At 68.4% G+C, this 56834-nt stretch carries 54 protein-coding genes and 1 tRNA gene (1 of these 55 running past the window's edge); 20 read left to right on the plus strand and 35 right to left on the minus strand.

Annotated elements, in window-relative coordinates:
* Nucleotides 1-2162 precede the first annotated feature (2162 nt).
* Nucleotides 2163-2245 (minus strand) — tRNA-Leu (locus ACSZL9_RS15850).
* 312 nt (nucleotides 2246-2557) lie between these two features.
* On the opposite strand from ACSZL9_RS15850, the gene ACSZL9_RS15855 reads away from it, so the two are divergent.
* The 9 genes from ACSZL9_RS15855 (at nucleotide 2558) to ACSZL9_RS15895 (ending at nucleotide 12233) form a co-directional block, all read left to right on the plus strand.
* A complete protein-coding gene (locus tag ACSZL9_RS15855; protein WP_446666482.1) occupies nucleotides 2558-3520 on the plus strand; it encodes an FhaA domain-containing protein in 963 nt (320 codons plus the stop codon).
* Complete coding sequence (locus tag ACSZL9_RS15860; RefSeq protein ID WP_446666483.1) at nucleotides 3517-3987, plus strand: FHA domain-containing protein FhaB/FipA; 471 nt, start codon at nucleotides 3517-3519, stop codon at nucleotides 3985-3987. The genes ACSZL9_RS15855 and ACSZL9_RS15860 overlap by 4 nt, the downstream gene beginning before the upstream one ends.
* A 7-nt stretch (nucleotides 3988-3994) precedes the next feature.
* Entirely contained in the window at nucleotides 3995-5284 is a 1290-nt protein-coding gene (locus ACSZL9_RS15865; protein WP_446666484.1) for a PP2C family protein-serine/threonine phosphatase, read from the plus strand.
* Entirely contained in the window at nucleotides 5285-6643 is a 1359-nt protein-coding gene (locus ACSZL9_RS15870) for an FtsW/RodA/SpoVE family cell cycle protein (protein WP_446666485.1), read from the plus strand. It begins immediately after the preceding gene.
* A complete protein-coding gene (locus ACSZL9_RS15875; RefSeq protein ID WP_446666486.1) occupies nucleotides 6640-8094 on the plus strand; it encodes a peptidoglycan D,D-transpeptidase FtsI family protein in 1455 nt (484 codons plus the stop codon). The genes ACSZL9_RS15870 and ACSZL9_RS15875 overlap by 4 nt, the downstream gene beginning before the upstream one ends.
* Before the next feature lie 61 nt (nucleotides 8095-8155).
* Nucleotides 8156-9493, plus strand: coding sequence for a protein kinase domain-containing protein (locus ACSZL9_RS15880; RefSeq protein WP_446666487.1), 1338 nt, complete (start codon nucleotides 8156-8158; stop codon nucleotides 9491-9493).
* Complete coding sequence (gene pknB, locus ACSZL9_RS15885; protein ID WP_446666488.1) at nucleotides 9490-11409, plus strand: Stk1 family PASTA domain-containing Ser/Thr kinase; 1920 nt, start codon at nucleotides 9490-9492, stop codon at nucleotides 11407-11409. Before ACSZL9_RS15880 ends, pknB begins: the two co-directional genes overlap by 4 nt.
* Before the next feature lie 207 nt (nucleotides 11410-11616).
* Complete coding sequence (locus ACSZL9_RS15890) at nucleotides 11617-11925, plus strand: AbrB/MazE/SpoVT family DNA-binding domain-containing protein (protein ID WP_446666489.1); 309 nt, start codon at nucleotides 11617-11619, stop codon at nucleotides 11923-11925.
* A complete protein-coding gene (locus ACSZL9_RS15895; protein ID WP_446666490.1) occupies nucleotides 11922-12233 on the plus strand; it encodes a hypothetical protein in 312 nt (103 codons plus the stop codon). The genes ACSZL9_RS15890 and ACSZL9_RS15895 overlap by 4 nt, the downstream gene beginning before the upstream one ends.
* 8 nt (nucleotides 12234-12241) lie before the next feature.
* On the opposite strand, the gene ACSZL9_RS15900 is transcribed toward ACSZL9_RS15895, so the two are convergent.
* Nucleotides 12242-12865 (minus strand): aminodeoxychorismate/anthranilate synthase component II, encoded by a 624-nt coding sequence (locus ACSZL9_RS15900; protein ID WP_446666491.1) that lies wholly within the window; start codon nucleotides 12863-12865, stop codon nucleotides 12242-12244.
* 14 nt (nucleotides 12866-12879) lie between these two features.
* Entirely contained in the window at nucleotides 12880-13620 is a 741-nt protein-coding gene (locus ACSZL9_RS15905; protein WP_446666492.1) for a DUF881 domain-containing protein, read from the minus strand.
* A gap of 124 nt (nucleotides 13621-13744) precedes the next feature.
* Between ACSZL9_RS15905 and ACSZL9_RS15910 the strand changes: the two genes are divergently transcribed.
* Nucleotides 13745-14092, plus strand: coding sequence for a cell division protein CrgA (locus tag ACSZL9_RS15910; protein ID WP_446666493.1), 348 nt, complete (start codon nucleotides 13745-13747; stop codon nucleotides 14090-14092).
* A 13-nt stretch (nucleotides 14093-14105) separates the two neighbouring features.
* Here ACSZL9_RS15910 and ACSZL9_RS15915 read toward each other — a convergent pair whose 3' ends face one another.
* Nucleotides 14106-15500 (minus strand): FAD-binding oxidoreductase, encoded by a 1395-nt coding sequence (locus ACSZL9_RS15915; RefSeq protein WP_446666494.1) that lies wholly within the window; start codon nucleotides 15498-15500, stop codon nucleotides 14106-14108.
* A 42-nt stretch (nucleotides 15501-15542) separates the two neighbouring features.
* Here ACSZL9_RS15915 and ACSZL9_RS15920 point away from each other — a divergent pair, with 42 nt between their 5' ends.
* Entirely contained in the window at nucleotides 15543-16538 is a 996-nt protein-coding gene (locus ACSZL9_RS15920; protein WP_446666495.1) for a helix-turn-helix transcriptional regulator, read from the plus strand.
* Nucleotides 16539-16838: 300 nt separating this feature from the next.
* Here the strand turns inward: ACSZL9_RS15920 and ACSZL9_RS15925 are convergent, their stop codons facing one another.
* The 4 genes from ACSZL9_RS15925 to ACSZL9_RS15940 are packed head-to-tail and all read right to left on the minus strand — an operon-like array spanning nucleotide 16839 to nucleotide 19670.
* Entirely contained in the window at nucleotides 16839-17762 is a 924-nt protein-coding gene (locus tag ACSZL9_RS15925) for a dihydropteroate synthase (protein ID WP_446666496.1), read from the minus strand.
* Nucleotides 17759-18514, minus strand: coding sequence for a dihydrofolate reductase family protein (locus ACSZL9_RS15930; protein ID WP_446666497.1), 756 nt, complete (start codon nucleotides 18512-18514; stop codon nucleotides 17759-17761). The genes ACSZL9_RS15925 and ACSZL9_RS15930 overlap by 4 nt, the downstream gene beginning before the upstream one ends.
* Before the next feature lie 29 nt (nucleotides 18515-18543).
* Nucleotides 18544-19170: a GTP cyclohydrolase I FolE gene (gene folE, locus ACSZL9_RS15935; protein WP_446666498.1), complete on the minus strand. Its 627-nt coding sequence runs from the start codon at nucleotides 19168-19170 to the stop codon at nucleotides 18544-18546.
* Nucleotides 19167-19670, minus strand: coding sequence for a DoxX family membrane protein (locus tag ACSZL9_RS15940; RefSeq protein ID WP_446666499.1), 504 nt, complete (start codon nucleotides 19668-19670; stop codon nucleotides 19167-19169). The genes folE and ACSZL9_RS15940 overlap by 4 nt, the downstream gene beginning before the upstream one ends.
* A 92-nt stretch (nucleotides 19671-19762) precedes the next feature.
* Here ACSZL9_RS15940 and ACSZL9_RS15945 point away from each other — a divergent pair, with 92 nt between their 5' ends.
* Nucleotides 19763-20437 carry a helix-turn-helix transcriptional regulator gene (locus tag ACSZL9_RS15945; RefSeq protein ID WP_446666500.1) on the plus strand — a complete coding sequence of 225 codons (675 nt, stop codon included), beginning with the start codon at nucleotides 19763-19765 and terminating at the stop codon, nucleotides 20435-20437.
* The gene (locus ACSZL9_RS15950) at nucleotides 20430-21023 is read left to right on the plus strand and encodes a DUF488 domain-containing protein (protein WP_446666501.1); all 594 of its coding nucleotides are present in this window, start codon (nucleotides 20430-20432) and stop codon (nucleotides 21021-21023) included. The genes ACSZL9_RS15945 and ACSZL9_RS15950 overlap by 8 nt, the downstream gene beginning before the upstream one ends.
* On the opposite strand, the gene ACSZL9_RS15955 is transcribed toward ACSZL9_RS15950, so the two are convergent.
* A complete protein-coding gene (locus tag ACSZL9_RS15955; RefSeq protein ID WP_446666654.1) occupies nucleotides 20984-21793 on the minus strand; it encodes a rhomboid family intramembrane serine protease in 810 nt (269 codons plus the stop codon). The genes ACSZL9_RS15950 and ACSZL9_RS15955 overlap by 40 nt on opposite strands.
* A gap of 107 nt (nucleotides 21794-21900) precedes the next feature.
* The gene (locus ACSZL9_RS15960) at nucleotides 21901-22419 is read right to left on the minus strand and encodes a peptidylprolyl isomerase (protein WP_446666502.1); all 519 of its coding nucleotides are present in this window, start codon (nucleotides 22417-22419) and stop codon (nucleotides 21901-21903) included.
* 106 nt (nucleotides 22420-22525) lie between these two features.
* On the opposite strand from ACSZL9_RS15960, the gene ACSZL9_RS15965 reads away from it, so the two are divergent.
* From ACSZL9_RS15965 to ACSZL9_RS15975, 3 genes are all read left to right on the plus strand, one after another.
* On the plus strand, nucleotides 22526-23428 hold the full coding sequence (locus ACSZL9_RS15965; protein ID WP_446666503.1) for a hypothetical protein: 903 nt from the start codon (nucleotides 22526-22528) through the stop codon (nucleotides 23426-23428).
* A 115-nt stretch (nucleotides 23429-23543) separates the two neighbouring features.
* A complete protein-coding gene (locus tag ACSZL9_RS15970) occupies nucleotides 23544-24101 on the plus strand; it encodes a TetR/AcrR family transcriptional regulator (protein WP_446666504.1) in 558 nt (185 codons plus the stop codon).
* Between the two features lie 71 nt (nucleotides 24102-24172).
* On the plus strand, nucleotides 24173-25117 hold the full coding sequence (locus ACSZL9_RS15975) for an NAD-dependent epimerase/dehydratase family protein (RefSeq protein WP_446666505.1): 945 nt from the start codon (nucleotides 24173-24175) through the stop codon (nucleotides 25115-25117).
* Nucleotides 25118-25203: 86 nt separating this feature from the next.
* Here the strand turns inward: ACSZL9_RS15975 and dinB are convergent, their stop codons facing one another.
* Nucleotides 25204-26418 carry a DNA polymerase IV gene (gene dinB / locus ACSZL9_RS15980; RefSeq protein ID WP_446666506.1) on the minus strand — a complete coding sequence of 405 codons (1215 nt, stop codon included), beginning with the start codon at nucleotides 26416-26418 and terminating at the stop codon, nucleotides 25204-25206.
* A gap of 88 nt (nucleotides 26419-26506) precedes the next feature.
* Nucleotides 26507-27226: a hypothetical protein gene (locus ACSZL9_RS15985; protein ID WP_446666507.1), complete on the minus strand. Its 720-nt coding sequence runs from the start codon at nucleotides 27224-27226 to the stop codon at nucleotides 26507-26509.
* Between the two features lie 174 nt (nucleotides 27227-27400).
* Here ACSZL9_RS15985 and ACSZL9_RS15990 point away from each other — a divergent pair, with 174 nt between their 5' ends.
* From ACSZL9_RS15990 to ACSZL9_RS16000, 3 genes are all read left to right on the plus strand, one after another.
* Nucleotides 27401-28609 (plus strand): ATP-grasp domain-containing protein, encoded by a 1209-nt coding sequence (locus tag ACSZL9_RS15990; RefSeq protein ID WP_446666508.1) that lies wholly within the window; start codon nucleotides 27401-27403, stop codon nucleotides 28607-28609.
* Nucleotides 28610-28704: 95 nt separating this feature from the next.
* Nucleotides 28705-29610 (plus strand): Type 1 glutamine amidotransferase-like domain-containing protein, encoded by a 906-nt coding sequence (locus ACSZL9_RS15995; RefSeq protein ID WP_446666509.1) that lies wholly within the window; start codon nucleotides 28705-28707, stop codon nucleotides 29608-29610.
* Nucleotides 29603-30748, plus strand: a complete 1146-nt coding sequence (locus tag ACSZL9_RS16000) for an alpha/beta hydrolase-fold protein (RefSeq protein WP_446666510.1) — start codon at nucleotides 29603-29605, stop codon at nucleotides 30746-30748. Before ACSZL9_RS15995 ends, ACSZL9_RS16000 begins: the two co-directional genes overlap by 8 nt.
* Before the next feature lie 247 nt (nucleotides 30749-30995).
* Here ACSZL9_RS16000 and pqqE read toward each other — a convergent pair whose 3' ends face one another.
* The 18 genes from pqqE to hxlA form a co-directional block, all read right to left on the minus strand.
* Nucleotides 30996-32153, minus strand: a complete 1158-nt coding sequence (pqqE, locus tag ACSZL9_RS16005; RefSeq protein WP_446666511.1) for a pyrroloquinoline quinone biosynthesis protein PqqE — start codon at nucleotides 32151-32153, stop codon at nucleotides 30996-30998.
* A complete protein-coding gene (pqqD, locus tag ACSZL9_RS16010; protein ID WP_446666512.1) occupies nucleotides 32146-32424 on the minus strand; it encodes a pyrroloquinoline quinone biosynthesis peptide chaperone PqqD in 279 nt (92 codons plus the stop codon). Before pqqD ends, pqqE begins: the two co-directional genes overlap by 8 nt.
* On the minus strand, nucleotides 32411-33103 hold the full coding sequence (pqqC, locus tag ACSZL9_RS16015; RefSeq protein ID WP_446666513.1) for a pyrroloquinoline-quinone synthase PqqC: 693 nt from the start codon (nucleotides 33101-33103) through the stop codon (nucleotides 32411-32413). The genes pqqD and pqqC overlap by 14 nt, the downstream gene beginning before the upstream one ends.
* A 95-nt stretch (nucleotides 33104-33198) precedes the next feature.
* The gene (pqqA, locus tag ACSZL9_RS16020; RefSeq protein ID WP_446666514.1) at nucleotides 33199-33288 is read right to left on the minus strand and encodes a pyrroloquinoline quinone precursor peptide PqqA; all 90 of its coding nucleotides are present in this window, start codon (nucleotides 33286-33288) and stop codon (nucleotides 33199-33201) included.
* A gap of 50 nt (nucleotides 33289-33338) precedes the next feature.
* Entirely contained in the window at nucleotides 33339-33845 is a 507-nt protein-coding gene (locus tag ACSZL9_RS16025; RefSeq protein WP_446666515.1) for a hypothetical protein, read from the minus strand.
* Between the two features lie 42 nt (nucleotides 33846-33887).
* On the minus strand, nucleotides 33888-35594 hold the full coding sequence (locus tag ACSZL9_RS16030) for a PQQ-dependent dehydrogenase, methanol/ethanol family (RefSeq protein WP_446666516.1): 1707 nt from the start codon (nucleotides 35592-35594) through the stop codon (nucleotides 33888-33890).
* A 13-nt stretch (nucleotides 35595-35607) separates the two neighbouring features.
* Nucleotides 35608-36072 carry an MSMEG_3727 family PQQ-associated protein gene (locus ACSZL9_RS16035; protein ID WP_446666517.1) on the minus strand — a complete coding sequence of 155 codons (465 nt, stop codon included), beginning with the start codon at nucleotides 36070-36072 and terminating at the stop codon, nucleotides 35608-35610.
* A 293-nt stretch (nucleotides 36073-36365) separates the two neighbouring features.
* Nucleotides 36366-36980: an acetate uptake transporter gene (locus tag ACSZL9_RS16040; protein ID WP_446666518.1), complete on the minus strand. Its 615-nt coding sequence runs from the start codon at nucleotides 36978-36980 to the stop codon at nucleotides 36366-36368.
* Nucleotides 36981-37240: 260 nt separating this feature from the next.
* The gene (katG, locus tag ACSZL9_RS16045) at nucleotides 37241-39532 is read right to left on the minus strand and encodes a catalase/peroxidase HPI (protein ID WP_446666519.1); all 2292 of its coding nucleotides are present in this window, start codon (nucleotides 39530-39532) and stop codon (nucleotides 37241-37243) included.
* Between the two features lie 40 nt (nucleotides 39533-39572).
* The gene (locus ACSZL9_RS16050) at nucleotides 39573-40988 is read right to left on the minus strand and encodes a LytTR family transcriptional regulator DNA-binding domain-containing protein (protein ID WP_446666520.1); all 1416 of its coding nucleotides are present in this window, start codon (nucleotides 40986-40988) and stop codon (nucleotides 39573-39575) included.
* 258 nt (nucleotides 40989-41246) lie between these two features.
* Nucleotides 41247-42653, minus strand: coding sequence for a LytTR family transcriptional regulator DNA-binding domain-containing protein (locus tag ACSZL9_RS16055; protein WP_446666521.1), 1407 nt, complete (start codon nucleotides 42651-42653; stop codon nucleotides 41247-41249).
* Between the two features lie 130 nt (nucleotides 42654-42783).
* Nucleotides 42784-44727, minus strand: a complete 1944-nt coding sequence (gene tkt / locus ACSZL9_RS16060) for a transketolase (RefSeq protein ID WP_446666522.1) — start codon at nucleotides 44725-44727, stop codon at nucleotides 42784-42786.
* 86 nt (nucleotides 44728-44813) lie between these two features.
* On the minus strand, nucleotides 44814-45398 hold the full coding sequence (gene hxlB / locus ACSZL9_RS16065) for a 6-phospho-3-hexuloisomerase (RefSeq protein WP_446666523.1): 585 nt from the start codon (nucleotides 45396-45398) through the stop codon (nucleotides 44814-44816).
* A 155-nt stretch (nucleotides 45399-45553) separates the two neighbouring features.
* On the minus strand, nucleotides 45554-46495 hold the full coding sequence (pqqB, locus tag ACSZL9_RS16070) for a pyrroloquinoline quinone biosynthesis protein PqqB (RefSeq protein ID WP_446666524.1): 942 nt from the start codon (nucleotides 46493-46495) through the stop codon (nucleotides 45554-45556).
* A 21-nt stretch (nucleotides 46496-46516) separates the two neighbouring features.
* A complete protein-coding gene (locus ACSZL9_RS16075) occupies nucleotides 46517-47212 on the minus strand; it encodes an iron dependent repressor, metal binding and dimerization domain protein (protein WP_446666525.1) in 696 nt (231 codons plus the stop codon).
* Between the two features lie 58 nt (nucleotides 47213-47270).
* On the minus strand, nucleotides 47271-48812 hold the full coding sequence (zwf, locus tag ACSZL9_RS16080) for a glucose-6-phosphate dehydrogenase (RefSeq protein WP_446666526.1): 1542 nt from the start codon (nucleotides 48810-48812) through the stop codon (nucleotides 47271-47273).
* A gap of 147 nt (nucleotides 48813-48959) precedes the next feature.
* Nucleotides 48960-50297, minus strand: coding sequence for a LuxR C-terminal-related transcriptional regulator (locus tag ACSZL9_RS16085; RefSeq protein ID WP_446666527.1), 1338 nt, complete (start codon nucleotides 50295-50297; stop codon nucleotides 48960-48962).
* A gap of 125 nt (nucleotides 50298-50422) precedes the next feature.
* Complete coding sequence (gene hxlA, locus ACSZL9_RS16090) at nucleotides 50423-51046, minus strand: 3-hexulose-6-phosphate synthase (RefSeq protein WP_446666528.1); 624 nt, start codon at nucleotides 51044-51046, stop codon at nucleotides 50423-50425.
* 239 nt (nucleotides 51047-51285) lie between these two features.
* Here hxlA and ACSZL9_RS16095 point away from each other — a divergent pair, with 239 nt between their 5' ends.
* Nucleotides 51286-52554 (plus strand): response regulator transcription factor, encoded by a 1269-nt coding sequence (locus ACSZL9_RS16095; RefSeq protein WP_446666529.1) that lies wholly within the window; start codon nucleotides 51286-51288, stop codon nucleotides 52552-52554.
* A gap of 18 nt (nucleotides 52555-52572) precedes the next feature.
* Here the strand turns inward: ACSZL9_RS16095 and ACSZL9_RS16100 are convergent, their stop codons facing one another.
* The 5 genes from ACSZL9_RS16100 to tal form a co-directional block, all read right to left on the minus strand.
* Nucleotides 52573-53598, minus strand: a complete 1026-nt coding sequence (locus ACSZL9_RS16100; protein WP_446666530.1) for a 6-phosphofructokinase — start codon at nucleotides 53596-53598, stop codon at nucleotides 52573-52575.
* A 49-nt stretch (nucleotides 53599-53647) separates the two neighbouring features.
* Entirely contained in the window at nucleotides 53648-54667 is a 1020-nt protein-coding gene (fbaA, locus tag ACSZL9_RS16105; RefSeq protein ID WP_446666531.1) for a class II fructose-bisphosphate aldolase, read from the minus strand.
* Between the two features lie 107 nt (nucleotides 54668-54774).
* On the minus strand, nucleotides 54775-55248 hold the full coding sequence (locus ACSZL9_RS16110) for a ribose-5-phosphate isomerase (RefSeq protein ID WP_446666532.1): 474 nt from the start codon (nucleotides 55246-55248) through the stop codon (nucleotides 54775-54777).
* A 63-nt stretch (nucleotides 55249-55311) separates the two neighbouring features.
* A complete protein-coding gene (gene rpe / locus ACSZL9_RS16115) occupies nucleotides 55312-56010 on the minus strand; it encodes a ribulose-phosphate 3-epimerase (protein WP_446666533.1) in 699 nt (232 codons plus the stop codon).
* Between the two features lie 154 nt (nucleotides 56011-56164).
* A protein-coding gene (gene tal / locus ACSZL9_RS16120; RefSeq protein ID WP_446666534.1) for a transaldolase crosses the window boundary here: on the minus strand, nucleotides 56165-56834 show its 3' portion. The gene runs 455 nt beyond the window's last position; only the last 670 of its 1125 coding nucleotides appear in the window; its start codon lies off the right edge, out of view; it ends in the stop codon at nucleotides 56165-56167.

Below are 56834 nucleotides of genomic sequence, written 5' to 3' on the forward strand. Positions count from 1 at the left end.
TCGTCCCCTTCCCCAGATTGGACCAGGGCACGCGATCCCGGAGACCGGTGCGGCTTCCGATCCGCTGCATGTCGGATGGAATCACCCCGAGCACGGCGTCACTCGTCGATGTCACCGCGCTGATCATCACCGCTGGTGTGAACTCCTGGTGCTGTGGGTCAACGGAGGTCACCGCGTCGATCAGGTCGTAGCCGTCCGGGGACCCGGAGCCGGTGTGCACGTGCACAAGTGTCGTCGCGCCAAGGTCAGCCGCGGTCCGGGCAGCCCGGTTATCGGCGCCTCGGGCAAACACGCTGACGCTCAACGTCAGCAGCGCCGAGGTGATGATCAGCGTCGCCACGGCGATGACCACACCCGCCCGTCTGCCCAGCTGTGCGACCGCGAGAGCACCAGCAGGCCGGCGACTCCTCAGCAACCAGCGCACCAATCGTGCGGCAGCAGGTGCGAGGAACGCGCCGATGACGATCGCGACGAGCCCCGCCAGCAGCATCGGCGTCACCTGCACAGGTGCACCGGTCAGGCTCTTTGTGGTGGTCAGCACCAGCCCGGCCAGACACAACGCGCCCAGCACCGCAGCCGGCATCGACAGGCGGGCACGGTGCCGGGGCGGCCGCGCCCGCAGCAACGAGCTGATCGGCTCGCGAGCCATCAACCACCAACACGCAAACCACACGACTCCGGCCACCGCCGTCGTACCGGCGGTCAAGACCAACGGGCTCCAGATCCATTGAGCCGCAACACTTCCCGGTAACCACACGCGACGGACCAACTCGTCCACGCCATACGCCATGACCAAACCGGCCGCTGCACCCAGCGCCACACCCGGGGCGAACTCGGCGGCCCCGAGCCGTAGGACACCAACTGTCCCGTTACCGCGCATCTTCAGCACGGCCGCCTCACCCCGCCGCACCGTGGCCAGGAACGTCGAGACCTGCACCAGCAAGATCAGCAATACGACGCCGAGTTGCACCAGCAGGAACGGAAGGATCACTCGGACCTGGGACAGATCGTTGCGCGTTTGATCGTCGATCTGCGAGAGCGGCTCGTATAGCTGGATCTCGTGCTCAGCGGTCTGATGAACACCGTCGACAGCCGCCGGAAGGGTCCGCGGCGTGAGTTTCTGCGCATGGATGGGGTAAGACACTGAAGTAGAGACCTGGCTCCACCGGTTCCCAGACACACCGTCCGCCGTCTTGTTAGGGACCTGACCGGCGAACGTGGCAGCCGACGTCAACAAGGTTGCGTGCGGGTCGCCGGCAGCCGGCTTCTTCGCGAATCGCGCGGGCTTGGAGCCACCCCAAAAGGTGTTCTTGCCTGACGCAGTGAAGACCCCGACCACCCGCACCGTGTGTTTGATGTCGTAGATCGTCCAGCCGTTCTTCGTGCTTGCCATCCGTAGCCGGATCGGCTCCCGCAAACTGATCTTTTGCACCTCAGCCTGCGTCCGAGTCGAAGCGGACACCATGACCTCGTCACGAGCACGCGGGCAGCGGCCACTGACTACGCGCACGTGCGCGCATGCGTCCTTGGTGTATTGGACCGAGATGAGCCAGTCCGGGCCGGCCCAAGAAGCGAGGGCCGCGATCGACTCCGTCGGTTTGCCGGTAACAGACTTGACCCGCGGGTCCACCCAACGTTCCAACGTTGAAGGCGGCACCAGACCATTGCCCACCGCCCTCAGCTGCACTCGACCGCCAACGACGCCTTCGGCGTCTGCGTGATATTGCACGAGGGCATGCGAGAACGAGCGACTCAGTAACGGCTCAACGGCCACCACCGCAACCAGCAGGCCGACTGTGACCGCAAAGAGGACGGCTTGGCCCCGCCGCGACCCGCGGGCGAACTTCGCCAGCCACCTCACGCCGGACAACCCGTGCCGGACCGAGCCGTATGCCGATGGACCACCCTCACGACGAGATCTCCCCTTCACCGAACGTCCATCGGGCCGCCTTACCCCCGCCCCCGACAGCGCGACGAGCGCGTCTCGTCGCGCGCTTCACGGTAGATCGACATCCGAACGAAAGTGCCGAAACCAATCAACTCACCGGAATGTCACAGCGTGCGACCGCGTGCGAGGAGCCGCCACCACGGTCGGGGCGACATACAAACCCGACCGCGGAAACGACGAAACCCCGAACCAGAGGTTCGGGGTTTCGGGTGGGTGCGCGAGGGGGGATTTGAACCCCCACGCCCTTTCGGACACTGGCACCTGAAGCCAGCGCGTCTGCCGTTCCGCCACTCGCGCGAGTGCGGGGTCAAGTGTGCCCTGTCCGGTGGCTGAACACCAAATCGGCCCCTGCTCGGGGCTCGGCCGCGTCGGAACGCACACCGTGCTCACCGACTGACGGTCCGCTCGTCGAGTGACGGCGCCATACAGCCGTCACTCGGCGAGGAAGCCGTCACTGGCCGATGGAAGGCTCTGGGTGGAGGGCGTCACGAATCGGAAGGATCCGAGCGCGTATGCCGAGACGTCATACGCCACACAGTTACCATGGCGTGCGCGGCTCGAGCCGTCACGAGAAGCGATCCCGCACAACCGGAGCAAGGAGGCGAGGCCGTGGGCATTTTCGACAGACTGGAACGCAGTATCGAACGTGGCGTCAACGGCGTCTTCGCCAAGGCGTTCCGCTCCGAGGTGCAGCCCGTCGAGATCGCCAGTGCCATGCGCCGAGCCATGGACGACCGCGCGGTCAGTGCCGGCAAGGGCAAGCGGCACTCGGTCCCCAACCTCTTCGTCGTCGAGCTGTCCACCACCGACTACGAAGGTCTGGTCACCGAGCACGAGGAAGAGCTCGCTGACGACCTGATCGCCACCGCGTCCGAGCACGCCGAGAGCCAGCGCTACCAGCCGGGCGGTCCGGTGAGCGTGCAGTTCACCGAGGACGAGAGCCTCGAGACCGGCGTCTTCCGGCTGCGTCCGTCGACCGCCCGACAGATCCAGCCCGGCATGCGCCGCATGCCGGAGCGCGCACCCGAGCGCTCCCCGGAACGTATGCCGCCGGCCCGCGACGTCGACGACCCGCGCGCGCCGAGGGGACACGAGCCGGGCGGGCCGCGAGGCTTCGAGACGCCTCCCCCGCTTCGCTCCTCCGGCTCCTCAGCCATCTCGGGGGGCTCCTCCGGCTCCTCGGCCACCTCACAGCGACAGGGCACCGCGCCGCCACAGCCCGCGCCCGCCCGCAACGACTACCGGCCGTCACCAGCGGCACCGCGCAAGCTGCGCACGCGGCCCTGGCTGGACGTCGACGGCGACCGCTACGAACTCTCCGGCGCGATCACCGTGCTCGGCCGCGACGACGACGCCGACGTGGTCCTGGACGACCCGGGGATCTCCCGGCGACACAGCGAGATCCGCATCACCTACGACGGACCCCACCAGGTGATCACCATCCGTGACCTCGGCTCGACCAACGGCACCTTCGTCAACGGCGACCCGATCAGCTCCCTGCACCTGTCCGAAGGCGACCGCATCACCGTCGGCCGCACCCACCTCATCGTCCACGAAGGCGGCACCCGGTGAGCGAACTCACTCTCACCGCGATCCGTCTTGGGTTGCTGGCGCTGCTCTGGGCGTTCATCTTCAGCATCGTCAGCGTGCTGCGCGGCGACCTCTACGGCACCCACGTGGTCTCCAAGTCCGGCGACCGCCGCAGCGCCCCCGCAGCGCCGCAGCGCCCTGCCAAGCCGGTCCGGCGCGGGCCGTCCCGCCTGGCGATCATCGAGGGCCCGATGCGCGGCGGCAGCGTCCCGATGACCGAGAACGGCGTGCTGATCGGCCGCAACCCCGAGTGCACCCTGGTGCTGTCCGACGACTTCGCCAGTGGCCGGCACGCCCGGATCTACACCGACGGCAACTCCTGGATGATCGACGACCTCGGCTCGACCAACGGCACCTACGTCGGCGGCGAGCGCATCGGTCAGGGCATGCCGCTCACCGAGGGTTCCCGCGTGCGCATCGGCCAGACGGTCCTCGAGGTCAGGAAGTAACGCCCCCATGTCGATCTCCCTGCGGTATGCCGCGCGCTCCGACATCGGCCTCGGCAGCAAGAACCGCAACGAGGACTCCGCGTATGCCGGACCCGATCTGCTCGTGCTCGCCGACGGCATGGGCGGGCACGCTGCCGGCGACATGGCCAGCTCGACCGTCGTCGGCGAGTTGCTCAGCCTCGACGGCGAGTCCTACGGCACCGACGAGGCACTGCGCCGGCTGGCGACCGCGGTCCACAACGCCAACTCCCGGCTGCGTGCGGAGATGGACGCCGACCCCGAGATGGAGGGCATGGGCACCACGCTCATCGCCTTCCTGCGCAGCGGAAACATGTTGGCACTGGCCAACATCGGCGACTCGCGCGCCTATCTGGTGCGTGACGGAGTCTTCACCCAGGTCACCAAGGACCACAGCTTCGTGCAGACCCTCCTCGACGAGGGGCGGATCACTCCCGAGGAGGCCGAGCACCACCCGCAGCGATCACTGGTGACCCGGGTGCTGACCGGCCGGGAGGACGACGAGCCGGACCTGTCGCTGCGGGAGGCCAAGCCGGGTGACCGGCTGCTGCTGTGCTGCGACGGCCTGTCCGACTACGTCGCACACTCCACGATCGAGCAGATCGTCACCGCCGAGGGCACACCCGGTGAGATCGCGGACGCGCTGATCGCCATCGCGCTCAAGGCCGCCACCCGCGACAACGTCACGGTGATCGTCGCCGACGTCATGGACGGGGACGAGGACGCGGGCGACCCGACCTCCCCCCAGATCGTCGGCGCAGCCGCCGCGCACGACGTCAGCCACGACGCCGCCGGCGATCACGCGCCCAGCTCGCCCGCCGCCAAGGCCGCGGCGCTCAGCCGCGCAGCCAACTCGCCCGCGCCGGCCGAGGACGACGAGCTGGGCGAGGACGCCGCACCGCTGCTCGCCGAGGAGGGCGGCCCGCGCCGCTTCACCTGGCTCAAGCGCGGGTTGATCGTCGTGCTGGTGCTCGCCGTGCTCGCGGTCGTCGGCATCTTCGGGTATGCCGCCACCCAGCGGCAGTATTACCTCGCGGAGCACAACGGCAAAGTGACCGTCTACCAGGGCATTTCGCAGAATCTTGGCCCGATCCGGCTGCACTCGGTCAACACTGTCAGCGACATCTGGGTCGCCGACCTGCCCAGCTACGACCGCAACAAGGTGGCCTCCAAGAGCATGACCGCCGGCGACCGCGACGCCGCCATCGGCATCGTGGAGAACCTCCGCGCGGACATGGTCGCCTGCCAGGCACAGATCGCCGACGGAAGCAGCTGCTGAGTGCGCGCGAGGATCCAGGCACCGAAGACCCGCCGCAACACCGAGCTGGTGTTGCTGGTGGTCGCTGTCGCGATCGTGCTGGTGGCCTACGCCAACGTCGGGCTGGCCGTCAACGAGTCGTTGCCGGTCGACTTCTACACCCTCGGCGGCGGATTCGCGGTCGTGGCGTTCGCGTTCCACCTGGTGTTGCGCTGGAAGGCGTCATACGCCGACCCGGTGCTGCTGCCGATCGTCACCCTGCTCAACGGCCTCGGCCTGGTGATGATCCACCGCATCGACCTGACACCCGGCGGCCCCAACTCCGCACCCAAGCAGTTGATGTGGACCGTCGTCGCCGTCATCGCGGCCGTCGCGCTGCTCGTGGCGGTGCCCGACCACCGGCGGCTGCGGCGCTACACCTTCATCTTCGGACTGGCCGGTTTCATCCTGCTGCTGACACCGTTGCTGCCGGGAATCGGCCGCAACATCAACGGATCTCGGGTGTGGATCGGTGTCGGCGGATTCTCCTTCCAGCCCAGCGAGGTCGCCAAGATCCTGATCACGATCTTCTTCGCCAGCTACCTGGTGCAGACCCGCGACGCACTGTCCCTGGTCGGCCGCCGGGTGCTCGGGCTGCCGCTGCCGCGCGCCCGCGACATGGGCCCGATCCTGATCGCCTGGATCGCCTCGCTCGGTGTGCTGGTCTTCGAGTCCGACCTCGGCACCTCGCTGCTGTTCTTCGGCCTCTTCGTCGGCATGCTGTATGTCGCCACCGAGCGCCGCTCCTGGATCATCATCGGCCTCGGGCTCTTCCTCGTCGGCGCGTATGTCGCATACCTGCTCTTCGCGCACTTCCAGGAGCGGGTGTCGCTGTGGCTGGACCCCTTCCAGCCGGGAATGTCCGACCAGATCGCCAAGGGCCTGATGGGTATGGCGGCCGGCGGGATGTTCGGCACCGGGCTGGGCCAGGGGCACCCGGAGCTGACCTACTTCGCCAACAGCGACTTCATCATCCCGTCCTTCGGCGAGGAGCTCGGCCTGGTCGGGCTGTGCGCGATCCTCGTGCTCTACGGGCTCATCGTGGAGCGCGGCCTGCGCGCCGGGGTGGCCTCCCGCGACGGCTTCGGCAAGCTGCTGGCCACCGGTCTGGCGTTCTCGATGGCGCTGCAGGTCTTCGTCGTCGTCGGCGGCGTCACCCGGGTCATCCCGCTGACCGGTCTGACGACACCGTTCCTCTCGGCGGGTGGCTCGTCGCTGCTGGCCAACTGGGTGATCGTCGCGCTGCTGCTGCGGATCAGTGACCACGCCCGCCGGCCCACCGCCGAGGGACGGCCCGACAGTCTCAACACCGACGACACCCAAGTGGTGAAGACGAAGTGAATGCACCCATCCGCCGCCTCGGGCTCGTGGTCGCCACGATGTTCTGCGCGCTGCTGGTCGCAACGACGGTGATCCAGTTCGTGCAGGCGCGCAGCCTCGACGACCGCCCCGGCAACCGGCGCACGCTGCTGTCGTCATACAGCAAGGAGCGCGGCTCGATCCTCGTCGGCGGCTCGGCCGCCGCGGTGTCGACCAAGACCGACGACCAATACAAGTGGCTGCGCAAATACCCGCACGGCTCGCTGTATGCCGACGTGACCGGCTACTTCTCCTTCACCTACGGCAGCACCGGCATCGAGCGCAGCTACAACGACTTCCTCAACGGCAGCTCCGACAAGCTCTTCTACCGCCGGCTCACCGACATCATCACCGGCCAGTCGGCGCAGGGCGCCAGCGTGCAGCTGACGATCAACGCCAAGGCGCAGGAGGCGGCCAAGAAGGCGCTCGGCAACCAGAAGGGCGCCGTGGTCGCACTCGACCCCAAGACCGGCGCGATCCTGGCGATGGTGACCAGCCCGTCATACGACCCCAACAAGCTGTCCAGCCACAACCTGGACGACGTGCAGAAGTCCTTCACCCAGCTGTCCAAGGACCCCGACCAGCCGCTGCTGAACCGCGCGATCAACGGCAACCTCTACCCGCCGGGGTCGACCTTCAAGCTGGTCGACGCGGCCGCCGCGCTCGAGTCGGGCAAATATGACACCGACTCGACGCTGCCGGGGCCGGCGAAGCTGCGCCTGCCGGGGACGAACAACTACCTGCCCAACGACTTCCCCGGCAACTGCGGCGCCAACGACGAGGTGAGCCTCAAGCGGGCGCTGACGATCAGCTGCAACACCGCGTTCGCATCGCTCGCGCTCAAGCTCGGCCAGGACGACCTGCGGAGTATGGCGACGAAGTTCGGCTTCGGGAAGTCCCTGTCGATCCCGATGTCGGTCACCCCGAGCGTCTTCCCGAACGACCTCAACAAGCCGCAGCTGGCCCAGTCCGCGATCGGACAGTACGACGTGCGCGCGACGCCGCTGCAGATCGCCATGGTCAGCGCCGCGATCGCCAACGGCGGCAAGGAGATGCAGCCCTATCTCGTGCAGTCGGTGCGGGACAAGAATCTCGACGTCATCCAGAGCACCGACCCCAAGGAGTTCTCCAGCCCGGTCTCGGAGGACACCGCCAAGGACCTGACGAACATGATGGAGTCGGTCGTCAGCGAGGGCACGGGAACCAACGCGGCCATTCCGGGCATCAAGGTTGCAGGCAAGACCGGCACCTCCGAGCACGGGGCGGGACGAAACGCCGACGTGTGGTTCACCGGATTCGCACCCGCGGACAACCCGAAGGTGGCAGTGGCCGTCCTTGTCGAGAACGGCGGCACGGTCGGACAAGAGGCAAGTGGCGGTCTGGTGGCAGCACCGATCGCCAAGCAAGTGATGGAAGCAGTGATTGGGAAGTGACCGAACCACACGAGAAGGTGACGTCCGCGACCCGGCCGCTGGGGCGGACGTGGAGAGAAGTATGAGCCAGCAAGGTGACCTGATGGGCGGCCGCTACCGGCTGACCAACCGCATCGCGGCCGGCGGTATGGGCGAGGTCTGGCAGGCCAAGGACGAGATCCTGGACCGGTCCGTCGCGATCAAGCTCCTCAAGGAAGGGCTGACCGACGAGGAGGGCTTCACCGAGCGCTTCCGCAACGAAGCTCGCCTGTCCGCAGCGCTCGCGCACGGCAACATCGCTCAGGTCTACGACTACGGCGAGGACGGCAACCTGGCCTTCCTGGTCATGGAGTTCGTCCCCGGCAAGCCGCTGTCGAAGATCCTGCACGAGCGCGGGCCCATCTCCGCCGCCGACACCGCGGGCCTCATCGGCCAGGCTGCCGCCGCGCTGCACGCCGCGCACCGCGCCGGGCTGATCCACCGCGACGTCAAGCCGGCCAACATGCTGGTGACGCCGGACGGTGTGGTGAAGCTGACCGACTTCGGCATCGCCCGTGCGGTTGGTTCGGCCGCCATGACCAAGACCGGCGAGGTGATGGGCACCGCCCAATACCTCGCACCCGAGGCCGCGATGGGCCGGGAGACGACGGCCCTGACCGACGTCTACTCCCTCGCCGTGGTGACCTACGAAATGCTCGGCGGCAGAAGGCCGTTCACCGCCGACAGCGCCGTCGCACTTGCGTTGGCGCACGTCAACGAGCAACCTCCGCCGCTGCCGACGGAGATCCCGGCGCCGATGCGCGCTGTCGTGCACGCCGGCCTGGAGAAGGACCCGCAGGCACGACCCGACTCCGCGCAGGAATACGGCCGAGCGCTGCGTCAGGCCGTCGCCGACAGCGAGCAGATGGGCCTGAACATCTGGGCCACCGCACCGGCACCGGGCATGACCGGTATGCCGCCGGGCGGACCGTCCGGGCCGCAGTCCGGCGCGCACCCCGGCCCGCCGTCGGGGCCGCACTCCGGTCCGCAGGCGGGTCACCACTCTGGCGGCCAGCCGGCCACCACCGGTGGCAGCCGCAAGGCCAACCGCAACAACAAGACGTCCTCGCGAGCGCAGCGTAAGACCAAGACCGGGCAACAGGCCGGCGGCCCGACCGGTGCACGGTCCGGTCCGCAGCAGGTGTCCCACGGCGGCCCGGTGTCCGGCGGTCAGCCGGTCGCTGCGGGCGGCCCGACCGGTCGCTCGCGCGGCAAGCTGCTGCTGATCGGCGGCGGCATCCTGGCCGTGCTGGTCATCGCGGTCGTCGTGGTCGTCATACTGGCGACGCAGGGCGGCAGCGAACCCCAGGTGCCTACGGCGCCCGACACCGGTCCTTTCAACAACCCGATCATCACCTACAGCCCGGAGGCCTCGTCGTGACCGACGGCATGCCACGCATTCTCGGCGGCCGCTACGAAGTCGGTGAGCTCATCGGTCGCGGCGGTATGGCGGAGGTGCATCTGGGTCACGACACCCGGCTCGGCCGGACGGTCGCGATCAAGATCCTGCGCGCCGAGCTGGCCCGGGACAGCACGTTCCTGACGCGCTTCCGGCGCGAGGCGCACTCGGCCGCTGGCCTGTCGCACCACTCGATCGTCGCGGTCTACGACTCCGGCGAGGAGACCTTCACCGAGACCGGTGGGGCGCCGATCGACGTGCCCTACATCGTCATGGAGTATGTCGACGGGCAGACCCTGCGCGAGATCCTCAACGACGAGGGCAAGCTGTCCTCCGACGAGGCCGCGCGCATCACCATGGGCATCCTGTCGGCGCTGGAGTATTCGCACGACAAGGGCATCGTCCACCGCGACATCAAGCCGGCCAACGTGATGCTGACCAAGGGCGGCAGCGTCAAGGTGATGGACTTCGGCATCGCGCGGGCGCTGGCCGACAACGGCGCGACGATGACCTCGGCGCAGGCCGTGGTCGGCACTGCGCGCTACCTGTCCCCGGAGCAGGCGCAGGGCGAGACCGTCGACGCCCGATCCGACCTCTACTCCGCCGGCTGCGTGCTCTACGAATTGCTCACCGGCAGAACCCCATTCGTCGGCGAGGCGGTGTCGCTGGTCTATCAGCACATCACCGACCCGCCGAAGCCGCCGTCGACCTACGAGGCGTCGGTGCCCAAGGCGATGAACGCCGTCACGCTGCACTCGCTGGCCAAGGGTCGCGACGAGCGCTACCAGACCGCTGCGGACTTCCGGGCCGACCTGCAGGCCGCCCGGACCGGAGCACCACTGAGCGCCGGCGCGACCGCGGTCAGCAGCTCGGCGGCGGCCGTCGCCCCGTCGGTGATGGACCGCGAGCCGCAGGCTCCGGAGGTGCCGCGACGGCGTGACCACACCCGCGACATACACGACAGCGAGCCGCAACGCCGGATGACCGGGCTGTGGGTGGTGGCCGGCGTCGTCGCACTGCTGGCGATCCTCGGCATCGGCTACCTGGTGATGAACGGCAGTAGCAAGGACCCGGCCACCGAGTCCGTGCCGAACGTGGTCCAGCAGAAGGCGGCCGCCGCCAAGCGGATCCTCGCCGACCACGGCTTCCACAACATCAAGGTCAACACCGTCAAGAGCGACGTCACCAAGGGGTATGTCGCCAGCACCGACCCGTCCAGCGGCACCGACATCGACCCCGACGAGGAGATCCTGCTTAACGTCAGTGACGGTCCGGGGCTGTCCTCGGTGCCCGACGTGTCGGGCAAGACGGTCGCCGAGGCGAAACAGGCGCTGAAGAACGACGGCTTCCAGAAGGTCAAGGTCGCGGACAAGAAGGTCGACGACACCGAGTTCAGTGCCGGACAGGTCGTGTCCGCATACCCGGCGATCGGCTCGATGGCCGACCCGAGCCAGCGGGTGACCCTCAGTGTCAGCAGCGGCAAGGTGCACGTGCCCAGCGACCTGGTGGGCAAGGACAGCGGGGAAGCACAGCTGGCGATCCTGCAGGCGCATCTGAAGCCGGAGCTCAAGAGCGTGCCGGTCTCCGACCCGGACCAGGACGGCAAGGTGCAGGACGTGTCACCGGGCGGCGGCAGCAAGGTCGCCAAGGACTCCAAGGTGACCCTGTCGATCGGCGACTACTCCAGCAAGACGACGGTGACCGTCCGGCCGCCGGACCCGACCTCGACCGACGAGCCCAGCCCGACGTCGACGTCCGAGTCGAGCCCGAGCTCCAGTCCGAGCTCCAGCTCCGAGTCGGAGTCGTCCACCTCCAAGCCGACCAAGACCGGTCCGGAGCCGCCGACGCATCCGCACCCGACGCTCACCTTCCCCCACCGTGGTGGCGGGACCGAGTAGGCAGGCACGCCGGCCGAGCCTGTCCTTTGGAGGTGGCCGAGCCTGTCGAGGTCACAACGTCGTTTCGACAAGCTCAACGACCCTGGATGAGGTGGCCGAGGAGGTCCGAGCGACCGCGAGGGACCGTCTCGAGGTCCCTGGCATATCCCTCACTCCTCGCTGCTTTACAGCTTTACAGCTTTGCGGCTCGGAACGTAGACTGTGCTTATGCCAGCACCGATCACGCACCGCTACCTCGGCATCCAGGGCCGCGGCACGATTGCGCTGCCCGCCGATGTCCGGCGCCGGTTGCACCTTGACGAGCAGGGCGCACAGCTGGAGATGACTGAGCGGGCAGACGGTGTCATCGAGTTGCGGGCCGCACTGCCCGTCCCAGCAGAACAACGCTGGTTCTGGACCGAGCGGTGGCAAGAGCGCGAGCACGAGGTCGACGACCACGTCGCAGCAGACCGTGTCACCCTTCACGAGTCGACCGAGGACTTCCTCGACCATCTCGATGAACTCGACTCCGAGTGAAGTTCGAGACCACACCGGCGTTCGACAGCGACTACCGACGCCTCAAGCGCGAGCACGCGACCACGTTCAGGACGGTCGTGCGCGAGAAGTTCGCACCCGCGTGTGATGCCTACGCTGATGATCCGACAACGCCGTGGCCAGCGGCCCTGCGCGTGAAGTCTGTCCGATCAGCGTCAGGGATCCTGGAAATGACCTGGTCGTTCGCCAGCCCGGACGGACGAGCGACCTTCGAACTTGTCACCGTCGATGGCGAGTTGCGTTGCAGATGGCGGCGAGTCGGCGACCACGACGTGTTCAAGAAGCCGTAGGCGTTGCGTCAGGCGTGCACGAGCGGGGCGAGGCCGGCGGAGCGCTGGACCGCGTCCGGCATACCGCACACGGCCAGCCAGTTGGCCAGCATCCGGTGACCGCCCTCGGTGAGCACCGACTCGGGGTGGAACTGCACGCCGTGCAACGGCAGCGTGCGGTGCCGGACCGCCATGATCACGCCGGACTCGGTGCGGCCGGTGACCTCCAGCTCCCCGGAGACGGTGCCGGACTCGATCGCCAGTGAGTGATAGCGCGTCGCGGTGAACGGCGACGGCAGCCCCTCGAGCACGCCCGCCCCGTCGTGCACGATGCGCGAGGTCTTGCCGTGCCGCAGCTCCGGTGCCCGGCCGACCGTCGCGCCGTAGACGACACCGAGGGCCTGGTGCCCCAGGCACACTCCGAACATCGGCTGCTCACGCTGCGCGCACGCCTCGATCATCGCCGTCGAGACACCGGCCTCCTCGGGCGTGCCCGGGCCGGGCGAGACGAGCACCCCGTCGTATGCCGCACCCTCGTCGGGGGTGACCGCGTCGTTGCGCACGACCGTCGTCCCGGCGCCGAGCTGCTGCAGGTAGCCGACGATCGTGAAGACGAAACTGTCGTAGTTGTCGATCACCAGAATGCTTGTCATCACGTCACTTTCAGCTATTTCGCGACCTTCGCGTATTTCAGGTCGAGCGCCCCCTGGTATGCCGGGAAGGTCTCCTTGTCGGAGGTCTGCACGTCATACCCGAGACCGACCAGCGGCACGTAGGCCTTGTAGTTCTGCACGGTGGGGTCGTCGTCGAGCGCCTTGCGCAGCTTTGCCGGGTCACCCATCGCACGGATCCGGAACGGCGGTGAGTAGACCCGGCCCTGCAACAGCAGGGTATTGCCGACGCACCGCACCGCGGAGGTGGAGACCACCCGTTGGTCCATCAGCATCATCGCCGTGGCGCCGCCGGCCCACAAGGCGTTGACCACCGCCTGCACGTCCTGCTGGTGCACCACCATCCAGTCCAGGGTCGCGCCGTCCGGCAGCGTCGCCGGGTCGCGGGTGGAGTCGTTGAGGGTGACCGTGACGACCTTGCCGGTGGCCTTGGTCAGCCCGGCCCGGTCGGCATAGTCGTCGGCCGTGCGCTGTGCCGTCCGCAGCCTGCTGGAGCCGGGCGCCTCGCGTTTGCCCAGCCGCTTGATGTCGGCCTGCAGGCCGGCCACGTCCTGCGCCTGACCCGCCACCCGGCGGTTGCCGTCCTGCACGACCTGCACCAGGTCACGGGTGCCCGGGCGCAGGTCGCTGCCCTGGGACGTGCTCGCACTGACCCCGAAGAGCAGGCCGGCGGCGACACCGATCACCGGGACGGCATACGCCCAGCGCCCGCGCGCTCCCTGCGGCATCCGCCACATGTCGGGCCTCCTCGAGGTCACCGTCCGTCACTGCAGCGGACGGGTGAAATAGTGTGGTCGATCAACGCAGTCCATCAATTGAAGTCAATTCTGACATTTCCGCCGTGGGAGTTACGCCGTGAGCATGTCCGACAACAACGCCGACAACCGACGTGCAGTCTCTGCCGGTGACGAGGACGCCGCCGCGAAGAAGGCGGCCAACAAGGCCGCCGCCAAGGAGGAGAAGGCCGCCCGCCGCAAGGAGGAGGAGCGCGAGCGCCAGGAGAAGCGCGAGCGCCAGGCCATCGACTCACCGAGCCCGAGCTGGTGGGTGCCCACCCTGTGCACCTTCATGGTGGTCGGGTTGTTCTGGCTGGTCGTCTACTACCTGACCGGCGAGAAGTATCCGATCCCGAACATCAAGATCGGCAACATGATCATCGGATTCGTGCTGATCCTGATCGGCTTCGGCATGACCACCCGCTGGCGCTGACCCCGACCGCTCGTCAGCGCGCGTCGACCGGGATCGAGGTGCCGCGGTTGAAGAGGTTGCGCGGGTCGTACGCCGCCTTCACCTCCTGCAACCGCCCGAATGTCTCCTCGTCGAACGCGCGCCGTGCGCCCGCTGCCGTGGCGGCCGCGTCACCCATGAGGTTCAGTGCGGCGCCGCCGAGCGAGCCCGGCGACACCGCATCGAGGGTGGCACGCTGCCACTCCTGGGCGTCGTCGACGCTCGCTTCCCCACGCAGCACCGACAGCAGTCCCAACGAGTAGCCGGCCTCGCGCCGGCCGACGGCATTCGACGACCGCTGCGGGCGGCTCATGGCACCGCCGAGATGACGTAGGTCGACGATCCCGGCGCCGGGAGCCCCCGGCCCCGCATGCTGCAGCAGCGCCGCCAGCGTGTCGTCGTCGAGCACGCCGAAAGTGGTGGCGCTGCCGGTGAACGCGGCCGGCTCGGTCGGATCGTTGGTGATCTGTCCGAGTGCATCGGCGGTCCGCATCTGCAGCGTGTCGGCGAGTGTCGGGACGGCCTCACGGAGCGGCTGCACCAGACGGATTCCGTTCTCCTCGCTGCCGACCGAGGTGATCCACACATGTGCCACATGCCGTCCGCGCAGGAACGGGGGCAGCCCGTCGACGTCGGGGAACGGCACCATGGTGACCGCTGAGGTCACCGTGTCGGGGACGGTTCGCGTCCAGTCGCGCCAGGCCCGCAACATGGCCGGAACGTGCTCGGCATCGACGAAAAGCCCTCCGCCGTAGACGGATTCGAGCTGAACCAGCTCGATCTCCATGGACGTGACAACGGCGTACGCACCGCCGCCTCCGCGCAGCGCCCAGAACAGGTCCGGCTCGGTGTTCGCGTCGACGTGCCGCAGCTCGCCGTCGGCGGTCACCACCTGCAGGCTACGAACGTAGTCGGCGGCATAACCGAAAGCGCGACCGAGCACACTCACACCTCCGCCGAGGGTGTACGCGACGGCGTTGACCTCGGGAGCGCTGCCCGGAAGGCCGGTGAGTCCGTGGGCCGCCGTCTCGCGCAGCACCCTCGACCAGCGGACGCCGGCGCCGATCCGGGCTGTCGCGCGCTCGCGGTCGACACTCACCTCGTCGAGTCCTTCGGTCACGATCAGCATGCCCCCGGTCCGCCCGTCGGGCGTGCCGTGCCCGGTTCCACGCACCGCGACGTCCAGATCATGAGTGCCGGCAAAACGTACGGCCGCTCGGATGTCGGACGCGCTCCGTGCCACGACGATCACGTCGGGCCGGTGCTCGAGCCGGAGCTGGTATCCGGTGCGCCGTGCGGCGTAGCCCGTGTCGCTCGGCGTGATCACCGCACCCTGGACGCGGCCGGAGAGTTCGGTCAGGTCAGTGGAGGTCAGGTCTGTGGAAGTCATGGGCACGACCGTAGAGACTGTTGTGGTCAGATCCTGACCGCAATGACGTGCGAGGATGGACCCGTGCCCGAGAACCCGGCAACCCGCATGCTCCGGCTGTTGTCCCTGTTGCAGTCCCGGCGGGCCTGGACCGGCCCCGAGATCGTCGATCGCCTGGGGGTCTCGCCACGCACCATCCGGCGCGACGTCGAACGCCTGCGCTCGCTGGGCTACACCGTCGAGAGCACCACGGGAACCGCTGGCGGATACCGGTTGACGCCGGGACACGACCTGCCACCACTCCTGCTCGACGATGCCGAGGCGATCGCGATCGCGGCTGCCCTCCTGACCGCCGCGGACGGCACCGGCACGGATGCCAGTGAGACCTCGGCGCGGGCGCTCGCCAAGCTGCAGCAGATCTTGCCGCGCCGCCTGCGCAACCAGGTCGACGCGCTCGCCAGCGCCACAACCACGGTGAGCCGGAAGGGCCTCGCCCGGGTGGACCTCGCCGTGCTCGCCGCCGTCGCCGCGGCATGCCGCGACCAGGAGATCCTCACCTTCGAGCACGAGCGACGCGACGGGACCGCGGCCGGCCGACGGGTCGAACCACATCACGTCGTGGCGACCCGCCTGCGTTGGTATCTCATCTCATTCGACCTCGACCGCGATGCCTGGCGGACATTCCGGCTGGACCGTGTGCACGACCCGGTCCCGGTTGGGCACCGCTTCACGGCACGGCCGCTGCCGATGGATCCGGCGGCCTACCTGCGCTCGACCCTGGCTCGGACACCGTTCGCCTACACCGCCGAAGTCGTCGTCGACGCGTCGGCGGACGAGGTTCGCGCGCTTCTCCCATACGTCCTTCCGGAGTTGGTCGAGCCGCTCGGCGCCACCCGTAGTCGGGTCCGGCTGGGCGCCGACGCAGCCGCCGAGGTGGTCCGGCGGATCGCGTCGATCGCCACCTTCGGCCTCCCGTTCGCGGTCGAACGCGCAGATGCGCCGGTCCGTGCGGGGCTCTCGTCGATGACAGCGGCGCTGGCCGCCGCCGGCCCGGACTGACCCGAGATCGCGCGGGCGACGGCGGCCGTGACGCAGCCGACCAAGAGCCATTTCACCCAGAGACACGGAATTACCCACAAGGTTATCCACAGGCCGGTGGAAAACTACACGGGTGTTGTTCACAGCCGCGGGAGATGTGGACTGGCGCACCCGGCACCCGGCTCGACTGCCGCGTCTCCCCGTGATTCCGCGGTTTTCCGCTGCGTATGCACACTGCTGCGACGCGCCGGCACACCCCGAACTCACTTGTCCACAGAGTTATCCACAAGCCCGTGGATAACTACATGTGTGTAACTTCGATCAGCTGATCGGCCGGTCCACGGCCCGCGCGGGGTCGGCCGCGAAGAAGTGCAACGCATCCAGCACGCTGGCGACCAGCGGCACCTCGTGGGTGCGATAGATGCCGGTCCCGCCCAGGTGCGCCAGCACGGCGAAGAATCCTTCGCCGCTGCGGTACTGGTCCTCGAAGATGTCGAACGCGTGCGGCAGCGCATGGCAGATCGGCACACCGAGCCGGCGCAACCGGAAGGTGTGCAACAGCGCGGTCGCCTGATGGCGCGCCCGGGCCCGCTGGTCGTCCAGGTGGAAGCCGAAGCCGAGACCGGGGTCGATCGCCAGGCTGGGGACACCGAGCTCCCGGGCACGCTCGATCCGGGCGCCGAAGAGGTCCAGCATGCGCGGCACCGGGTCGGGATCGACGGACTCACCGGTGAGTGCCCGGGCGTTCGGCCCGAGCACGTGACAGAGCACGACGGTCGCACCGTGCTCGGCCGCGAGCGCAAACATCCGGTCGTCGTCGTCGGACCCGGTCAGGTTGAGCACGCGGGCACCCGCCGCCAGCCCGGCGCGGGCGACCGGCTCCTGGTAGGACTCGACCGACACGGCGATGCCGTCGGCGACCAGCTGCTGCACCACCGGTGTCAGCAGCTCCTGCTGCTGCGCCAGATCGGCCCGCGCCGCGGTCGCCCGGGTCGACTCGGCGCCGACGTCGATCAGGTCCGCGCCGGCCGCCGCCTGCACGCGACCCTTGCGCACCGCCGACTCGGTACTCACGGCGATGCTGTCGCGGTATGACGAGTCCCGGGACAGGTTGACCACACCCATCAGCACCGGCCGCTCGTCGGTGTCGACCGAGCGGTCGCCCAGCTGCAGTGCTGCCACGGGCTGTGCGAGGTCGTCGCGGTGTCGCTCGGCCAGCTCGGCCAGCGCGGCAAGGGAGATCATCGGCCCTCGCCCTCGGCGAGATAGCGCAGCATGAGGGTCTGCTCGCCATACAGGACATGCGCCAGGTGGAAGGAAGTCACCTGCGGCAGTGCCTTGGTGGACGGTGAGTGCTCGGTGCCGGCGAAGACCGGGCTCACGGTGATGTCGGCCTCGTCGACCAGGCCGGCCTCGACCAGGTTGCGCAACAGCCCCGGCCCGCCCTCACAGACGATCCGCGGCAAGCCGCGCTCGGTCAGCGCTGCGATGATCGCCTGCGGGGTGACCTGGTCCAGCACCACCACGTCGGCATGCTCGCGAGCCGTTGCCAACCGCTCGGGATCGGCACCACGCGCGGTGAGAACCATTGGCTGACAAGTGGATTCGTGCCATACGGGCAGCTCCCAGGGCAGGTCGAGAGACCCGCTGCAGACGGCGATGATCGGAGCCGGGCGCTGCCCCGCGGACGCACGGCGCTCGGTGTCGGCGTCCTTGGCGCGCATCGGGGTATAGCGCTCGGCGCGCAGCGTGCCGGCACCGATCAGCACCGCGTCGGCGTCGCGACGGACGGTGTTGAAGACCCGCTGGTCCGCGCGCGAGGAGACCGACCCGCTCAGTCCGTCGGGGCCGGCAGCCGCTCCGTCCAGGGTCGTCACCATCATCGCGCGGACCCAGGCCCGCGCCTCCGGCCACGGGTAGGCAGCGAGCAGGTCGTCGTCGCTCACCGGGTCGGCACCGGCCAGGGGCAGGCCGAAAATATCGACGGGATCAGGCATTGTTGCAACCTACCCGCGTTCGGTGAACGTCACCCGGTGACACCCGCCAAGGACATGAACTCCGCCCGGGACCGCGGGTCGCTGCGCAGCTTGCCCAGCAGCGTCGAGGTCACCGTGCTCGAGCCGGTCGCCTGCACGCCGCGCAGCGTCATACAGGAGTGCTCGGCGCGCATCACGACACCGACGGCCTTCGGCTGCAACTCGGCCTGCAACAGGTCGGCGACCTGCTTGGTCAGCCGCTCCTGGGTCTGCGGCCGGCAGGCGAAGTGCTCCACGACGCGGGCCAGCTTGGACAGTCCGAGGATGCGCTCGCCGGGCAGGTAGGCGACGCAGGCGTGCCCGGTGAAGGGCAGCAGGTGGTGCTCGCAGATCGACCGGAAGGGTATGTCGCGAGCCAGCACCAGCTCGTCATACTCCTCCTCGTTGCGGAAGGTCGTCATCTCGAAGGGCCGCGGCGTGAGCATCTCCGCCCAGGCCCGCGCCATCCGGCCGGGTGTCGCCCGCAGGTGCTCCGAGTCCAGCTCGATGCCGAGCGCCTGCAGGAACGCGCCGGCTGCTTCCTCCGCAGCCGGCAGGTCCATGACGTCCTCGACCGGAGCGAGGCGTGCGGTGGGCGCGTCCACCGCCGTCTCGTCGGTCAGCTCCGACGCGGTCACCGGTCGGCCGCCGTCGCGCCGGTGCCCGCGGGTGCAGACCGGTGGAAGGGGCGGTCGTACTTCGCCGACAGCAACGCCAGGGTCAGCGCCGCGACCAGCAGCCCGAAGTCACGCAGCGCGACGTCGTAGAAGCCGGAGTAGGTCAGCAGGTTGATGATGATGCCTGCCAGCCACAGGGTCACCACGTAAGCGGCGTAGCGCGGCTTAACGGCAATGGCAAGGCCGGCAACGATCTCCACGACACCGACGACATACATCGCGGTCTGCGCCGAGAACGGCAACAGGTCGACGATCCACGGCGCCAGGTAGTCCGGCCAGTTGGTCAGCGTGTTGAAGAACTTGTCGATGCCCATCCACAGCGGCAACACGACGAATCCCACTCGCAACAGCCAGAAGGCGCCGTATGCCGGGTCGGCGCGCACTGCGTCCATTAGCCCCTGGGCGCTCCGGGGTGTATCGACTGCGAGGTGTTCTCGGGGGTGTTCTGTGTGGGTAGCCATGACGGCCTCCTCTATTGACAAGGTGGATTATCTTTAGATTCCCGCGCGGAGACCTATTTGTCAAGGACTGTTAGTGATAGAATCAAAGCCTGATGACAGCAGATGACGAACGCGTGGACGAGCCGACCGCAGAGCTGACGGCGCTGGCCGATCCTGTGCGACGCCGGCTCTACGAGTTCGTCGCCGGCCAGGACGGCCCGGTCCGCCGGGACACTGCAGCGGACGCGACCGGGATCAGCCGGACGCTGGCGGCATACCACCTGGACCGGATGGTCAAGGCCGGGCTGTTGTCGACCAGCTACGCCCGTCCCGCCGGGCGCGGTGGTCCAGGTGCCGGCCGACCGGCCAAGCTCTACGAGCCGACTCGCGACGAGGTCTCGGTGAGCGTCCCGCCCCGCACCTATGACGTGCTCGCCGGCCTGCTGGCCGACGCCGTCGACGGTGACCCGTCCGGCAACGTCCGGTCCGCACTGCTGAGCGCGGCCGAGGAGGAGGGCAGGAGGGCCGCCGACGACGGTGACCTGCTGACCACTCTGCGCCGGCGCGGTTACGACCCCGAGTCCGTGGACGGCGAGATCGACCTGCACAACTGCCCCTTCCACCACCTCGCGCAACGTCACGTCGAGCTGGTCTGCGGGCTCAACCACGCCCTGCTGCGCGGGCTGCTCGAGGGTCGCGGCGAGGACCCGGAGTGCGCGCGGCTGGCTCCGCGACCGGGCTACTGCTGCGTGACGATCAGCCGGTCCGAGCGCGCGAGTGATGAGTGAGCGCCTGATCTGGACCATCGGCCACTGGACCTGCCCGATCCCGGACTTCCTCGAGCCGTTGGACGCAGACCACATCGAGCTGCTCGCCGACGTGCGTGCGCACCCCGGCTCGCGGCGCAACCCGCAGTTCGGCAGCGACGCGATGGCCGACTGGTTGCCCGACCACGGCATCGACTACCGGCACTTGCCCGCGCTGGGCGGTCGACGACGTCGGCAGCACCTGCCGGACGATGTCGACCCCGACATCAACTCCGGCTGGCAGAACACCAGCTTCCGCAACTACGCCGACTACACACTGACCGACGAATTCCGTTGCGGCCTGGATGAGCTCACCACCCTCGCCGGCAAGCAGCGGGTCGCGATCATGTGCGGCGAGCCGATGCCGTGGCGCTGCCACCGGCTGTTGCTGGCCAACATCCTCACCGACCGCGGATGGACGGTGCGACACCTGATGGCCGGCGGCCCCACCCGTGAGCACGTCCTCGGCCAGTGGGGAGCAGCACCGGTGCGCACTGCGGCGGGTGACCTGGTCTATCCCGCAGGTGCTCAGCCGGTCGGCAGGTGCACCGACTCGAACCGGATGTAGGCGGCGGCCACCAGCAGCACGGCGATCGCGGCGAGGGCCGCCCACTGCAGTTGCGCACGGTTGCGGCCGAGCAATGCGATGGCCCCGGCGCACAGGCCGCCCGTGATCGCACCGCCCAGGTGTGCCTGCCACGCGACGTCCGGGACGATGAAACCGAGAACACCGTTGATGACGATCAGGCCGATCATCGGTCCGCTGCTCAGTCCGAGATGCCGGTTGAGCACGACAACGGCGACGAACAGGCCGAAGACGGCGCCGGACGCACCGACGGTGGGCGTCACCCAGCCGGTCGGGTAGTCGGTCGGCGAGCTCGGCGTTGACGCGAGCAACTCATAGCCGACCGATCCGCCGAACGCCGAGATCAGATACAGCGCCAGCATCCGGGCCCGACCGAGCATCGGCTCGAGGTACTGCCCGACGATCCACAGGGCATACATGTTGAACAGCAGGTGGAAGACCGACGACGGCGAGTGCACGAACGCCGCAGTGATGAACCGCCACGGATCCTGCCCGGACAGGATCGGCGCGTAGAGCAGGTCAGCGGTGACCTTGTCGTTGAGCTGCTGCCCGATCCAGACCACGACGCAGATCGCGATCAGCGTGATGGTGACGATCGGGCGGCCCTGCGCCACCCGACCGCCGAAGATCGAGACAAGCGAACGGCTCTCCTTGCGGTGTGCCGCGACGCAGTCGACACACTGCACGCCGACGGCGGCCGGCCGCTGGCACTCGGCACACGTCGGCCGACCGCACCGTTGGCAAGACACCATCGCCACCCGGTCAGGGTGGCGAGGGCAGGTGGGGAGGTCCCCCATGTTGTTGGTCATGACCGATGAACGAACGTCAGTTCGCGATCATTTCCCGGTTGTCCGCTCGACTACTTCTCGACAGTGACCTTCTCGATCACGACGGGCTCGACCGGGCGGTCCTGTGCACCGGTCTGCACGCCGGCGATCTTGTCGACCACGTCGCGGCTGGGCTGGTCGGCGACCTCACCGAAGATGGTGTGCTTGCCCTGCAGCCAGGTCGTCGCACCGACGGTGATGAAGAACTGCGAGCCGTTGGTGCCGTGGCCGCCGCGCTTGCCGGCGTTGGCCATCGCGAGCATGTATGGCGCGGAGAAGTTCTTGTCGGGCGAGATCTCGTCGTCGAACGCGTAGCCCGGGCCACCGACGCCGATGCCCTGCGGGCAACCGCCCTGGATCATGAAGCCGGGGATGATGCGGTGGAAGGTCAGGCCGTCGTAGAACGGTGTCGGGTTGGACCGACCTGCGTCGTCGTTGTATTCCTTGCTGCCCTCGGCGAGACCGACGAAGTTGTCGACGGTCTGGGGCGCGTCGTTCGGGAAGAGGTTGACCTTGATGTCACCGTGGTTGGTCTGCAGGGTTGCGATCATGTGCCCAGTCTCGCATCCTCGAGGCGGCATACTCACGGGTGCACCCGGTCCGGTTCGAAGTCCTTTTGGCAGGATGAAGCGAACCCCAACGCCTAGGAGGGCTCCAGTGCTCAGTAAGACCTCGCCCAAGGACGCGGCCAAGGACAAGGCTGCCGAGCTGGTTTCGGCAGCCGCCGACGCCGCGGAAGCGGGCCGCGAGAAGCTCGCTCCGGTCGTGGAGAACGTCACCGGCCAGCTCTCGGAGGCCGCTGACAAGGCTGCCAACAAGGCATCCGAAGCCACGGCACCGCATGTCGCCAAGGCCAAAGAGTCCGCTGCTGAGGCCTCGGACGCCGCCGCGCCGAAGCTGGCCGAGGCGAAGGAGTCCGCCAAGAAGTCGGCCAAGCGGGCCGCCGAGGAGGCGACCAACAACGCCGCGCCGAAGGTCAAGAAGGCCAAGCGGGAGGCACGCAAGACTGCCAAGACGGCGAAGAAGTCCGCGAAGAAGACTGCCAAGCAGGCGCGCAAGAACGCTCCGGCGTCCGCGTCGCTGCACAAGGCTCAGCAGGCCGCGGCAGCACGCGCCGAGGCCGCCGGACTCGACGTCGAGCAGGCCCGCAAGCTGTTCAACGACGAGTGGATGCCGCGCGTCCACGAAGCGATCGCCGCCGCCGGTGCGGCCGGCACCTCGGCGTATGCCGCCCTGCCCGACCGCGCCCGCGACACCGTGGAGACCGTCGTGCCGCAGGTGGCCAAGAAGCGGCGCAAGAAGGGCAAGGTGCTGATCGCCCTTGGCCTGCTCGCCGGCGCCGGTGCGGTGGCGCTCTACGTCAGCGGCCAGCAGAAGAACGACCGGCAGGACGCCAAGCAGGCTGCGCCCGAGGTGCCGGAGGTCGAGCGCCGTGACGTGCAGGCCGCCGAGGGTGCTCCGGCCGTGAGCTCTTCCGACGACGCCGTCGGCGACCTGGAGAAGAAGGTCGACGCATCGGTCTCCGGCTCGCGACGCGGACGGCACGCCGCCAAGGAGTGACGCGCACTCTCAACGCATCTCGAAGGCCCCGAATCACATTGTGGTTCGGGGCTTTTGACTGGGTGACCCGGGCGCGGTTGTGTCGGTCTCGCTGGTGAGTGTATGGTCATTCACCATGAGCGACGAATCACCGGTGCTCGCCGCGCGCAAGCGGGCCGTGCAACACAGCGCACTGAAGGCGTTCGCAGCCTCCGGCTATGCCTCGACCCCGGTGACGACGGTCGCGGCGGACGCCGGCATCTCCACGGCATACCTGATGAAGCTCTTCACCCGGAAGGTCGACGTCTTCATCGCGGCCGTCGACTTCGCGTTCGAGCAGATCGTCACGGCGCTCGCCGAGGAGATCGACGACAAACCGCGCCGCTCGGTGCGCCGGACGCTCGACGCACTCGGCGCCCGCTACGCGGCGCTCATCGGTGACCGGAGCCTGCTGCTCATCCAGGTGCAGGCGCAGGCCAACGCGCACCTGCCGGAGATCGCCGACGCCCTGCGCCGGGGTATGGCGAACCTCGTCGACCTGCTGCTGACGCAGGTCGGTGCGAGTCCGGCGCAGGCCCAGGAGTTCGTCGCCCGCGGGATGCTGTGTCACCTGCTCACCTCGATCGACGCCTTCGACGTGCGGGCCTCCTGGGCGACCGCGCTCACCAACGGGATCGACCACACCAGCGTCTGAATCCACCTCTGCCCGAGGTGTTTTCGGCATACCAACAAAAGTGAATGACTGATCACTCACCAAGGAGAATCATGAACACCAAGAACGTCCACGTCGTCCTCGGTGCCGGTCCGGCCGGCTCCACCATCGCCGAGCAGCTGGCCGGCCGCGGCCTGTCGGTCCGGCACGTCAACCTGTCACCGATCGAGGACGCGCCGCAGGGCGTGGAGACCGCGGTGGCCGACGTGTCCGACCCGGCACAGGCGCGGGCGGTGACCGAGGGCGCAGCCGCGATCTACCACGCGGTCAACGTGCCCTACCACCTGCAGGTCGACCTCATGCCCGGCATCGGTCGCGCCGTCCTGGCCGCAGCAGCGCACCACGGCGCTCGGCTCGTCATACTCGACACGCTCTATCCGTATGGCGAGGCCGACGGCGACGCGATCACCGAGCAGACGCCGTGGGCGGCGACCTCCCGGAAGGGCCGGCTGCGGGCGGAGCTGGACCGGATGTATCTCGACGCGCATCGGCGCGGCGAGGCCGAGGTCGTGCTCGGGCGCTCGGCCGACTTCTACGGGCCGCGGGTGCTCAACTCCACGCTCGGCGCGGCGTTCTTCCCGGGCGCGCTCGCCGGTGAGCCGGCGCTCGGCTTCGGCGACCTCAGCCTGCCGCACAGCTACTCCTACATCCCGGACATCGCTGCGGGCCTCGCGACGCTGGGCACCACCGACCGCGCCGACGCGTTGGGTCGGGTCTGGCACCTGCCGACGGTGCCCGCGGTCAGCACGGAGCGGATCCACGAGCTGGTCGCTGACCTGCTCGGCCGGCCGGTGCGCACGCAGGTGCTGCCGGAGCCGACGCCGAACGCGGTCTTCGACGAGCAGTTCATGGCGGAGTATGCCGAGATGTTCTACCAGCACCGGATCGCGCAGAACATGGTCTCCCGGCCGTTCGAGGAGACCTTCGGGCAGCAGCCGACGCCGCTGGCAGACGGCCTGCGCACGACCCTGGAGTGGTACCGCGGCCAAGGTGGTTGAGGAGCGAGGAACGAGCGTCTCGAAACCCCGGCCAATCAAGGTGGTCGAGTAGGGCGAGGAACGAGCCCGTATCGAGACCCAGCAAATCAGCCGTGATCCGGCAACTGCGGCGTGCTGAACCCCTCAGACCGACCGAGCAGCACTCCACGCGTGACCGCGGCGCTGCCGAAGCGGTCCCGGACTGCGTCGAGCGCTCCGTCCAACGCAGCGCTCGGCCGGGACGGCCCGGCAGCATCACCCAGCGGCAGCTCGAGTTGCTCGTCGTCGGAGCCGTCAAGCCCGGTGATGCTGATGCCGACGAGGGTCACCCCGCGGTCGGCGATCATCGGCATCGCTTCCTCCAGCAGCGCGCGGCCGGCGACCAACCAGGCGTCGGTGCCGGCGGTCGCGTTGCGCAGCGTGCGCGAACGGGTGGCCCGGGTCATGTTGTCGAAGCGCAACCGCAGCACGAACGTGCGGCCGATGCGCTCGCCGGATCGCAGCCGCCGGGTCACCTTGTCGACCAGGCTGACGAGGATGGCGTCCAACTCGGCGCCGGTATGGCGACCGCGGCCGATTGCCCGCTGCGCACCGATCGACCGGCGCCTGGTTCGCGTCTCCACCCTGCGTGGGTCGCGACCGTGCGCGAGTGCGTGCAGGTGCCGGCCGCTGCCCTGACCGACGATCGCGATCAGCGTCTGCTCCTCGACCGCCGCGAGCGCGCCGACGGTGCCGATGCCGTGCGCGTGCAGCTTGCCGGCGGTCACCTTGCCGACGCCCCAGAGCGCTTCGATCGGCAGCGGATGCAAGAAGTCCAGCTCCCCGCCGACCGGGACGCTCAGCAGGCCGTCGGGTTTGCTCGCGGCGCTGGCGACCTTGGCCAGGAACTTCGCGCTCGCGATGCCGACCGAGATCGGCAGGCCGACCTCGGCCTTGACCCGCCGGCGCAGCTCACCGCCGATCCGGCTCGGCGACCCGCTGAGCCTGGCCAGCCCGCCCACGTCGAGGAACGCCTCGTCGATCGAGATGCCCTCGACCAGCGGTGTGATGTCGCGGAAGACGTCGAAGACCGCCCGGGAGGCTTCGACATACGAAGTGAAGGAAGGCGCCACCTCGATCAGGTCGGGGCACAGGCGCCGCGCGATGCGCCCGGACATGGCGGTCCGCACGCCGCACGCCTTGGCTTCGTAGCTAGCGGCGAGCACGATGCCGCCACCGACCGCGACCGGCCGTCCGCGCAGCGACGGATCGTCGCGCTGCGCGACGCTGGCATAGAACGAGTCGAGGTCGGCATGCAGGAAGGTGCCCTCTGCCACCTGCACATATTCGCACCGCCCACCGACAGCACAAGGTGGTCGAGTAGCGCGCGAGGGACAGACGGAGCCCGGAAGATCAGACGTGACAGGCGGGCTATCGGGTTTGCGCCTGACTGGGCAGGTGATCAGGCCGCTCTGCGTCGATGTAAACCTCGCGCCCCGACTCGAACCTCCAGATCGCGTGGTCGAGTTTCAACCTGGAAAGGTTGCGCCGAGTCGCCACCTCGCTGACGAGGCGAGCCGCCTCGCGCGGATGAACGTCGCGTTGGAGAACGCGAGACACGTATCGCACGACCATGCGATCAGCTTTGACGCCCGGAACCCCCGCCAGCATGAGAAAGTACGTCCAAGTGAGACCGCTCCGTTGACCGGGGATTCTCAGCCATTCCTTCTTGACAGGCGACTCGTCTTGCTGCTCAGGGGTGCCCAGCCGTTCCTGGACATCATCGATGGTTTCAATTCGGTGAGCCGCCAGAATCGCTGCTGCACGTACGACTGCGTCCGCCTTGAAGGGTGCATCCGTGCTGGGCCAGCACCGCCAATGCTTTGTGGTGTCCGCAAGTGCATCGGCACCACCCCAACTCTTGACCGCAGCCACGAGATCTGAAGCCGTATCGTCCGCCGAGGCATTGATGCCTCGGCGCTCTCGATACTTCCGCACGGCGTCGATCACGCCGGCGTAACGGTTTCCCGTCGAGTAGATCGAGTCAATAAGGCAGAGCGCCACGCTGGAGTACCCGTCGGGTTCGAACCACCGGGTGTGATCCCCGAGGTCGTCACGTACCGCAGTCCCAAGCAGGTCAATGTCGGCCACATGGATCACTATGCCAACAGGCGGGCTGTTTTCGCGTCCGCGTGTCCCGACTCGATCCCTCTGGGTTGGAGTTCTCCGCCGGAGAGCAGCAGGCCACACCAACAGGCTCGGCAGGGCCAGCGCGCAGATTGCTTCATGGCGCGGGACGCCGGAATGCCGTTAGCCTGACGTCTCATGAACATCGTCTTCGTCGAGCCGAACTTCCCGCGCAATCAGCGCGAGTTCGCGCGAGCGCTGCACGAGGTCGGAGCCACCGTTTTCGCGGTCGGCGAGACCCCTTGGGAGTGGCTGGACGAGCAGCTGCAGTCCTGGGTCGACCACTACTACCAGATCGGCTCGGTCACCGACGTCGACCAACTGCGCACCGCAGTCGAGCACTTCCAGTCGATCGCGTGGATCGACGGCATGGAGGCGACGATCGAGGCACACACGCTGCCAGCCGCGATCGTGCGGGAGGCGCTCGGCATACCGGGGACATCGGTGCGGACCACCTGGCTGTGCCGGGACAAGCCGGCCATGAAGGAAGCCCTGCGCGCTGCCGGCGTGCCGACCGCCGCCTCGGCCGCGGCGCACGACGTCGACGACCTGCGTGACTTCGTCGACGAGCACGGCTACCCGGTGATCCTCAAACCCCGCGACGGCGCCGGTGCGGCGGGCACCGTGCGGGTCGACTCCTACCGCGAACTCGTCGACGCCGCAGCACAATTCAGCGGCACCGCGTCGATCGAGGAATTCGTCGAGGGCCACGAGGGCTTCTACGACACGCTCAGCGTCGACGGACGCATCGCGCTCGACTTCGCCTCGCACTACTACCCGGGCGTGCTCGAGGCGATGCGCACGCGGTGGATCAGCCCGCAGTTCATCTCCACCAACCAGGTCGACGAGGCACCGTTCTACGGCGAGCTGCGCGAGCTCGGTGAGCGGGTCAACGAGGTCCTCGGCATCAGCACCTCGCCGACTCACATGGAATACTTCGTCAGCCCGAAAGGCCTGCGGTTCAGCGAGATCGGCGCCCGCCCGCCCGGTGTCGGCTGCTGGGATCTGTATGCCGCCGGCAACGACATCGACATCTTCCGCGCGTGGGCCGACTCGATCGTGCACCACCACGTCTGGCACGTCCCGAGTCGCGCGAACGCCGCCGGCATCATCGCGCTGCGCCCCGATCGCGACGGGACCATCACGTCGATCACCGGCTTCGACGAGATCGCCGAGAGGTATGCCGACTGGATCCTCGACTCCCACCTGCCGATCGGCTCGGCCACCCAGCCCGTCGAGGCGGGTTACATGGCCAACGCGTGGGTGCGGATGCGGCACCCCGACTACGACGCGCTGCGCGGGATGCTCGACGACGTCGGCCGGACGGTGCAGGTGCACGCGGAGTGAACGAGGTCCAGAGCCAGGGTGGGACACCACCCCGACCCCCCTTGGTGTTGCTCGGTCCTCAGCGTCGCCCCGGTCTGGACAAGGTCGTCACGGGCTTGCAGCTGGAGGGCCCCTTCGCCACGATCACCGCGGGCTGGCAGGAGCGTGAGCTCGCCGACGACGAGCTGGACGAGCATCTCGGCAGCAATGCGACCAACCTCGCCCTCTGGTCACGACGCCAAGAGGTGCTCGACCGCGACCCCGACTTCGCCGCAGCACACCGTCGGCGTCGCATCGAGCTGACCGACCTGCAGGAGCTCTACCTGATCGGTGTTCGGCACACCTCGCGGGCGCTGACCGAGCTGCGCGAGCAGACCGAACGCTCCGAGCGCGCAAAGCGATTCGCGCTCAGCGACGCCGAGGAAGTCCTGCGCTCACTGGACCGGCGACACCTGGAGCGGGTGCGGGAGATCAACGCAAGCTTCTACGAGGCCACGCGGCCGCACGAGCATCCGCTGATCGCCGCCCACCGGGGCGAGGTCGCGGGCCTGCTCGGCGCCGCGCAGGCTGTGGTGATGACCGGCGGTCACGTGGGCGAGTTGCTCGACGCCCTGCACCTTTTCAACGTCGTCCCGGCCGGGCTCGAACGCCTGCCGGTCATCGCCTGGTCGGCCGGTGCGATGGTGCTGACCGAGCGCGTTGTTCTCTTCAACGACAACGTCTCTCGCGGTCCCCGCGCACCCGAGGTGTATGACGACGGGCTCGGCCTGCTGCGGGATGTCGTCGTGTTGCCGTCGGCACACAAGCGACTGCACATGCACAACACCGAGCGCATGTCTCTGATGGCCAGGCGGTTCGCGCCCGCGGTGTGCGTGCCGCTGGATCCGGGCTCCCGTGTGGACGTCACACCGGACGGCAGCCTGCCGGCGGACGCCCCGATCCTCGACCCGGACGGACGCGTCAGCACGTTCGCCGCGCGCGCCGTGGACCCCGCAACGGCACGGGGGGCCACCGATGGCTAGGCAGCTCGCCATACACCGGCTGCGCGCCCGGAAACCGTTGGACGACAACGCGATCGACCGATTCCTGCAGCAGCACTCGGTGCCGATCGTGGAGGGCGAGAAGTGCACGTTCCTCTACCGCGGCGAGGCCGACGAGGTGTGGGTGCGTCATCGCATCGTCGGACAGCCGCAGCGGGTGCCGATGCGTCGGTTGCCCGGGACGTCGCTCTGGTTCGTCATCCTCGAGCTGCCGGCGGGCTCGCGGGTCGAATACCAGCTGGAGGTGCGGCGCGGCGAGCACCACGAGGAGGGCAACGACCCGCTCAATCCGCACGTCGCCAACAGCCCGGTCGGATCGTCGTCGGTCTGCCAGGCCACCGGGTATGTCGTGCCCGACTGGATCCACCCCGACCCGGACGCGCGACCCGGCGAAATCGTCGATCTGACAGTGCAATCACGCGCATTGCGCCGCAACAGTGCCTGCCGGGTCTACCTGCCGGCGCGGTTCCGCACCACGCACACCTACCCGCTGCTGATCGTGCACGACGGCGACGACTACCTGCACTACGCCGCGATGCAGACGGTGCTGGACAACCTGATCCACCGCCTCGACGTCGCCGAGACCATCGTGGTCTTCACCAACCCGGGCGACCGCACCAAGGAATACGCCAACTCCGTGCAGCACGCGCGCTTCATCGCCAAGGAGCTGCTGCCGCGCCTGGAGGACGAATTCCCTTTGCTGGCAAAGCCTTCCGGACGATGCCTGATGGGTGCGTCGTTCGGTGCGGTGGCGAGCCTGTCGACGGCATACCGCCATCCCGACCTGTTCGGGTCACTGCTGTTGCAGTCCGGCTCGTTCGTCTTCACCGACATCGGCGAGGACCACGGAGGGGGAGAGGCCTTCGACCCGGTCGTGCGCTTCATGAACCGCTACCGCGCCGAACCGACCAAGGTCGCCGCGCGGATGTTCGTTTCATGTGGAACGTACGAGCCGCTGATCGTGCCCAACCGGTCGATGGTCCCGGTCTTCGAGCGGGCCGGGATGCGGGTGCGGTATGTCGAGGCCCGCGACGGTCACTCCTGGGAGGACTGGCGCGACCGCCTGCGCGACGGACTGTCCTGGATCTACCCCGGCCCGCAGAAGTACGTCTACGAGTAGCGCCCGCTCGCGCGGCGGCTCAGCCGTGCTCGTGCGTGTCGCACGCGCAATACATGAACCCGCACGCGAAGCACGCGGGCATGCCCCTGCACTGGTGACATCCGCCGCAGTCCACCGGCTCCGTATGCCGAGCAGCGTCCTCCTCGGGATACGGCTGCCCGCAGCGCGGGCACGGCGGGCGCAGCACGGTTGCACCTGATCCCTGTTCGGCGTCGTTCATCACTTCACCTTTCGTTGCTGGGGCGGGTCACTCCGTCGTGGCGGGAGTCGGCACCGTCACCGGGCGGTGCTGCACCTTCGACTGGCGGGTGCGCGGGGTCAGACCGTTGCCGGCCCGTGCCGGGGCGTTGGCCCGTGACGGGTCGTTGGCCTCGGCCACCGCGGCCTCGACCAGACCGTGGTCGGGCGACAGGTGGCAGACCGGGTCGGTGCGCGCCGCGTCACCGGTGAGGGCGAACGCCTGACAGCGGCATCCGCCGAAGTCGATCTCCCGACGCGAGCAGCTCTGACAGGGCTCCGGCATCCAGTCGGTGCCGCGGTATTCGTTGAACAGCGGCGAGTCCCGCCAGATCCAGGCCACCGAGTGGTCCCGCACATTCGCACGCGGCAGCGGCAGGGACTGCGCGGCTGGACACGGCAGCGCGTCACCGTTGGGCGTGATGGTGAACTGCCGACTGGCCCAGCCGTCCATGCACGGCTTGGGGAACTTGCTGTAGTAGTCGGGGATGACGTAGATGATCTCCATCTTGTCCCCGAGCCGCTCCTGGCGCTCCCGGACCACCCGCTCGGAGTGCTCCAGCTGCTCGCGACTGGGCATCAGCCCGCTGCGGTTCATGCCGGCCCAGCCGTAGTACTGGGTGTTGGCCAACTCGATCCGGTCGGCGCCGACCCGCTCGGCCATGTCCAGGATGCCCTCGATGTGGTCGAGGTTCTGCCGGTGCAGCACGACGTTCAGCGTGATCGGCCAGCCGAGACTGCGGACCAGCTTGACGGCCTCGAGCTTGCGGTCGAAGGACCGGATGCCGGCGATCTGGTCGGACAGCTCCTGCTGGTCTGCCTGGATGCTGATCTGCACGTGGTCCAGCCCCGCGTCGCGCAGCTGCTGGGCGCGGCGCTCGGACAGGCCGAGCGCGCTGGTGATCAGGTTGGTGTAGAGCCCGAGGTCGCTCGCGGTCTGCACCAGGTCGACGATGTCGCGACGCAGCAGCGGCTCACCACCGGAGAGGTGCAGCTGCAGCACGCCGAGCTCGGCGGCCTCGGTGATCACCCGCTGCCAGTCCTTGGTCGACAGCTCCTGGCGGTATTTGTCCAGCTCCAGCGGGTTGGAGCAGTAGGGACACTGCAGCGGACAGGCGTAAGTGAGTTCGGCCAGCAGCCCGTAGGGGTTGTCCATCGGGTTATTCATCGTTGACCTCCACACAGTGTTTGGCGCTCAAGTCCTTGAGCAGCAGGTGTATGTCGTCCACCGACACGTCGGCGTACTGCGTGCGCAGCTCCGCGACGATGTCCTCGACGGAGCGGTTGCCGTCGCACAGCTGCAGCACCGCGGCCGCCGTGTCGTTGACAACGACGATCCGCTCCGGCGACAGCAGCACGTGCTGGCCGCGCGCGGCGTCATACCGCATCCGGACATGGGGGACGATCCGTGGCACAGCCATCGGCTCAGTGACTGCCATAGGCTTGGTCGATCGCATCGAGCATCGCCCACAGCACGTCACACTTGAAGGACAGCGCTGCGAGCGCTGCCGCTTGGGTGTCCTCGGTGATGCAGTGCTTGCGCACGATCTCCAAGCCGTGCTCGGAGTCGCGCGGTGCCTGGGTGAGCCGGGACCGGAAGTAGGCCAGGGCCTCCGGGTCGATCCAGGTGTAGTACTTCTCGAATGCCGCGAGCCGGTTCGCCATCAGATCCGGGGCGAACAGCTCGGTCAGTGACGAGGCGACGGCCTCGACCCAGGGCTTGGTCCGGGTGAAGGTGACGTAGGCGTCGACCGCGAAGCGGACGCCGGGCAGGATGTGCCGCTCGTCTTCCATCTCCTCGCGCGTCAGGCCGGCGCCCTCGCCGAGTCGCAGCCACGACTCGATGCCGCCGTTGCCCTCGGCGGTCCCATCGTGATCGATGACTCGCTGCACCCAGCGGCGACGGACCTCCCGGTCGGGACAGCTGCTCAGAATCGCGCCGTCCTTGCGGGGAATGTTCATCTGGTAATAGAAGCGATTGGCCACCCAGCCGCGAATTTCTTCCTGGGTCGACTGACCCTCGTTCATCCGCTGATGAAAGGGATGTTCGCTGTGGTACTGCTTCGCGTGCGCGCGCAGCGCCTCTTCGAATTCGTCGGGGGTGAGTATGTCGGTCATCGCTTCTCTCGTTCCACGCTTTTTCCAAGCTTTATGGAAAACGGCCAGTTGGGCGCCGGACCGAAGCCGGTCCGGCGCCCAACCGTGTTATTTACTTACTTGTCGAGGGTGGCCACGTAAGCGGTCACCTCAGCCGAAACACGGATTTCCGTGACGGTCGGTGCTTCCCACTTCTGCAACTTCATAGTGTGTATCTCCTTTTCTTCGGATGCGGATGGATTGGGGTGCGGTCAGATCAGTCGAGTGCCAACAGGACCGGCACCGCGATGAGCGTTGCTGCGCCGGCGAGCCCGGAGGTCAGCACGCGGTTGGCCTGCACCTTCGGGAACGTGCGGACAACGGCGACGCTCGCCATGACACCAGCGAACGCGAGGATGCTGCTGGAGACCAGCTGCTGCGTGAACGACATCGCGGCCGACGAGGTGCCCTCGGCGAGACCGAAGCTGATGTTGTCCACAGTCAACGCGATCGGAAGTGCCCAGACCCAACGGGTGTTGGCGACCTTCTGGGAGAAGACCGCGACACCGATCAGGTACACACCCAATGCTACCAATGCCGACACGGAAACGGCAGTGCCGACAGCTTCTGAGATTTCGAAGTGGAACGCCGTGGCGGCCAGGAACGCACCAGCGTCGAGAACACCGAAGAGCAGGGCAAACGGGATCCATGCCTTCTTCCCGAGAAGCGCACCAACTGCGAAACATGCGATGAAACTGTCAAGTCCAAGAGCCAAGAAACTCATGAGAACCTCTCTCGATCAAAAATTGTGTTTATTGGCTGCGGATCAGTCCGGCAGCTCGAAGGCGATCAGCGAAGCACCCTTGCCCTGGCCCGACATGCCGGGCACGATGCCCTCGAGCCAGCCACCCCAACCGACGGGGACGGCGATGTACTGCTTGCCGTTCACCTCGTAGGTCATCGGGCTGCTGTGGTGACCGCTACCGCACTGGAACTCCCAGAGCTTCTCGCCGGTCTCGGCGTGGAACGCCATGAACTCACCGGTCGGCTTGCCCGCGAAGACGAGGTTGCCTGCGGTGGACAGGACCGAAGCTGCCATCGGGATGTCCATCCGGTAGCGCCACTTCTCCTCGCCGTGCGAGTCGAACGCGCTGACCGAGCCGGCCATGTTGTCGATGTCGACCTCAACGGCAGCACCCCAGTAGGGCATGCCTTCCTTGAACTCGCGACGACGACGAGTGGCGGTGGCACCGACGTCGGCAACCGGGACGTAGAACATGTCGTGGTCCGGGTTGTACGCGGCGTGCGTCCACTCCTTGGCACCGGCCGGGCCGGGGAAGAAGTGCACGGGCTCGCCTTCCTTCTCCGGGTACTTCCGCGGGGTGACCTTGCCGTCACGGGTGATGACGCCCCAGTCGATGCGGTCCACGAACGGCGTGACGTGCTGCAGCTCGCCGTTGGTGCGGTCGATGACGAACATGTAGCCGTTCTTGTCGAAGTGGGCCATCAGCTTCTTGCCGTCACGCTCGAAGAGGGTCATCTCCATGGTGGAGTCGTAGTCCCACAGGTCGTGCGGCGTGAACTGGTAGTGCCACTTGATCTCGCCGGAGTCCACGTCGACCGCGACAACGCTGTCGGTGTAGAGGTTGTCACCGGGGCGGACCTCACCGTCGAAGTCGGGTGCCGGGTTACCGGTGCCCGCGTAGTAGAGGTTGAGCTCCGGGTCGTAGGTGCCGGTGACCCAGTGGTTCGCACCGCCGCGCGTCCAGGCCTCGCCGTCGTCCGGCCAGGTCTCCGAGCCGGGCTCGCCCGGCTTCGGCACGGTGTAGGTGCGCCACTTCTGCTCACCGGTCTCCAGGTCCCAGCAGTCGATGTGACCGCGGACGCCGTACTCGCCGCCGGCGGAGCCGGTGATGAGGGTGTCCTTGACGACCAGCGGCGCGAGCGAGGCGCTCTCACCTGCGCGGACGTCACCGATCGCCTTCTGCCAGATCTTCTCGCCGTTGGTGGCGTTCAGGCAGAGCAGCTGGGCGTTCTGGGTCACCATGTAGACCTTGCCGTCGTGGACCGCGCAACCGCGGTTGACGTTGGCACAGCACAGGGTGATGTCGAACGGCACGGCGTGCTTGTAGCGCCACAGCTGCTCACCGGTGGTGGCGTCGAGCGCCCACAGCCAGCCGTCCCAACCGGTGACGAACATGACTCCGTCGACGACCAGCGGGGTCGCCTCGAACGCGTAGGTCGACGTGGCCGCGATCAGACCGCTGGAGCTGGCCTGGTGGATCCACGCAACCCGGAGGTTCTTGACGTTGCTGGTGTTGATCTGGTCCAGCAGGCTGTGCCGCTGGCCGTCATACGCACCGTAGTAGGTGATCCAGTTGTGCGGCTCGGCCTCGCGTGCCTTCAGGATCCGGTCGTAGTTCAGACCCTTGGTGACGTCCTTGGCGGAGTGCGGCAGCTTGCTCAACCGGTTGTGGTTGATCGCCTTGCCAGCGTCAACGTAGTCGGTGGGAGGCTTCGGAATGGTAGTCATTTCAGCTTCCTTTCTACGGCCGCGGCTGCGCGGGTCGGTCGAGCTTGGCCTCCGGCGGGACGTCTCCGGAGACGACGATGGCGGCGGTCAGGCCACGGCCCTCGTCGTTGCCGGCCGGCGAGCCGTACCAGTAGTAGCCCGGGCCGTCGAGCTCGATGGTGGCCGTGCCCTTGGAGTGGTTCAGCAGTCCGATGAACTGCTTGTCGCCGTTGCTCGGCAACAGGCACGCGTGCGTGTTGGTGTCATCGTTGATGATCGTCAGCTCGCAGGTGCCACCGTGCGGCAGAACCAGGATGGACGGCTCCCAGGACATTGAGTCCTCGGTGATCCGGATGGTCGCCTCCATCGTGCCGTCGGGACGCTCGGTGGCCTCTCCGACGGAGCCGGTGTTGAGCACTCGACCGATGGTTGCCTTGTTCTGTCCGTCCAGTCCGAGCTTGCTCAGGAGCTCTTCACGATCTTGAGCGGTCGTCGTCATAGGACGTCACCTCCTCATTGGGGGATTGGTGGAACTTCGTTGGGTGAAGCGGCTGTGCCGTTTCGTGACGCTCGAGAGCGGTTCCTTTGGGCATTCCGTCCGCGAACGTTGTGGTGCTGTACGCCGTTGTTTCGGTCGGACCTCACGGCCCTCGTGGAGCGATCGGTCGACCCGGCAATGAGTAGGACCGTAGGCCGTTGCGCACTCGCTCAACAGGCCCAACCGTCGGATGCGCGCTCCCTGCCGTTCACCGGTCAAATGCCGCCGTCCGGCTGAGACGTGCATCACACTTCTCAGGGGATCGGGAGCACGTTCCGCTCCCAGGTGTGGTTGATGATCATCGCCGCGGACGCGTACAACGCAGCTGCGGCGTCGACGAACAGGACGTAGCCGGCTGCCTCGCTGATGCCCGTGCTGGTCGCGAACGTGCCCCAGGCGGAGATCAGGAAGACCAGGGCCAGCAGGCCGAGGATGAAGATCGTCGTTGCGTTGGTGCGCAGCGCCGCCAGCACCAGGTAGGCGGTCATGATGCCCCAGGCCAGCAGGTAGATCCCGGTGACGTTGGTGGGGTCACCGCCGGCGTCCACCACCTGCGGTGAGTAGAACTGCACCAGCAGCGCGTAGCTGAGCCAGAACCCGGAGAAGATCGTGAAGACCAGCCCGGGGAAGGTCTCGCCGCGGGCGAAGTGCAGCAGGCCCGCGATCAGCTCCGTCAGGAAGCCGAGTGCGAGCGCCACGGGCAGCACGGCCGTGAGGCCGGTGGCCTCGAACATGCCGGACATGACGCTGGCCAGCACGACCGACGAGATGCCGAACGAGATCAGGCCGAGCGGGAACGGATCACCCACGGAACTGACTGCGGCCGGGGCGGCCGCAGGAGCCGTGGTTTCGATGGTTGCTTCGGACATGAGCGTCCTCCATGTGGGTAGGGACGCAGACCGGCGCGGTCGGTACGACCTGGGCGGAACCGGCCGGTGCACCCTCGTGGCAAGGGGATCGCACGTGCGATCCCCTTGTGCCACAAGGCAATTCGCTGCTGAGCGAATCGGGCCGATCTGCAGTGCCGTGCACCGTATTCGCTCCGCACAGGCCGCGACCAGAGCGACCACCGGACCGTCAGGGCTGCCCGCTCAACCGCCCCCAGCCGCCGCTCACGATGAGAGCTGCATCACACTTTCGCCCGATTCTCGTCGGCGTTCTCCTCGGATCCGGGCGTCGCTTCCGGCCGCTCGAACCGGTCGAGGTTCATGACCTTGTCCCACGCGGACACGAAATCACGGACGAACTTCTCCGACGAGTCGTGACTGCCGTAAACCTCTGCGAGCGCTCGCAATTCGGAGTTCGCGCCGAAGACCAGGTCGACCGGTCCGGCGACCCACTTGACCGCACCGGTGGTCCGGTCGCGGCCCTCGTAGGTCGGCGTCGGGGCGTCATCGCCGTCCAGCGCGTCGTCCAACGCCACCCACTCGGTGCCCATGTCGAGCAGGTTCATGAAGAAGTCGTTGGTCAGTCGTCCCGGGGTCTCGGTGAAGACGCCGTGCGGCGATCCGCCGCGGTTGCCGCCCAGCACACGAAGCCCACCGATCAGCACCGTCATCTCCGGCGCGGTCAGCGTCAGCTGGCTCGCCCGGTCGATGAGCAGGTGCTCCTGCGGCAGCACGTTGCCCTTGGCGATGTAGTCCCGGAAAGCGTCCGCCTGCGGCTCGAGCGGCGCGAACCACTCGGGGTCGGTCCACTCCTGCGTCGCGTCGGTGCGACCGGGCCGGAAGGGTACGTCGACGGCGTGACCGCCGGCTGCTGCTGCATGCTCGACCGCGGCACATCCACCGAGCACGATCATGTCGGCCATCGAGATCCGGGTGCCGTCAGTCTGCCGCTCGTTGAAGGCATCGCGCACCTGTCCCAGCGCATCCAACACCGCACCCAGCATCTCGGGCTCGTTGACGTCCCAGCTGCGCTGCGGCTCCAGCTGGATCCGGGCGCCGTTCGCGCCACCGCGCTTGTCACTGTCGCGGTATGTCGAGGCCGACGCCCACGCGGTCCGGATCAGTTGCGAGGTGGTGAGCCCGGCGTCGAGGATCTCCGCCTTCAACTCCGCGATGTCGGCGGAGTCGACCAGCGGATGGTCGACCTCGGGGATCGGGTCCTGCCAGATGAGTCGCTCCTCGGGGACCAGCGGACCCAGGTAGCGCTCGATCGGGCCCATGTCGATGTGCGTCAGCTTGAACCACGCGCGGGCGAACGCGTCCGCGAACTCCTCGGGGTGCTCCAGGAACCGTCGTGAGATCGGCTCGTAGAACCGGTCCTCCTGCAGCGACAGGTCGATGGTCAGCATCACCGGGTGATGCCGCTTGTCAGGGTCGTGCGGGTCTGGGACGGTCCCCTCACCCTCGCCGTCCCGCGGGACCCACTGCCACTGACCGGCCGGGCTGAGCTCGACGTCCCACTTGTAGCCGTAGAGGGTCTCCAGGTAGGTGTGGTCCCACTCCGTCGGTGTGCGGGTCCAGATGCCCTCCAAGCCGCTGACGCACAGGTCGTTGCCCTTCCCGGTGCCATGGGTGCAGGCCCAGCCCAGGCCTTGCGCCTCCAGCGGCGCGGCCTCGGGCTCCGGACCCAGGCAACTGGCGGGGTCGGCGGTGCCGTGCGTCTTGCCGAAGGTGTGCCCGCCGGCGATGAGCGCCACGGTCTCCTCGTCGTTCAGGCCCATCCGCTGGAAGGTCTGGCGCATGTCACGGCCGGAGAGCACTGGGTCGGGGTTGGTCGCCGGACCCTGCGGGTCGACGTAGATCAGCCCCATGTCGCTCGCCGCCAACGGCGCGTCGAGGTCCCGCAGGCCGGTGTGTCGCTCGTCGGCGAGCCACTTGAACTCCGGGCCCCAGTAGGTCGCGTCCGCCTCCCACGCGTCGTAGCGGCCACCGCCGAAACCGAAGGTCTTGAAGCCCATCGACTCCAGTGCGCGGTTGCCGGCGAAGATCATCAGGTCCGCCCAGGAGATCTTGCGGCCGTACTTCTGCTTGACCGGCCACAGCAGGCGGCGGGCCTTGTCCATGTTGCGGTTGTCCGGCCAGCTGTTCAGCGGAGCGAAGCGCTGCAGACCCGCGCCGGCACCACCGCGGCCGTCACTGGAGCGGTAGGTGCCTGCGGCGTGCCACGCCATCCGCAGCATGAGCGGGCCGTAGTGGCCGAAGTCGGCGGGCCACCACTCCTGCGGTGTGGTCAGCACCTCGTCGACGTCGCGCGCGAGCTCGTCGAGGTCGAGTGTCAGGAACTCCGCCGCGTAGTCGTAGTCGGGGTCCATCGGACTGCCCGCACGCTGCTTCAGCGGGCGAAGGTCCAGGCGCGAGGGCCACCAGTCCTCCAGCTCGGCACCCCGCTGCTCCTGCCGTTCGCTGGCGACCTTGCCTTCGCCCACGACCTTGTCGTAGGTGCGGTAGACGTGAGTGTCGGGATTCTCGGGCACGAGATGCTCCTTCCGTGGGTGAGGTGGGCGAGGTCGCGGGTCAGATACCCAGCGCCTGGCGTACGGCGGAGGCGTTCCGCCGCGACACCGGCACCGCAGTTGCGTCCGGGTCGTCCATGACCAGGATGAGTTCGCCCTTGTCGCGTCGCTCGATCTCGCGGACGCGGTTCAGGTTGACGACATACCGGCGGTGCACGCGCAGGAAGCCCGCCCCGGAGAGTTCGTTGTCCAGCTTGTCCAGCCCGGCGGACACCGCCCGGAGCCGACCCTGGTCGGTCGACAGCCAGACTTCGCTGTCGGCCGCCTCGGCCAGCAGGATCTCGGGGTAGCGGCACAGCACCGTGCGGTTCTCCCGCAGGCCGGCCACCCGGTCCGAGGTCCGTCGCACACGTGAGGTGACCAGTGATCCGGTCACGTCGGCCGGTTGCGGAAGCTGCTCGCCGTCGATGGTCGAGAACGTCACCAGGTGACCGACCAGGTTGCCGTAGAGGAAGACCGGTCGGAAGCCGATCGGCGACGGCTCCTCGGCGGTGAGGTGGGTGAAGATCTGGGTCGAACCGGTCCAGCCCGGGTCGTATGCCGCCTGCTTGCTCGCGAACTTCACGGCGTGCATGAAGTCCGGCAGTTGCGGCAGCCAGCGCACCGCCGGGTTGATCGCGGGAGTGTTGCTCGGCACGCCGAGCAGCACGCCGGCGGTCTCGTCGGCAAGGACGACCTTGCCGGCCTTGTCGACGGCGACGAGCGGGTCGAGCGAGCGACCGCGTGCGTGCTGGAATGCCGCGAGGAGCTCGGCGCCCCCGTCGCGTGCTCGCGTCCGCAGGGTCGTGTCGATGTGCCGGGCGGCGTTGTAGAGCCAGGACCGGGCGGCCGACGGCAGGTCACTGCGCCAGCAGGAGATGTTCAGGGCAGCGATCGGCTCCCGGGTCACCGCATCACGTATGGCGACGCCGGCGCAGCTCCAGTCGTGGAACGCCTCGCACCAGTGCTCCTCCCGCCGGATCACCACCGGGTTGTGCGTGCTCAGCGCGGTGCCCATGCCGTTGGTGCCGACAGCACTCTCCGACCAGCAGAACCACGGCGCCAGGCTCGCGTCGTCCGCGACCGACCGGGTGACCTTGTCGCCCCACTTGGACAGGACCCGTCCGGCGGAGTCCGTGACGACCAGGATGCCGCCGATCTTGGAGACCTCGTGCGCCATCGACGCCGCGCAGAACCCGAGCTCGGCGAAGACGACATCGTGTTCGAGCGGGTGTGCGAGCTCTTCGACCGCCACCGGCGCCGCGGTCAGCTGCGGATCGACGCGGTACTGGTCGCGGCAGCGGTGCCACGAGACGGCGATCTCGGGACGGACTCCACGCACGTCGTCCTCGCCCTGGACGAAGCGCTCCCAGGCGTGCCGGACCGAAACCTGCGTGTGGCGGGCGGTCCCTCCTCGAATTGGGTGCACGGCAGTCATCAGAGTCCTCTTTCAGTTTGCTCGGCCGGATGTCCATCGGCCACGTCCCGAGACTCACGGCAGCTCCGGCCGCCTTTGCGATGCGGTCCCGGTGTGCGCTTCCTCACAGTCTACGTGGGTTCTGCGGGGTTCGGTATGGCCCGGGAAAGGAACCGCTCGCGTGCGGTGCCGTACCGTCCACCCGCAGTGGTTGACCGTTCAGCCAGGAAGGCCGAGGACCTCGGGTGACGGTTCCGGGGCGGTCCCGGGGCGGTCGGATCAGATCCCCAAGGCGTTCCTCAGGGCCCGGGCGTTGCGGCGTGACACCGGCACTGCGGTGCTGTCCGGGTCGGACAGCACCACGACCAGCTCGCCCTTCTCACCTCGCTCGACCTCGCGGATCCGGCTGAGGTTGACCAGGTATTGCCGATGCACGCGCAGGAAGTCCCCGGTGTCGGCGAGATCTGTCTCCAGGCTGTCCAGCGTCTGCCGGGCGGACCGGAGCCGGCCGTCGTCGGTGCCCAGCCAGACACCGTCCCGGTCGGCCGTCACCACCGAGACCTCGCCGGAGTCCAGCAGCACCATGCGGTTCTCCTCGCGCAGGGCGACCACCCGGCGCTGCTGCGCGCGGACGCCGTCGCCGCCGACGTCGGCCTGCCGGAACTGCTCACCGGCGAAGGAACCGAGCGTCACGATGTGCCCGAGCAGACTGCCGTGGGCGAAGACCGGCTCGATGCCGATCGAGGTCGGCTCGTCGGAGACCGTCGTGCGGATCTGGGTGGATCCGGTCCAGGTGCGGTCGGCCTCGGCCTGCTTCGTCGCATACCGGACGGCGTGGATGAAGGGCGGCAGCTGAGGTTTCCAGCGCGCCGAGGCCTCGACCGCGGGCGTGTTGGCGGGCACGCCGAGCACGACACTCGCCGCGTCGTCGGCGATCACGACCGCACCCGCTGTGTCCACTGCCACGATCGGTTGCTTGGAGTGCCCGTGCACGTTGGTGTAGACGCCGAGCAGCTCGGCGCCGCCGTTGTGCGCTCGCCCGCGCAGGGTGTTGTGGGTGTGCGTGGCGACGCTGTCCAGCCAGGACCGCGCGTTCGGCGGCAGCTCGTGGCGCCAGCAGGAGAGGTTCAACACGGCCAACGGCTCCTGGGTGACCACGTCGCGGATCGCGACACCGCCGCAGGACCAGTCGTGGAACGACTGACACCAGTGCTCCGACTGGCGGATCATCACCGCCTGGCGCGCTGCCAGCGCGGTGCCCATGCCGTTGGTCCCCATGGCGCCTTCGGACCAGCAGTACCACGGCGCGAGACCGCCTTCGTGAGCGATGGCACGGGTGTCCCGGTCGCCCCACTCGGCCAGGACCCGACCACCGGCGTCGGCGACGACCACGATGCCACCGATGTTCGACAACTCACGGGCCATCGCCGCAGCCCGGAAGCCGAGCTCGGTGAAGACGACGTCCTGGTCGAAGGAGTGCACCAACTGCGAGACCGCGGCGGGAGCCTCCGGGAGGAAGGGGTCCACGCCATACTCGTCGCGGGATCGGTGCCACGAGATCGCGATCTCCGGCCGGATGCCGCGTATGTCGTTCTCGCCCTTGACGAAGCGTTCCCACGCGCCGTAGACGTCCCTGCGTGCAGGGCTGCCGGAGACCGACAGTCTTCGTCGATATGTGGTTGACATTTCCGAGACCGCCTTCGCTGTACTCGTTCCGTCCCGTCCGCTTCGACGGGACGGAGCAACCCGGGTTGTGGGACCGGCGGGTCCGACGAGGTGAAGTGCTCGCCCCGGGTGCGCGAGACACTTCCTGCCGTCAGTGCTCGCCCGGGCGTGCGCCCGTGCCCGCCAGGTGCGCGCGGATGCGCGAGACCACCGCGTCAGTCGAGAGCCCGAAGTGGGCGAGGACATCGTCGCCGGGGCCACTTGCGCCGAACGTGTCGATGCCGATGGCCACATCGGCGATGCCCTGCCAGACAGCAGTGCTGCCGGCCTCGATGCTGACGACGGTTGCTGAGGGGTCGGGTGCATAGCGGGTGCGGTCCAGCGGTGACACGACCCGCACCCCGACGCCGTCGGCTCGCAACGCCTCCGCGGCGTTCACGGCGAGCTCGACCTCGGACCCGGTGGCGACGATCTCGACGGCAACCGGCAGTTGCCCGTCGAACCTGGCAGGCGGATCCTGCGGCAGCTTCTGCCGGGACAGGATCAGCGCGGTCGGGCCGTCGGTGCGCTCCAACGCCTGCTGCCACGCCTGCGCTGTCTCGACGTCGTTGGCCGGCCGCAGGACCTGTAGGCCCGGGATGAGCCGCAGTGACTCCACGTGCTCGACCGGCTGATGGGTCGGGCCGTCCTCCCCGACGGCCACCGAGTCGTGGGTGAGGACATAGATGACCGGTTGGTGCATCAGCGCGGACAACCGCAGCGCCGGTCGCAGGTAGTCGGCGAAGACCAGGAAGGTGCTGCCGAAGACGCGGAAGCCGCCGTGCAGGCTGATGCCGTTCAGGATCGCGGCCATGCCGAACTCACGGATGCCGAACGCGATCGCGCTCGATGAGAAGTCCTGCGCAGTGACCGCGTCGCCGGACACGGTGCCGGTCGAGCCGGCCAGGTCGGCAGAGCCGCCCACCAGCTCCGGCATCACGGCCCGGACCGCGTCCAGGCAGGCCTGGGAGGACTGGCGGGTCGCCCGCGGTGCGTCGCCGATGACGCTGCGCAGCGCTTCGGCGAGGCCGACCGGCAGGGTGCCGGCCTGTATGCGGCGGTATTCCGCCGCGCGATCCGGCGCGGACTTGCGCAGTGCCGCGAAGTCGTCACGCCAGGCGGCGTGCGCCTGCTCGCCGAGCTGGACCCACTGCGCGGCGACCTGCTGCACCGACAGGGGCACGGTGAATGGCGGGTGATCCCACCCGACCAGCGCCTTGGTCTCGGCCAGCAGTGCCTCACCCAGCGGGGCGCCGTGTGCCTTGGAGGTGCCCTCGACGCCGGGAGCTCCGGCACCGATGGTGGTCCGAACCGCGATGAAACTCGGCCGCGGGTCGGCCTTGGCCCGGGTGATGGCCGCGTCGATCGCGGCGATGTCGGTGCCGTCGAGCACCTGCTCGACGTGCCAGCCGTAGGCCTCGAACCGCGCGAGCTGGTCGTCGCTGGAGCAGCGCGAGACGTTGCCGTCGATGGTGATGTTGTTGTCGTCCCACAGCACCACCAGCCGGCCGAGGCGGAGGTGTCCGGCGAAGGAGGCCGCCTCGTGGCTGACCCCCTCCATCAGGCACCCGTCGCCGACGATGGCGTAGGTGTGGTGGCCCGTCAGCTCCGGGTAGCGCGCGTTCGTCATACGTTCTGCGAGCGCCATACCCACGGCCATGGCCAGGCCCTGGCCGAGCGGTCCCGTCGTCGACTCGACACCGGGGGTGTCGCCGTACTCCGGATGGCCCGGGGTGCGCGACCCCAGCTTGCGGAAGTTGCGCAGCTCCGACAACGGCAGGTTGTAGCCGAAGGTGTGCAGCAGCCCGTAGAGCAGGGCCGAGCCGTGCCCGGCCGACAGCACGAACCGATCACGGTCGGACCACTCCGGGTCCGCCGGGTCGTGCCGCAGGTGCCGGCTCCACAGCGTCCACGCCATCGGAGCGGCACCCATCGGCATACCCGGGTGCCCGGAGCCCGCCGCCTCGACCATGTCGGCCGCCAGGAAACGCAGGGTCTCCACCGCCAACTGGTCGGTCTCCACCGACAGGACGGTCGGATCGAGCGTGTCAGTCATCAGGCTGCCTCTCCACGGCTTCCGGGCACCCGGAGCCTCAGCGGCTACGGGGGTGCTACGGGATGTTCGAACAGGGGTGCTGGGCGTCAGCCGATGTTGGCGTGACGCTCCCACAGGCGCTCGGCGGTCTGGTCGACCTGGCTCCACAGCGACTGGAAGAGCGCGTCCGAGGCCAGCAACACCGACTGCTCGAAGAGGCTCCCGGCGTACTGGCTGGTGATTGACGCGCTGTGGTCCTGCTTGTCAGCGGCCGGCAGCACCAGCACCTCGTCGGCGCGCTGCGCCAGCGGCGAGTCGGGGGCGGTGGTGATGGCGAGCACGGACGCGCCCACCTTCTTGGCAACGTCAGCGGCGCCGACGACCGAGCCGGTCGTGCCCGAGCCGGAAACGGCCAGCAGCACGTCGCCCTCGCCGATCGCCGGAGCGGTGACCTCACCGGCGACGTGGACTTCGAGTCCGAGGTGCATCAGGCGCATGGCGGCCATCTGGATGGCCAGCCCGCTGCGGCCGTTGCCGATCACGAAGATCGCCTTCGCGCCGGTGAGCAACTGGCCCGCGCGGTCCCACTGCGCCGGCTGGACGGAGTTGAGCAGACGTGCGTTCTCGTCGAGCACGATGCGCCGGCCAACGCTGAAGTCGGTGCGCTTTGCGTCCTGGTCGGTGATGGTCATGTTCGCTCCTCGGTGCATGGTTGTGGTGTTTGACTCACCATGCCGAGAAGGTCGCCTTCGGGCACCCGGTCGCAAGGCCTGTCTTCCCTGTCCGGTTGGCCAGTGACGGTGCTATGACCTGTGGACAAGCCGGTATGCCGCCCTGGCCGAGCGGCTCAGATCTGCAGCTCGAGACCGTCGACGGCGACCTCCATCCCGTGCCGGTCGAGCGCGCGTCGCTCCGAGGAATCCTCCAGCAGGATCGGGTTGGTGTTGTTGATGTGGATGTAGATCTTGCGCTCGATCGGCAGCCCGGACAACAGCTGCAGGGTGCCGTCCGGCCCGTCGATCGGCGCGTGGCCCATGTCGCGGGAGGTCTTGCTGGCCAGGCCCAGACCGGCCATCTCGTCGTCCTGCCAGCAGGTGCCGTCGATCAGCAGCGCCGAGCAGTCCGCGAGCTCAGCGAGCAGGTCGTCGGTGAGCTGTTGGACACAGGGCAGGTAGACCAGGCTCCGGCCGGTCGCGGTGTCGGTGATGCGGGTGCCGATCACCCGGCCGTGTTCCTCCGCGCCCTCGAAGCGCATCCGCTTGTTCGTGGGCACGTCGAACGCGACATACGTCAGGCCCGCCCCCAATTCCATCGGGGTGCCCGGGGTGATCGACCGCCAGGTGACCGGGCAGTAGGCCTCCAGCGTCCGCAGCACACCGGTGCCGCTGGTGAGCGTCTCGCGCACGGACGGCGTCGAGTGCACCTCCAGGCCGCGGCCCTCGCGCATCAGCAGCAGGCCCAGCGTGTGATCGAGCTCCGCGTCGGTGAGCACCACCGACTGCAGGCGCACGACGCGGCCGTCGGCCGGGTGCAGGGCGGGGAAGGCTTCGATCTGGCCCTGTATGTCGGGTGAGGCGTTGAACAGGAACCAGTTCTCCCGGTCGGCGCTCACCGCGATCGAGGACTGGGTGCGCGGGACGCACGGTCGATCGCCGGTGCGCACGGCCTGGCAAGCCGGACAGGTGCAGTTCCATTGCGGGTAGCCGCCCCCGGCCGCCGATCCCAGCACGCGCATCCACATGTGGTTGTCGTCCTCCAGCTCTCGATGTCTTGTCTGCTTGACCGTCAATCCTGCACCCGGTCGGCCGCCCTACAGCAGTCGCACCTGCACCCCGTGTGCCGTCTCCTCGGGCAGCTCGCAGCGGATCCCGTCCGGTCCGGTCACCGTGACCGTCTCGTCGCCGACCTCGATGGTGACCCGCGCGTCCGTCACGATGCCTGCGGCGCGCAGCTCGGTGAGGTCGTCCGGGTCCGACTGCAGGCGCTCGGACAGGGTGGCGATCACGGCAGGGACGGCGGGCCCGGGTGGCAGGTCGGCCACCCGGACCGGAGTGCGGTCGCCGTCGGTCTGGTCCTGCGGCGCCGGTGCGGCGGCCCCGGCGGGGCCAGGGATCGGGTTGCCGTATGGCGATCGGGCCGGGCTGCCCAGGACCTCGACCAGCCGGCGCTCCACGCGGTCACTGACCACGTGTTCCCACCGGCAGGCCTCCTCGTGGGCCAGCTCCCACTCCAGGCCGATGACGTCGACCAGCAGGCGCTCGACCAGGCGGTGCTTGCGCGTCACCGATGCTGCCAGCGCGAAACCTTCCTCGGTCAGCTCCAGCTGCCGGTCCGGCCGCAGCTCGATCAGCCCGTCCCGCCGCATGCGGGCAACGGTCTGGCTGACCGTCGGCTGCGTCTGCTCGAGCCGCTCGGCGATGCGGGCTCGGCGCGGTTCGACGCCCTCCTCGACCAGGTCGAAGATCGTCCGCAGATACATCTCCACGGTGTCGACGAGGTCACGCATGTCAGGTCCTTCTGGGCAGGCAGCGGGTCAGGCAGATGGTCGAGCGATGGCCATCGACCTACAGCGGGCGCCACATCCGCCCGGCACGGGTCATGATCGCGGCCGCCGAGGCCGGTCCCTCGGACCCCGCCTCGTAGCCGTCCGGCCGGCCCGCGCCGGCCCAGAAGTCGAGCACGGGATCGACCAGACGCCAGGAGGATTCGATCTCCGCGCGTCGCGGGAAGAGGGTGTCGTCGCCGCGCAGCACGTCGCAGATCAGTCGCTCGTAGGCGGTCGGTGCCGGCGCGAAGACCGCACCGAAGTCCGAGTCGAGGCTGATCGGGTCGATCGTCATACCGTCCCCGGGACGCTTGGCGCCGATCTGCAACTCGATCCCGTCGTCGGGCTGCACTCGGAAGACCAGGACGTTCTGCACCGGTGCGGTCCGGGTCGCCGGTCCGCCACGGTCCGGCGCGGTGAACGCGACGGCGATCTCGGTGCTGCGCCGGGCCAGCCGCTTGCCGGTGCGGACGTAGAAGGGCACGCCCTCCCAGCGCGGGGTGTCGACGCCGACGGTGAGCGCGGCGAACGTCTCGGTGGTCGAGTCGGCCGGGAACCCGTCCTCCTCGGTCAGCCCCGGCAGGACCACTCCGTCACGGACCGCGCCGGTGTATTGACCGCGTGCGGTCGTCTCCTCCAGCGGTCCGAGCAGCGTCGCCGCCGCGAGGACCTTGCTCTTCTCGGCCGCGATGTTGTCGGCCTCGAAGGTGGCCGGGCGGTCCATCGCGATCAGCGCGAGCAGTTGCAGCAGGTGGTTCTGTATGACGTCGCGGGTCGCGCCGACACCGTCGTAGTAGGCACCGCGTCCGGTGACACCGACACTCTCGGCCATGGTGATCTGCACGTGGTCGACATACCGGCTGTTCCACAACGGCTCGAAGATGCCGTTCGTGAACCGCAGGGCCAGGATGTTCTGGACGGTTTCCTTGCCCAGGTAGTGATCGATCCGATAGATGGCGGACGGGTCGAAGGCGCGCTCCAAGGTGGCTTCCAGCACCTGTGAGCTGGCCAGGTCGTGCCCGAAGGGCTTCTCGACGACGATCCGCCGCCAGCCGTCGACCTGCTGGTTGAGACCGACGTCCGCCAGACCCTCGCAGACACGCTCGAACGCCCACGGCGGGATCGACAGGTAGAAGACGTAGTTGGCCGGCTTGTCGCGCAGCACGTCCAGCTCGGCCAGCCGGGAGCTGAGCGCGGTGAACGACGCCGGGTCGTCGAACGATCCCTGGATGAAGTGGATGCGGCGACACAGTCGCCCCCAGACCTCGGGGTCGAAGGGGGCACGTGCGTGGGCGATCACCGCCTCCCGCAGGCGGGACTCGACGGTGGACGCGTCACGGGTCAGCCCGAGCACATCGAAGTCGGGGGAGAGGTGCCCGCCGTGCTCGAGGTCGTAGATCGCCGGGATGAGCTTCTTGCGGGACAGGTCACCGGTGATGCCGAAGATGACCATCGAGGCCGGTCCGGTGGTCACCCCGCTGTGGCGGGCCTGCTCCACGCTCTCGCGTAGGTCCGACCGGCCGCCGTGCTGACTTCGCTCCTGGACGTGTGACACGGTCACTTTCGTTGCTCTCCAAGTCTTTTCGCTGGATGGGTGGCGCGTCCAGCCGCGGGGTGACTACCTCTCAGTCTCAATGCGTTGTCGATGCTTTGCACTTCGTCCAGCGGCCAGTAGCTGCTCGTCCACTGGCCAGGTGAGATCGGCGGGTCAGCCCCTGCCCGCGACCCAGTGGCCGGCGGCGGTCGACTCGGTCGCCACGACACCGGCGCGGATCGCGACCGCGGCGGCCTCGCCACGGTTGGCCACCTCGAGCTTCTTCAGCAGGCTCGCGACGTGGAACTTGATGGTGCTCTGGGTGACACCGAGCTCCTCGGCGATCACGCGGTTGCGCTTGCCCTCGGCCAGGTGAGAGAGCACCTCCATCTCGCGAGGGTTCAGGCTGGACAGCAGGTGCTCGCCAGGGCGAGCCACCGGCGGGTCCAGCGGCAGGGTCAGCTTCACGCAGTGGCCCCAGCCGGGGATCGACTCGATGTGCAGGTCACCGCGCAGGGTTTGCAACCGCCCGGCGAGCTGCAACCGCAGCGCGTCGGTGTCGATCCAGCCCGGCCCCGTGTCCCGGATCTCCAGCAGGACGTTCTCGCCGTCGCAGTCCCACGCGATGCGCATCCGGTCCAGCTCGGACTGTGCGCACAGGGCGAGCACGACGGCACGGACCATCGCGCGGGCGGCGTAGGCAACCTCGCCGGGCAGCGGACGGCCGTCCGCGGGCGGCGCGGCATACTCCACGCTCACTTCCTGGAATTTCAGCACCGGACCGAGCTCGCCCTGCAACCGGGCGAACGCGGTCGTCACGGCCTCCTCGGACAGCTCCCGGTCGACGGTGCCGGTGGAGCGCAGCGTGGTCAGTGCGGCCGACGCCGTCTCGCTGGCGGTGATCCGGGCCCGCCGGTCGTCCAGGTCCCGGGAGCGCAGGGTGCCCAGGATCGTCGACAGCGTCGCCTCGTGGACGCCGGTCAGCTCGGCGATCGTGCGCGCGCGCTCACTGGAGGCGGCACGGGACTCGGCCAGGTAGTCCGGGCTCGCCTGGGCGACCTGGTGATGGATGGCGGTCGCGACGATGCCGAAGACGGCCGCGATCTCCGCCAGGGGTCGGGTCTCGGTGCGGGTGGTCTTCAGCACCATGACCAGCAGGATGTCGCTCTCGTCGCGGACGGCCCAGATCCGGCGCTTCGAGCCGCCCAGGACCGCTTCCTGCTCGCAGCTCACGCCGACGTCCAAGGACGCCTTGACCTGCTCGAGCTCCTCGATCGTCACCAGGTCGACGATGTCCTTGCGGCCGGCGACCTTGCGGGGACGCCCGGTGCACTCGCGGGTGAAGATCACCAGCGCGTCGTGTGACCTGGCACCGAGGAAGGTCGAGAATCGGGCGGCAATGGTCGGCAGTGGTCCGTCGACGACCTTGCGCAGGTCGGCCCACCGGTCCAATTCCCGGCTCAACGCCTCATCCGACGTCGGCCCCTGGTCTCGTGCATCGATGTCACCCATGCTCACCACACCTCAACTTGCACCGGAACGTGCACTGGAACGTGCACCAAAAACCGATGGTGTCCCCGAGTCTCACCGACCCGGGGACACCATGTTCGAACTTCGAGTTACTTCAAGCGACTGACTCAGGCAATCGCGGAGCGGAGCTTCTTGGCGGCCAGGCCCGGGTCCTCGGCCCCGTAGATGGCGCCACCCGCAACGGCCACGTCAGCACCGGCGCGCTGCACGTCACCGATCGTGTCGGCGTTGACACCGCCTGCCACCGAGAACGGCACGCGGGCCTCCTCGCCGGAGCGGAGCAGACCGTTGAGGTCGTAGCCGGGCTGCGCCTGCTCGTCCAGACCAGCGTGCATCTCGACGAACTTCGCACCCAGGGCGCGAACCTCCTTGGCGCGGGTCACCTTGTCGGCAACACCGATGAGGTCCACGACGACGCCCTTGTTGTGCTTCTTGGCGGCCTCGACGGCACCGGCAATGGTGGAGTCGTCGGCAGCGCCGAGCACGGTCACGAGGTCAGCGCCCGCCTTGAAGGCGATGTCGGCCTCGAGCTCACCGGCGTCCATGGTCTTCAGGTCGGCGAAGACGACCTTGTCCGGGTGGGCCTCCTTGACGGCGGTGATCGCCGACAGACCCTCGGACTTGATCAGCGGGGTGCCCAGCTCGATGATGTCCACGTGCTCGGCGACCTGGCCGGCAAGGGTCAGCGCGGCGTCCTTGGTCAGCACGTCCATGGCGACTTGCAGCTTCATGAGATGTCTCCTTCGTGTTGTGATGTGCGTCTTGTTGTCGGGGTGCCGGCGGTGCCCGGGACGGCTTCCGCGGCGTTGACGCCATCCTTTCGGATCAAGCCAAGGGGTCCAACACTGTTTTCTGACGGTCTTGACTACACTTTTGGGTTGTTCACCCTGGTGCGCTCATCGGTGCTCGTCTGGAGCCCGTGAATCGCCCGTGAACGCCGTATGCCGAACGGCGATCGGAAAGGACTGACATGGTCGACCATGAGCTGCACTGGCCGCTCCTGAACAGCCTGGCCGCGCTGGCGGATGCACCGCTGATGCAGATCGCGGACCGGTTGAGGGACGCGGTCTCGCCCTACCTGTCCAACAGTGCGCTGATCATCTTCACCGAGGACTGCACCGGCCGCCCGCAGAAGAAGGCCGGCGACGAGGACATCATCTCCCGGGTCTCGATCGCCGAGCTGGACGCGCTCCGGGTGGTCGTCCCGCCCGAGCCGCCGTGGACCGGCGAGGCCACCATCGGCGACAGTTCCAGGCCCGTCCTGGCGTTGAAATACCGCCCAAGTGGAGCGTTGCTGGTGCTCACCGATCCGAACCAGGAGGAGCTCGACTCACCCGACTGCCTGGAGATCGTGACCTACCTGTGGCACCTCGCTGCCCGGCGGATCCACGAGAAGGTGACCGACGCGCCGCCGTCATACCTCGCCGAGTCCCGCGCCGCGTCCGCGGAGCGGGTCCGGGTGACCGCCGAGCTGACCGACCTGCACTCCACGACGTTGGAGACCTTGCTGGCCGCGCTGCGTTCCACCACGCTGGACGACGCGACCGCGCGGTCGACCGTCACCGATCTGACGGCCAAGTCGCTGATCGAGCTGCGCACGCTCAACGACCGCACGACCGAGATGGTCGAGGAGCCGGTGGCCAATGCTTTCGGACGGTTGCGGGAGGAACTGCGCCCGTTGACCCGCTTCAGCGGCATCGACGTGGAGTTCATCGAGCCACCGGAGGACGGGCGTGCCCTACCCGGCGAGGTCGCGCACGCGGCCCGGGCGATCGTGCGCGGGCTCGTGCTCGCCATGATGGAGCAGCCCGAGATCAGCCGCATCCGCACCCAGTGGGACTGCGACGGGGAGAACCTGCTGATCAACATCCGCGACGACGGCAACGGTGCGTTGTCCGCGACGGCGCCCAACATCACCCGGCTGGACCGGCAGGTGGAGGCCCTCGCCGGACTGCTGCGACTGGAGGTCATGTCCGGCTGGGGCGCGGACGTTTTCGTGACGCTCCCGCTGGATCCGCCCGCCGTCCCCTCCAGTGACGTCGCCTCCTGGAACCTCGCCTCCCGAGAGATGGAGGTCCTGCAACTACTGGCGACCGGCCGCCGCAACCGGGCCATCGCCACGACGCTCGGGATCAGCGAGAACACCGTGAAGTTCCACGTGCGCAAGCTGTTCAAGAAGCTCGGCGTCGCGTCCCGGACCGAGGCCATCGCGCTGGCGCACAGCCACGGCATCCAGTAGCCAGCGGTCAGTAGCGGGTCAGCCGAACAGGATCCGGGCCTCGTCATACCGGTGCTGCGGGACGTCCTTCAGCCGACCGAGCGCGTCCTCGAAATCGACATGGTCGATCTCGGTCCCGCGCAGCGACACCATCGTGCCCCACTGGCCGTTCACCACCGAGTCGATCGCGGCCATCCCGAGCCGGGTCGCGAGCACCCGGTCGAAGGCGGTCGGCGTGCCGCCGCGCTGGATGTGGCCGAGCGTCGTCGCCCGGGTCTCGATGCCGGTGCGGGCCTCCAGCTCGGGCGCGAGCTGGTTGGCGATGCCACCCAGCCGCGGCCGACCGAAGGCGTCCAGACCGTGCTCCGAGTGTGCCTGCTGCATGTCGTCGGTCCGGAAACCCTCGGCGACGACGACCAGCGGCGCCCGGCCGCGGTCGTCGGCGAGCTTCACCCAGCCAGCGATCTGGTCCATGCTGACCGGCTGCTCCGGGATGAGGATCACGTGGGCGCCGACCGCCATACCGGAGTGCAGTGCGATCCAGCCGACGTGACGTCCCATGACCTCGGCGATCATGCACCGCTGGTGGGACTCGCCCGTGGTGCGCAGCCGGTCCATGGCCTCGGTCGCGATCTCGATCGCGGTGTCGAAGCCGAAGGTGTAGTCGGTGGCGTCCAGGTCGTTGTCGATCGTCTTGGGCACTCCGACGATCTTGATCCCGGCGTCGCTGAGGCGCTTCGCGGCAGCCAGCGTGCCCTCGCCGCCGATCGCGATCATCGCGTCGACCCCGAGGTCGGCCATGCGCGCGCCGACGACGTCGGCGCCGCCGCCGTTCTCGAACGGGTTGGTGCGCGACGTGCCCAGGATCGTGCCGCCGGACTTCGCGATGCCCTGCACCATGCCGCGCGTCAACTCGATGACGTCGCCCTCGACGACACCACGCCACCCGTCGCGGTAGCCCACGAACTGCTGCCCGTGCACGGCGACGCCCTTCAGCACCGCTCCGCGGATGACCGCGTTGAGGCCCGGGCAGTCACCCCCGGAGGTGAGGATGCCGATCTTCATGACGCGTCCTTTCTCACGAGCGCCGGTCGTGACCCGCGGCTGGTCGGTATCAGAGGCTTTTGCCCGCCGAGCCCAGCTGCGTGGCGGCCTCGACGACGCGGGCCGCCATACCCTTTTCGGCGGCGGCGCCCCAGTTGCGCGGGTCGTAGGCCTTCTTGTTGCCGACCTCGCCGTCCACCTTCAGCACGCCGTCGTAGTTGGCCAGCATGTGGCCGGCGACCGGGCGGGTGAAGGCGTACTGCGTGTCGGTGTCGATGTTCATCTTCACCACGCCGTAGGACACCGCGTCGGCGATCTCCTGCTCGGTGGAACCCGACCCGCCGTGGAAGACCAGGTCGAACGGACGGTCCTTGCCGGCCTTCGCGCCGACCTTCTGCTGGATCTCCTGCAGGATCTCCGGACGTAGCTTGACGTTGCCCGGCTTGTAGACACCGTGCACGTTGCCGAAGGTGAGCGCCGTCAGGTAGCGGCCGTGTTCGCCGGCTCCGAGCGCCTCAACGGTCGCCAGACCGTCCTCGACACTGCTGTAGAGCTTGTCGTTGATGGCGTTCTCGACGCCGTCCTCCTCACCGCCCACGGTGCCGATCTCGACCTCGAGGATGATGTGCGCGGCGGCCGTCCGCGCCAGCAGCTCGCGGCCGATGCGCAGGTTGTCCTCCAGGGTCTCCGCGGAGCCGTCCCACATGTGCGAGTTGAAGATCGGGTCCTGCCCGCGCTTCACCGCTTCCTCCGACGCGTCCAGCAGCGGCAGCACGAAGTCCGACAGCTTGTCCTGAGGGCAGTGGTCGGTGTGCAGGGCGATGTTGACCGGGTAGTTGCGGGCCGCCTCCCGGGCGAACGCCGCAAAGTTGAGCGACCCGGCAACCATGTTGCGGACGCCGGTGCCGGACCAGTACGCCGCGCCACCGGTGGACACCTGCACGATGCCGTCGGAGCCGGCGTCGGCGAAGCCCTGCAGGGCGGCATTCAGCGTCTGGGAGGACGTGACGTTGACCGCCGGGTAGGCGAAACCGGCCGACTTGGCGCGGTCGATCATCTCGGAGTAGATCTCCGGTGTGGCAATGGGCATGGCTGGCTTCTCGCTAACTGTCTGGCTGGCTTGTCGATGAGCTGCTGGCCACCGCGGGCAGGTGGGGCCTGTTGGAGTTGTCGTTAAGTTGTGGTGTCGCCCGCAGATCAGGCGGGCACTTCACCGGTCGCTTCGAAGTCGGCGATCTTGGCGATCCGGCGCTTGTGCCGCTCGGCGTTGCTGAACGGCTCGGTGAGGAAGGCCTCGATCAGCTCGGTCGCTTCCTGCACGGTGTGCTGGCGACCACCCACGGCGACCAGGTTGGCGTCGTTGTGCTCGCGGGCCAGCTTGGCGGTGTCGGCGTTCCACACCAGCGCAGCGCGCACACCCTTGACCTTGTTCGCGGAGATCTGCTCCCCGTTGCCGGAGCCGCCCAGCACGATGCCCAGCGCCTCGACGCCTTCCGCCTGGTCGCGCACGACCGCCTGCGCGGCGGCGATGCAGAAACCGGGGTAGTCGTCCTCCGCGTCATACGACGACGGTCCGTGATCGACCATCTCGTATCCCTTGGCGGAGAGGGTCTCGATGAGGGCGGCGCTGAGCTCCAGGCCGGCATGGTCGGTGGCGATGTGAACACGCATGGGGGCGGTCCTTCCAAGAACGTGAGGCGGAAACCTGAGGGACGAAAAGGGTTGGGGGGTGGGTCAGCTCGCGTTCGCGGCCGCGCGCGGCATCGCCTGCAGGCCGCCCGCACGCAGCGCCTCGATCGCGTCGGCCGGCGACTCCTTGCCGTAGACCGAGGAGCCGGCGACGAAGACGTTGGCTCCGGCCTCGGCGGCCCGGATGATGGTCTCGTCGGTGACGCCGCCGTCGACCTGGATGGCGACGTCGACGCCGGCCTCCTCCACGGCGGCGCGGGCACGACGGATCTTGGGCACGGTGACGTCGAGGAACGACTGGCCGCCGAAGCCCGGCTCGACGGTCATGATGAGCAGCATGTCCAGCTCGGGCAGCATGTCGAGGTAGGGCTCGACGGGGGTGGCGGGCCGCAGCGCCATACCGGCCTTGGCTCCGCGTGCCCGCAGCTCCCGAGCCAGCTTGATCGGTGCGGCGGCTGCCTCCACGTGGAAGGTCACCGACGCCGCACCCAGGTCCGCGTATGCCGGGGCCCAGCGGTCCGCGTCGGCGATCATCAGGTGCACGTCCAGCGGCACGGGGCTGATCTTCTGCAGGCGCTCGACGACCGGGTGGCCGAGGGTGAGGTTCGGCACGAAGTGGTTGTCCATCACATCGACGTGTGCAGCGTCGGCGTTGCTGATCCGGCCGAGCTCCGCCTCGAGGTTGGCGAAGTCCGCCGACAGGATGCTCGGGTTGATGCGGCAGGTCTGGGGGCTGCTGGACATGAGGGCGGACCTTTCGGGAGTGGGGTAGGCGGGTGGCGATGGAGCCGGCCGCTGTCGCTGCTCGCGACGTATTGCTGACGACGTATTGCTCACGACGGATTACTCACGACGGATATCGAGCAGCGACAGCGGCGGCTGATCAGTGGGCGACCGTTCAGTGCGCGGACGCGTCGGCGGTGGCCAGCGCCTTCTGCACGTCGGCCAGCAGTTCCGACCAGCTGGTCACGAACTTGTCCAGGCCCTCGGTCTCCAGCAGCGCGACGACCTCGTCATACGAAATGCCCTGTGCGGCAAGGGAGTCCAGCACCTGGCGGGCGTCAGCGTAGGTCCCGGTGATGGTGTCGCCAGTGACCTCGCCGTGGTCGAACGTCGCGGTCAGCGTCTTCTCCGGCATGGTGTTGACCACGTCAGTCGCGACCAGCTCGGTGACATACAGGGTGTCCGGGTATGCCGGGTCCTTGACGCCGGTCGAGGCCCACAGCGGACGCTGCGGACGGGCACCGGCCGCGGCCAGCGCCGACCAGCGGTCGGTCGAGAACTCCTGCTCGTAGACCTCGTAGGCGAGGCGGGCGTTGGCCACGCCTGCCTTGCCGCGCAGGGCGGCAGCCTCCGGGGTGCCGAGTGCATCGAGCCGTTTGTCGATCTCGGTGTCCAGCCGGGACACGAAGAAGGAGGCGACCGAGTGCAGCTTGGTCAGGTCGTGCCCGGCTTCCTTGGCGCGCTCCAGTCCGGTGAGGAACGCGTCGATGACGGCGCGGTAGCGCTCCAGCGAGAAGATCAGCGTGACGTTGACGCTGATGCCCTCGGCCAGCACGGCGCTGATC

It is taken from the genome of Flexivirga sp. B27 (assembly GCF_052905685.1).

Coding starts and splice junctions, on each gene's coding strand:
- ACSZL9_RS15920 (WP_446666495.1), top strand. CDS start 15,543: ATGACGTGCGAGGATGGACCCGTGCCCGAGAACCCGGCAACCCGCATG.
- ACSZL9_RS15905 (WP_446666492.1), bottom strand. CDS start 13,620: ATGTGGCGGATGCCGCAGGGAGCGCGCGGGCGCTGGGCGTATGCCGTC.
- ACSZL9_RS15925 (WP_446666496.1), bottom strand. CDS start 17,762: ATGATCTCCCTTGCCGCGCTGGCCGAGCTGGCCGAGCGACACCGCGAC.
- ACSZL9_RS16085 (WP_446666527.1), bottom strand. CDS start 50,297: ATGGGTGACATCGATGCACGAGACCAGGGGCCGACGTCGGATGAGGCG.
- pqqE (WP_446666511.1), bottom strand. CDS start 32,153: ATGAATAACCCGATGGACAACCCCTACGGGCTGCTGGCCGAACTCACT.
- ACSZL9_RS16030 (WP_446666516.1), bottom strand. CDS start 35,594: ATGACTACCATTCCGAAGCCTCCCACCGACTACGTTGACGCTGGCAAG.
- ACSZL9_RS15990 (WP_446666508.1), top strand. CDS start 27,401: ATGAACATCGTCTTCGTCGAGCCGAACTTCCCGCGCAATCAGCGCGAG.
- ACSZL9_RS15865 (WP_446666484.1), top strand. CDS start 3,995: ATGTCGATCTCCCTGCGGTATGCCGCGCGCTCCGACATCGGCCTCGGC.
- ACSZL9_RS16110 (WP_446666532.1), bottom strand. CDS start 55,248: ATGCGTGTTCACATCGCCACCGACCATGCCGGCCTGGAGCTCAGCGCC.
- ACSZL9_RS15880 (WP_446666487.1), top strand. CDS start 8,156: ATGAGCCAGCAAGGTGACCTGATGGGCGGCCGCTACCGGCTGACCAAC.
- ACSZL9_RS15970 (WP_446666504.1), top strand. CDS start 23,544: ATGAGCGACGAATCACCGGTGCTCGCCGCGCGCAAGCGGGCCGTGCAA.
- hxlB (WP_446666523.1), bottom strand. CDS start 45,398: ATGACCATCACCGACCAGGACGCAAAGCGCACCGACTTCAGCGTTGGC.
- pqqD (WP_446666512.1), bottom strand. CDS start 32,424: ATGGCAGTCACTGAGCCGATGGCTGTGCCACGGATCGTCCCCCATGTC.
- ACSZL9_RS16035 (WP_446666517.1), bottom strand. CDS start 36,072: ATGACGACGACCGCTCAAGATCGTGAAGAGCTCCTGAGCAAGCTCGGA.
- ACSZL9_RS16055 (WP_446666521.1), bottom strand. CDS start 42,653: ATGTCAACCACATATCGACGAAGACTGTCGGTCTCCGGCAGCCCTGCA.
- ACSZL9_RS15960 (WP_446666502.1), bottom strand. CDS start 22,419: ATGATCGCAACCCTGCAGACCAACCACGGTGACATCAAGGTCAACCTC.
- pqqC (WP_446666513.1), bottom strand. CDS start 33,103: ATGACCGACATACTCACCCCCGACGAATTCGAAGAGGCGCTGCGCGCG.
- ACSZL9_RS16100 (WP_446666530.1), bottom strand. CDS start 53,598: ATGAAGATCGGCATCCTCACCTCCGGGGGTGACTGCCCGGGCCTCAAC.
- ACSZL9_RS16075 (WP_446666525.1), bottom strand. CDS start 47,212: ATGCGTGACCTCGTCGACACCGTGGAGATGTATCTGCGGACGATCTTC.
- ACSZL9_RS15940 (WP_446666499.1), bottom strand. CDS start 19,670: ATGGCTACCCACACAGAACACCCCCGAGAACACCTCGCAGTCGATACA.
- ACSZL9_RS15975 (WP_446666505.1), top strand. CDS start 24,173: ATGAACACCAAGAACGTCCACGTCGTCCTCGGTGCCGGTCCGGCCGGC.
- ACSZL9_RS16000 (WP_446666510.1), top strand. CDS start 29,603: ATGGCTAGGCAGCTCGCCATACACCGGCTGCGCGCCCGGAAACCGTTG.
- hxlA (WP_446666528.1), bottom strand. CDS start 51,046: ATGAAGCTGCAAGTCGCCATGGACGTGCTGACCAAGGACGCCGCGCTG.
- ACSZL9_RS15915 (WP_446666494.1), bottom strand. CDS start 15,500: ATGACTTCCACAGACCTGACCTCCACTGACCTGACCGAACTCTCCGGC.
- ACSZL9_RS15900 (WP_446666491.1), bottom strand. CDS start 12,865: ATGACAAGCATTCTGGTGATCGACAACTACGACAGTTTCGTCTTCACG.
- ACSZL9_RS15950 (WP_446666501.1), top strand. CDS start 20,430: ATGAGTGAGCGCCTGATCTGGACCATCGGCCACTGGACCTGCCCGATC.
- ACSZL9_RS15890 (WP_446666489.1), top strand. CDS start 11,617: ATGCCAGCACCGATCACGCACCGCTACCTCGGCATCCAGGGCCGCGGC.
- ACSZL9_RS15930 (WP_446666497.1), bottom strand. CDS start 18,514: ATGCCTGATCCCGTCGATATTTTCGGCCTGCCCCTGGCCGGTGCCGAC.
- rpe (WP_446666533.1), bottom strand. CDS start 56,010: ATGTCCAGCAGCCCCCAGACCTGCCGCATCAACCCGAGCATCCTGTCG.
- fbaA (WP_446666531.1), bottom strand. CDS start 54,667: ATGCCCATTGCCACACCGGAGATCTACTCCGAGATGATCGACCGCGCC.
- ACSZL9_RS16040 (WP_446666518.1), bottom strand. CDS start 36,980: ATGTCCGAAGCAACCATCGAAACCACGGCTCCTGCGGCCGCCCCGGCC.
- ACSZL9_RS16025 (WP_446666515.1), bottom strand. CDS start 33,845: ATGAGTTTCTTGGCTCTTGGACTTGACAGTTTCATCGCATGTTTCGCA.
- ACSZL9_RS15955 (WP_446666654.1), bottom strand. CDS start 21,793: ATGGTGTCTTGCCAACGGTGCGGTCGGCCGACGTGTGCCGAGTGCCAG.
- tkt (WP_446666522.1), bottom strand. CDS start 44,727: ATGACTGACACGCTCGATCCGACCGTCCTGTCGGTGGAGACCGACCAG.
- ACSZL9_RS16050 (WP_446666520.1), bottom strand. CDS start 40,988: ATGACTGCCGTGCACCCAATTCGAGGAGGGACCGCCCGCCACACGCAG.
- pqqA (WP_446666514.1), bottom strand. CDS start 33,288: ATGAAGTTGCAGAAGTGGGAAGCACCGACCGTCACGGAAATCCGTGTT.
- ACSZL9_RS15945 (WP_446666500.1), top strand. CDS start 19,763: ATGACAGCAGATGACGAACGCGTGGACGAGCCGACCGCAGAGCTGACG.
- ACSZL9_RS15910 (WP_446666493.1), top strand. CDS start 13,745: ATGTCCGACAACAACGCCGACAACCGACGTGCAGTCTCTGCCGGTGAC.
- ACSZL9_RS16095 (WP_446666529.1), top strand. CDS start 51,286: ATGGTCGACCATGAGCTGCACTGGCCGCTCCTGAACAGCCTGGCCGCG.